Source organism: Enterovibrio baiacu, assembly GCF_004120195.1.
GTDB lineage: Bacteria > Pseudomonadota > Gammaproteobacteria > Enterobacterales > Vibrionaceae > Enterovibrio > Enterovibrio baiacui.
On record NZ_SCHN01000023.1, the window covers coordinates 1 to 57,671 of the forward strand.

General features: G+C 49.4%; 40 protein-coding genes and 1 other annotated feature. Of the genes, 21 read left to right on the plus strand and 19 right to left on the minus strand.

The genetic code is table 11. From position 1 onward, the window contains the following. Positions 1 to 224 precede the first annotated feature (224 nt). From recJ to xerD, 3 genes are all read right to left on the minus strand, one after another. Positions 225 to 1,952, minus strand: coding sequence for a single-stranded-DNA-specific exonuclease RecJ (gene recJ / locus EQP46_RS20870; protein ID WP_129495476.1), 1,728 nt, complete (start codon positions 1,950 to 1,952; stop codon positions 225 to 227). A gap of 236 nt (positions 1,953 to 2,188) precedes the next feature. Further along, complete coding sequence (locus EQP46_RS20875) at positions 2,189 to 2,932, minus strand: thioredoxin fold domain-containing protein (RefSeq protein WP_129495477.1); 744 nt, start codon at positions 2,930 to 2,932, stop codon at positions 2,189 to 2,191. Between the two features lie 122 nt (positions 2,933 to 3,054). After that, positions 3,055 to 3,951, minus strand: coding sequence for a site-specific tyrosine recombinase XerD (gene xerD / locus EQP46_RS20880; RefSeq protein ID WP_129495478.1), 897 nt, complete (start codon positions 3,949 to 3,951; stop codon positions 3,055 to 3,057). 186 nt (positions 3,952 to 4,137) lie between these two features. Between xerD and fldB the strand changes: the two genes are divergently transcribed. After that, the gene (gene fldB / locus EQP46_RS20885; RefSeq protein ID WP_129495479.1) at positions 4,138 to 4,656 is read left to right on the plus strand and encodes a flavodoxin FldB; all 519 of its coding nucleotides are present in this window, start codon (positions 4,138 to 4,140) and stop codon (positions 4,654 to 4,656) included. Positions 4,657 to 4,796: 140 nt separating this feature from the next. Here the strand turns inward: fldB and brnQ are convergent, their stop codons facing one another. Next, on the minus strand, positions 4,797 to 6,104 hold the full coding sequence (brnQ, locus tag EQP46_RS20890; RefSeq protein ID WP_129495480.1) for a branched-chain amino acid transport system II carrier protein: 1,308 nt from the start codon (positions 6,102 to 6,104) through the stop codon (positions 4,797 to 4,799). 298 nt (positions 6,105 to 6,402) lie between these two features. Between brnQ and EQP46_RS20895 the strand changes: the two genes are divergently transcribed. The 3 genes from EQP46_RS20895 (at position 6,403) to EQP46_RS20905 (ending at position 10,229) form a co-directional block, all read left to right on the plus strand. Beyond that, positions 6,403 to 7,128, plus strand: coding sequence for a tRNA1(Val) (adenine(37)-N6)-methyltransferase (locus EQP46_RS20895; RefSeq protein WP_129495481.1), 726 nt, complete (start codon positions 6,403 to 6,405; stop codon positions 7,126 to 7,128). Between the two features lie 60 nt (positions 7,129 to 7,188). Continuing rightward, entirely contained in the window at positions 7,189 to 8,430 is a 1,242-nt protein-coding gene (gene srmB, locus EQP46_RS20900; protein WP_129495482.1) for an ATP-dependent RNA helicase SrmB, read from the plus strand. A 248-nt stretch (positions 8,431 to 8,678) separates the two neighbouring features. Then, positions 8,679 to 10,229 carry an alanine/glycine:cation symporter family protein gene (locus tag EQP46_RS20905; RefSeq protein WP_129495483.1) on the plus strand — a complete coding sequence of 517 codons (1,551 nt, stop codon included), beginning with the start codon at positions 8,679 to 8,681 and terminating at the stop codon, positions 10,227 to 10,229. Positions 10,230 to 10,366: 137 nt separating this feature from the next. On the opposite strand, the gene yaaA is transcribed toward EQP46_RS20905, so the two are convergent. Together yaaA and EQP46_RS20915 are read right to left on the minus strand one after the other, a co-directional pair. After that, on the minus strand, positions 10,367 to 11,140 hold the full coding sequence (gene yaaA, locus EQP46_RS20910; RefSeq protein WP_129495484.1) for a peroxide stress protein YaaA: 774 nt from the start codon (positions 11,138 to 11,140) through the stop codon (positions 10,367 to 10,369). 122 nt (positions 11,141 to 11,262) lie between these two features. After that, entirely contained in the window at positions 11,263 to 12,714 is a 1,452-nt protein-coding gene (locus EQP46_RS20915; RefSeq protein WP_129495485.1) for an alanine/glycine:cation symporter family protein, read from the minus strand. 619 nt (positions 12,715 to 13,333) lie between these two features. On the opposite strand from EQP46_RS20915, the gene EQP46_RS20920 reads away from it, so the two are divergent. Further along, entirely contained in the window at positions 13,334 to 13,516 is a 183-nt protein-coding gene (locus EQP46_RS20920; RefSeq protein WP_129495486.1) for a DUF3545 family protein, read from the plus strand. Between the two features lie 128 nt (positions 13,517 to 13,644). Here the strand turns inward: EQP46_RS20920 and EQP46_RS20925 are convergent, their stop codons facing one another. From EQP46_RS20925 to nfo, 3 genes are all read right to left on the minus strand, one after another. Continuing rightward, a complete protein-coding gene (locus tag EQP46_RS20925; RefSeq protein ID WP_129495487.1) occupies positions 13,645 to 14,172 on the minus strand; it encodes a hemerythrin domain-containing protein in 528 nt (175 codons plus the stop codon). Between the two features lie 205 nt (positions 14,173 to 14,377). Beyond that, the gene (gene ung, locus EQP46_RS20930; protein WP_129495488.1) at positions 14,378 to 15,055 is read right to left on the minus strand and encodes a uracil-DNA glycosylase; all 678 of its coding nucleotides are present in this window, start codon (positions 15,053 to 15,055) and stop codon (positions 14,378 to 14,380) included. Positions 15,056 to 15,117: 62 nt separating this feature from the next. Next, positions 15,118 to 15,969, minus strand: coding sequence for a deoxyribonuclease IV (gene nfo / locus EQP46_RS20935; protein WP_129495489.1), 852 nt, complete (start codon positions 15,967 to 15,969; stop codon positions 15,118 to 15,120). A 355-nt stretch (positions 15,970 to 16,324) separates the two neighbouring features. Here nfo and grcA point away from each other — a divergent pair, with 355 nt between their 5' ends. Continuing rightward, complete coding sequence (grcA, locus tag EQP46_RS20940; protein WP_129495490.1) at positions 16,325 to 16,702, plus strand: autonomous glycyl radical cofactor GrcA; 378 nt, start codon at positions 16,325 to 16,327, stop codon at positions 16,700 to 16,702. An 89-nt stretch (positions 16,703 to 16,791) separates the two neighbouring features. Here grcA and thrC read toward each other — a convergent pair whose 3' ends face one another. Genes thrC through thrA form a run of 3 tightly spaced genes read right to left on the minus strand, consistent with a single transcriptional unit; the run spans position 16,792 to position 21,493 of the window. After that, positions 16,792 to 18,075 (minus strand): threonine synthase, encoded by a 1,284-nt coding sequence (gene thrC / locus EQP46_RS20945; RefSeq protein WP_129495491.1) that lies wholly within the window; start codon positions 18,073 to 18,075, stop codon positions 16,792 to 16,794. After that, positions 18,072 to 19,031, minus strand: coding sequence for a homoserine kinase (gene thrB, locus EQP46_RS20950; protein ID WP_129495492.1), 960 nt, complete (start codon positions 19,029 to 19,031; stop codon positions 18,072 to 18,074). The genes thrC and thrB overlap by 4 nt, the downstream gene beginning before the upstream one ends. Before the next feature lie 2 nt (positions 19,032 to 19,033). Next, complete coding sequence (thrA, locus tag EQP46_RS20955) at positions 19,034 to 21,493, minus strand: bifunctional aspartate kinase/homoserine dehydrogenase I (protein ID WP_129495493.1); 2,460 nt, start codon at positions 21,491 to 21,493, stop codon at positions 19,034 to 19,036. Positions 21,494 to 21,541: 48 nt separating this feature from the next. Then, positions 21,542 to 21,663 (minus strand) — a sequence feature (Thr leader region). Between the two features lie 238 nt (positions 21,664 to 21,901). Between thrA and aceK the strand changes: the two genes are divergently transcribed. Next, entirely contained in the window at positions 21,902 to 23,629 is a 1,728-nt protein-coding gene (aceK, locus tag EQP46_RS20960; protein ID WP_129495494.1) for a bifunctional isocitrate dehydrogenase kinase/phosphatase, read from the plus strand. A 194-nt stretch (positions 23,630 to 23,823) separates the two neighbouring features. After that, entirely contained in the window at positions 23,824 to 24,300 is a 477-nt protein-coding gene (locus EQP46_RS20965; RefSeq protein WP_129495495.1) for a hypothetical protein, read from the plus strand. A gap of 27 nt (positions 24,301 to 24,327) precedes the next feature. On the opposite strand, the gene EQP46_RS20970 is transcribed toward EQP46_RS20965, so the two are convergent. After that, positions 24,328 to 24,807: a putative 4-hydroxy-4-methyl-2-oxoglutarate aldolase gene (locus tag EQP46_RS20970; protein ID WP_129495496.1), complete on the minus strand. Its 480-nt coding sequence runs from the start codon at positions 24,805 to 24,807 to the stop codon at positions 24,328 to 24,330. Between the two features lie 811 nt (positions 24,808 to 25,618). Between EQP46_RS20970 and arcA the strand changes: the two genes are divergently transcribed. After that, positions 25,619 to 26,338 carry a two-component system response regulator ArcA gene (gene arcA / locus EQP46_RS20975; RefSeq protein WP_017011650.1) on the plus strand — a complete coding sequence of 240 codons (720 nt, stop codon included), beginning with the start codon at positions 25,619 to 25,621 and terminating at the stop codon, positions 26,336 to 26,338. 233 nt (positions 26,339 to 26,571) lie between these two features. Here arcA and arcB read toward each other — a convergent pair whose 3' ends face one another. From arcB to mnmL, 3 genes are all read right to left on the minus strand, one after another. Continuing rightward, positions 26,572 to 28,917, minus strand: a complete 2,346-nt coding sequence (gene arcB, locus EQP46_RS20980; RefSeq protein ID WP_129495497.1) for an aerobic respiration two-component sensor histidine kinase ArcB — start codon at positions 28,915 to 28,917, stop codon at positions 26,572 to 26,574. A 184-nt stretch (positions 28,918 to 29,101) separates the two neighbouring features. Next, positions 29,102 to 30,847 (minus strand): sensor domain-containing diguanylate cyclase, encoded by a 1,746-nt coding sequence (locus EQP46_RS20985; protein WP_129495498.1) that lies wholly within the window; start codon positions 30,845 to 30,847, stop codon positions 29,102 to 29,104. Positions 30,848 to 31,049: 202 nt separating this feature from the next. Next, the gene (mnmL, locus tag EQP46_RS20990; RefSeq protein ID WP_129495499.1) at positions 31,050 to 31,976 is read right to left on the minus strand and encodes a tRNA modification radical SAM protein MnmL/YtqA; all 927 of its coding nucleotides are present in this window, start codon (positions 31,974 to 31,976) and stop codon (positions 31,050 to 31,052) included. A gap of 589 nt (positions 31,977 to 32,565) precedes the next feature. Between mnmL and gltB (EQP46_RS20995) the strand changes: the two genes are divergently transcribed. The 11 genes from gltB (EQP46_RS20995) (at position 32,566) to EQP46_RS21045 (ending at position 50,367) form a co-directional block, all read left to right on the plus strand. Then, positions 32,566 to 37,113: a glutamate synthase large subunit gene (gene gltB, locus EQP46_RS20995; protein WP_129495500.1), complete on the plus strand. Its 4,548-nt coding sequence runs from the start codon at positions 32,566 to 32,568 to the stop codon at positions 37,111 to 37,113. Next, the gene (locus EQP46_RS21000) at positions 37,106 to 38,575 is read left to right on the plus strand and encodes a glutamate synthase subunit beta (protein WP_129495501.1); all 1,470 of its coding nucleotides are present in this window, start codon (positions 37,106 to 37,108) and stop codon (positions 38,573 to 38,575) included. Before gltB (EQP46_RS20995) ends, EQP46_RS21000 begins: the two co-directional genes overlap by 8 nt. A gap of 375 nt (positions 38,576 to 38,950) precedes the next feature. After that, positions 38,951 to 43,417 (plus strand): glutamate synthase large subunit, encoded by a 4,467-nt coding sequence (gltB, locus tag EQP46_RS21005; protein ID WP_129495502.1) that lies wholly within the window; start codon positions 38,951 to 38,953, stop codon positions 43,415 to 43,417. An 11-nt stretch (positions 43,418 to 43,428) separates the two neighbouring features. Then, complete coding sequence (locus EQP46_RS21010) at positions 43,429 to 44,844, plus strand: FAD-dependent oxidoreductase (RefSeq protein ID WP_129495503.1); 1,416 nt, start codon at positions 43,429 to 43,431, stop codon at positions 44,842 to 44,844. 118 nt (positions 44,845 to 44,962) lie between these two features. Further along, positions 44,963 to 45,664, plus strand: coding sequence for a 5'-methylthioadenosine/S-adenosylhomocysteine nucleosidase (mtnN, locus tag EQP46_RS21015; protein ID WP_129495504.1), 702 nt, complete (start codon positions 44,963 to 44,965; stop codon positions 45,662 to 45,664). Next, positions 45,664 to 46,629: a cobalamin biosynthesis family protein gene (locus tag EQP46_RS21020; RefSeq protein WP_129495505.1), complete on the plus strand. Its 966-nt coding sequence runs from the start codon at positions 45,664 to 45,666 to the stop codon at positions 46,627 to 46,629. The genes mtnN and EQP46_RS21020 overlap by 1 nt, the downstream gene beginning before the upstream one ends. After that, positions 46,629 to 47,450 (plus strand): vitamin B12 ABC transporter substrate-binding protein BtuF, encoded by an 822-nt coding sequence (gene btuF / locus EQP46_RS21025; RefSeq protein WP_129495506.1) that lies wholly within the window; start codon positions 46,629 to 46,631, stop codon positions 47,448 to 47,450. Before EQP46_RS21020 ends, btuF begins: the two co-directional genes overlap by 1 nt. A gap of 95 nt (positions 47,451 to 47,545) precedes the next feature. Further along, entirely contained in the window at positions 47,546 to 48,154 is a 609-nt protein-coding gene (locus EQP46_RS21030; RefSeq protein WP_129495507.1) for a TRIC cation channel family protein, read from the plus strand. Between the two features lie 195 nt (positions 48,155 to 48,349). Then, the gene (locus EQP46_RS21035) at positions 48,350 to 48,766 is read left to right on the plus strand and encodes a VOC family protein (protein ID WP_129495508.1); all 417 of its coding nucleotides are present in this window, start codon (positions 48,350 to 48,352) and stop codon (positions 48,764 to 48,766) included. Positions 48,767 to 48,838: 72 nt separating this feature from the next. Beyond that, positions 48,839 to 49,819, plus strand: a complete 981-nt coding sequence (locus EQP46_RS21040) for a questin oxidase family protein (protein WP_129495509.1) — start codon at positions 48,839 to 48,841, stop codon at positions 49,817 to 49,819. Beyond that, the gene (locus EQP46_RS21045; protein ID WP_129495510.1) at positions 49,816 to 50,367 is read left to right on the plus strand and encodes a flavodoxin family protein; all 552 of its coding nucleotides are present in this window, start codon (positions 49,816 to 49,818) and stop codon (positions 50,365 to 50,367) included. Before EQP46_RS21040 ends, EQP46_RS21045 begins: the two co-directional genes overlap by 4 nt. A 138-nt stretch (positions 50,368 to 50,505) precedes the next feature. Here EQP46_RS21045 and tyrS read toward each other — a convergent pair whose 3' ends face one another. Further along, positions 50,506 to 51,693 carry a tyrosine--tRNA ligase gene (tyrS, locus tag EQP46_RS21050; RefSeq protein ID WP_074926660.1) on the minus strand — a complete coding sequence of 396 codons (1,188 nt, stop codon included), beginning with the start codon at positions 51,691 to 51,693 and terminating at the stop codon, positions 50,506 to 50,508. Between the two features lie 213 nt (positions 51,694 to 51,906). On the opposite strand from tyrS, the gene EQP46_RS21055 reads away from it, so the two are divergent. Next, entirely contained in the window at positions 51,907 to 53,226 is a 1,320-nt protein-coding gene (locus EQP46_RS21055; protein ID WP_129495511.1) for a peptidoglycan DD-metalloendopeptidase family protein, read from the plus strand. Between the two features lie 80 nt (positions 53,227 to 53,306). Here EQP46_RS21055 and EQP46_RS21060 read toward each other — a convergent pair whose 3' ends face one another. After that, a complete protein-coding gene (locus EQP46_RS21060) occupies positions 53,307 to 56,522 on the minus strand; it encodes an efflux RND transporter permease subunit (RefSeq protein WP_129495512.1) in 3,216 nt (1,071 codons plus the stop codon). A gap of 12 nt (positions 56,523 to 56,534) precedes the next feature. Next, on the minus strand, positions 56,535 to 57,626 hold the full coding sequence (locus EQP46_RS21065) for an efflux RND transporter periplasmic adaptor subunit (RefSeq protein ID WP_129495513.1): 1,092 nt from the start codon (positions 57,624 to 57,626) through the stop codon (positions 56,535 to 56,537). Positions 57,627 to 57,671 lie beyond the last annotated feature (45 nt).

Sequence of the window (57,671 nt, forward strand, 5' to 3'; positions counted from 1 at the left end):
GTCCTGGGTCCTGGGTCCTGGGTCCTGGGTCCTGGGTCCTGGGTCCTGGGTCCTGGGTCCTGGGTCCTGGGTCCTGGGTCCTGGGTCCTGGGTCCTGGGTCCTGGGTCCTGCAACGATTCTTTGAAGGTCCGAAGTAGCGTCAAGCTTTTCGCTTTAGCTCTTCGCTCCTCCAAGGATCTAGGACCTGCTCTTCCTAGGACCTGTTCTTACAAGCTCTACAATCCTACACCGCCGCCATATGCTCAATCATCAGCTGCACGGTACGATTGCCGCGAAACTCATTCACATCAAGGCGATACGCTAAATCGACAAGCTGAACCGACGGGTCAGGCCAACGGCGTACATCAATATTGAAGGCGATACCATCGACCATTTGCCCACCCATCACAGGCTCTAGCATCATTTTAAGATGCTTTCCGCCCACCAGCTTCTGGTGAAGAATTTTGAACTTGCCATCGAAAAGTGGCTCCGGGAAGCCTTGTCCCCACGGACCGCCGCTGCGAAGTACTTCAGCCACATCCAGCGATATCTCTGTGGGTAGCAACTCGCCATCAGACATCAGCACGCCTTTCAGTTCTTCTTCGCTGATCACGGATTTAACGGCCTCATCGAATAAGCGCGAAAAGCGTTCAAAATCCGCTTCGGCGATGGTTAACCCCGCCGCCATGGCGTGACCGCCAAATTTCTTAATCAAACCGGGGTTTTGCGTATCAATTAAATCTAACGTATCGCGCATATGAAGGCCCACGATGGAGCGCGCCGAGCCTTTGATTGTGCCTTCCCCGCCATCTGCAAAGGCAATAACAGGGCGATGGAATTTGTCTTTAATACGCGAAGCCACAATGCCGATGACACCTTGGTGCCATTCGCGTTGAAACAAGGCCAGTCCACACGGCAACTTGGTTTGCTCACCAAACTGCAAACGCTCGCAAATCGCCATGGCTTCTTCTTTCATGCCTTGTTCGATGTCTTTACGCGTTTGGTTCAATGCATCCAATTCACTCGCCATTTGGCGGGCAGCAGGCAAGCTTTCACTCAGCAGCAATTCAACACCAAATGACATGTCATCCAAGCGCCCTGCTGCATTGATGCGAGGGCCAAGAGCAAAACCAAAGTCGCTCGCCACCAAGGTGGTCATATTGCGGTTCGCCACTTCGATCAGCGCTTGAATACCAGGGCGGCATTTTCCTGCTCGAATACGCATCAAACCTTGGTGCACCAAAATACGGTTATTGGTATCGAGCGCTACCACGTCTGCCACGGTGCCTAACGCCACCAAATCCAGCACTTCGGCCAAATTAGGTTCTGGGATGTTCTTTTGCGTAAACCAGCCGATGTCACGCAGATGGGCGCGCAGCGCAAGCATCAAATAAAATGCTACACCGACACCCGCCAGAGACTTTGATGGAAAACCGCATTCGTTTAAGTTCGGATTAACCATGGCATCCGCATCAGGAAGAACATCGCCAGGTAAGTGGTGATCTGTCACCACCACTTGAATGCCTTTGGCTTTTGCCGTTGCGACACCTTCGATCGATGACACACCGTTATCAACCGTCATGATCAGTTCGGCGCCTTTCGCCGCCGCTTGTTCAACCACATCAGGGCTTAGGCCATATCCGTCTTCAAAACGGTTTGGCACCAAGTAATCCACATTGAAGCACCCCAGCATGCGTAGCGCCGTCACAGACAATGCCGAACTGGTTGCCCCATCCGCATCGAAATCGCCCACGATGATGATTCGCTTACCGTCAGCAATGGCCGCAGCCAAGATCGCCACTGCCTTGTCCATACCATGGAATTCATTAAAGCCATGAAGGCCTTTGGCGCTGCGTTCGAGTTCGCCTTCGCTGGTGACACCACGGTTAGCATAAATACGCTGGAGAAGAGGCGGAATAGACGCGGGGAATACGGCATCAGCCGCCGCATGACGACGTTTAATTTCAATCATTGAACAGAACCTGTATCAGACGGCAAGAGCGCGGGCAAAGGCATGCGCAAGCAAAACTCTTTGTCATTCTACCGCTCGAGAAGCAAAGCGAAACCCCTATCAAGGAATTGAAGGTAGAAACGGTGGACAGTCGCGCGTTTAGGTATGCCTAAAAATAAAAAAACGCAGGCGAAGTACCTGCGTTTTCATTTGTATTTCGTCACCAAACACACACCTAAGCGTGCACCTTGTTTGGATTAAGATTGCTTTGCTTTTTGCTCAAGCACTTGCAGCAGTTGTGGCGCAGGAAGGTAACCTGATAGCAGTGAGCCATCTTGAAGCAAAATCGCTGGCGTACCCGTTACACCCACTGTGCTACCGAGCGCCATGTGGCTGCGGATCACGTCAGTGCATTGATTTGATTCTTCATCAAAATTACGCGCTTTCGCCAAATCCATCGCTTTCACTTTGTCATCCGCACACCAAATCGCACTCATTTGAGGGATGTTTGGCGAGCGTTCACCAGAGCGTGGGAATGCCAAGTAGCGCACGGTGATACCGGCATCGTTGTATTGCTTCATTTCGCTGTGAAGCTTCATGCAATAGCCGCACGTCGTGTCGGTGAACACGTTCACCACATACTTTTCGTCTTTCGCCGGGTAAACAATCAGCTCTTTCTCAACCTTTGCCGCGTCAAACACTGCTTTGTTGCGTTTCGCGGTGGTGATGTCGGTCAGGTTAATCGATTCGTTTTCCGTGTTGTGGAACAACTGGCCATAGAAAAAGTAAGACGCGTCTTTATTCGCGTAAAAGATGCCACCGCTTGTTACCACTTCATAAATGCCATCAACCGGTGATGCTTCAATGCTTTCAACGTTAAGGCGGTACTTCGCCATCACACCGTTAATTGCCTCTTGGTTTGCCCCTTCTGCAGCTTGCGCACCCATAGACAACAGTGCTGAAGTAAACATAACGCCAGCTAGCAGTCGTTTGAATTTCATAGTGTTTTATCCTAACTGTTGCAAATAGCCTGCCTCTTGCAGACCAACTAACACTTTTTCAGACCGGAGAAAGGGGAAAAAGTCTCGGCTCGACATAAAAAAAGTCGCGAAATTACGCAACATTATGCCCGAGGATGGTGTTCTTGGTGTAGCTGTTTTAAGCGCTCTGTTGCGACATGGGTATAGATTTGCGTCGTCGACAGGTCGCTGTGTCCCAATAGCATTTGTACGACGCGCAAATCCGCACCGTGATTCAGCAAGTGGGTAGCAAATGCATGGCGCAATACGTGTGGCGATAACAGCTCACTGTCGATATTCGCCAGCGCCGCGTAAAACTTAATACGATGCCAAAACGTTTGTCGCGTCATTTGGCGCGCACGTCGGCTCGGGAAAAACACATCTGATGATTTTTCCCCCAGCAATTGTGGTCGGCTGTAGGTCATGAATTGATCAAGCCAATCGATAGCTGTTTCCCCCATAGGCACCAAGCGCTCTTTACCCCCTTTACCGATCACGCGTACCACGCCTTGGCGAAGGCTAACGTTTTCCGTCGTCAGGCTAATCAGCTCAGTGACACGCAGCCCCGTCGCGTAGAGCAGTTCCATCATGGCTTTGTCGCGCAGCTCCAACATGTCTTCCACATCAGGCGCATCCAACAAGGCCTCGATTTGTTCTTCGCTGAGATCTTTCGGCAATCGCTTTGGTAACTTAGGGCTAATTAGCGTCGCACTTGGGTCGTCTTCGCGTTGCTTTTCTCGATACAGATACTGGAACAATCGACGCATCGCAGACAACATACGAGCGCGGCTGGTTTGTTTATAGTCTTGGTCAAACAACCAATGCTGATAGTCTTGAAGGGTGGAGGTTTGTACTTGGGTTAACAATACCCCTTTCTCTTCCAACCAATGGCAAAGCTTCAACAGATCGTTGCGGTAAGAGGCCAAGGTATTTTCAGATAACCCTCGCTCCATCCACATCGCGTCTAAAAACTGTTCGACCAAACTGGCGTTTTGTTCCACTATTCACTCACTTAACAATACATCTCGCTAAGTATCACGTTACCTCACATTGGTAATATTGCAATGTTTCCGCGTGCTTCAGCTTTCTTTCATGTCACGATGTCTCATTAAATCAGACGAAACAAGGGTAGAGAAGCCACGACGAGGCAGGTAAAATCTCGCCACGCGCAAAAGTAGGAAGACAGAATGAAGATAGGTTTGTTTTACGGTTCAACCACCTGCTACACAGAAATGGCAGCGGAAAAAATCCGCGACATTTTAGGTGATGAACTGGTCGATATTCATAACATCAAAGACGTGCCTGTCAGCGAGATGAATCAATACGATCTTTTGTTACTGGGGATCTCTACGTGGGATTTCGGTGAATTGCAGGAAGATTGGGAAGCGGTGTGGACGCAGCTTGACGGCTTGAACCTCAATGGGAAAGTCGCCGCCCTGTTTGGGCTAGGCGATCAAGAAGGCTATGCCGAATGGTACTTGGATGCCATGGGCATGCTTCACGATCAACTGCTTCCAACTGGATTACGTTTTATTGGTTACTGGCCTGCCGATGGTTATACCTTCGAAGCCTCAAAAGCACTCACAGAAGACAAAACCCAATTTGTCGGCCTCGCATTAGATGAAGACAGCCAATACGATTTAAGCGATGAGCGCATTGCGACCTGGTGTGAACAGGTGCTGACCGAATATGCTGCCATGCTGTAAATGCATCGCCATAAAAAAACCACCGCATGCGGTGGTTTTTTTGTCTCTCATTTTCACGTTTCAGCAATGCCAGTTCCTACGCCAACTTCACCGAGAACACCTGAACACGAAAGCACTTAAATCACGGGTATCGTCATCTGTTACGCGTGTGAAGATTCGCTTTTTGCTGCGCCAACAAAGCGCATTGCAACCAGCGCGATCACAGTTGGCATTAGCCACGCCATGCCATAGGTGAACAATGGCAGAACATTAAACAATGACACATCAATACCGAGAATTTTCGCAGCATCAATCAGGGCAAAAATCAGCGATACGCTCAGTACAACACGGTATGCCATTGCTGGGTTAGGCATGAAGCGGCGAACAAACGTGAGGGCAATCAGTGCAATCGCAACAGGGTAAAGTGCGAACAGAACAGGCACAGAAATCGCAATCAACTGCGTCAGACCAACGTTTGCCACAACAGCACAGACAATCGACAGCACAACAACCCACTGGCGGTAGCTCAGTTTGTCTGTCAACGTGCTGAAGTAATCAGAACATGCTGACACCAGACCGATTACCGTGGTCAAACAGGCAAGAATAATGATGGTCGACAAGATGATTTGGCCGGCAGGGCCAAACAACGCCAGAACATATGCCGCAAGGATTTCACCACCGTTGCTTGCGCCACCCGCCACAGACGATGCGGTTGCACCCAAGTAGAACAGAGAAACGTAAACAAACGCCAAGCCGCCAGCCGCAATGATGCCTGCGTAAATCAAGTATTTGCAGGTTTGCGATTCAGAAGTAATGCCTTTTTTGCGGATAACATCGACGATCAGCATACCGAACATCAGCGCCGCAAAGGTATCCATGGTGTTGTAACCTTCAAGGAAGCCCGTTGTGAACGCTTGGTCAACGTACGCACCTTGTGCCGCAACAATATCACTTTGTGGGTTAACCACTACCGCGATAGCAAGCACAGCCAGTGCCGCAAAAAGCGCAGGCGTCAGTAGCTTACCAATGGTGTCAATAAGCTTACCTTGTGATAGCGAGAAGAACATTGCGATAGCAAAGAACACCACGGAGAACAAAGAAAGCTCAAGTTGTCCCGCGTCGGTCAAAAATGGCTTAAAGCCCATTTCGTAAGCCACAAGGCCTGCACGTGGTGCCGCAAACGCAGGGCCGATAATGATGAAAATCAGAACCGCCATCAGCGTTGCCACAGACGTTGGCAAATCACGCGTTAGCCCTTTCCAGCCACCACCAGCAACGGCAACAGCAATGATACCAATCAATGGGAGGCCTACCGCGGTGATAAGAAAACCGAGCATGGCAGAAAATGTGTGCTCACCAGCAAGGAAACCTGCTTGCGGTGGAAAGATGATATTGCCTGCACCGAGGAAAAACGCGAAGGTCATAAACCCTAGCGCGAGTATGTCACTAACCTTTAAACTCTCTCTCACTTCATACTACCCTTGTGTGTTTGCCTAAGTTATCTGTAATCAACTGGTTAGTGTTTTAGTTGTTTTTACTAATCCATGCCGATTCAGCAGAATAATGACGAAGTTTCACCAGCCAGACAATAGTGGATCGAAAATAGGATTAATAAACCAGTTTCATTAAATTAATCAGCATATAAAACCAAATATAATATCAAGACTGGTTTATGAAATAGGTTTTAAAAGGTTAAATTGTCAACATTTCAGCAACATATTTGTCTGTTATTTAATCGCGAGCAATATTGCCGCCTGTGGAGTAAGCGTGAGTAAAGGCTTCCAATTCAAACAATTTTCGATCGAAGACAACGGCTGCGGCATGCCAGTGAGTACTGACGGGGTGCTGCTCGGCGCATGGGCAAATGTCGCTGAAGACGATGCCGTGTTGGACATTGGAACAGGCACAGGCCTTTTATCGCTGATGCTGGCGCAGCGTGCTTTGGGCGCGAGAATCATGGCGGTCGATATTGATCAACACGCAGCAGAAACCGCGGCGTTAAACGCTGCCGCGTCACCTTGGGCAGACAGAATCACGGTCGCACAACAAGATGTCACTGAGTGGGATACCTGCGCGCGGTTTAACACCATCATTTGCAACCCGCCTTACTTCAATTCAGGCGAGCAAGCCAATGATGCACGACGTGCAACCGCCCGTCACACAGACACACTTTCGCACGCGATGTTATTAAAAGTGATAAATGCGCGACTTTTACCCACCGGGCAGGCGCATTTGATCTTACCCTCTGTAGAAGCTGACAAACTTATTGCATCGGCAGAAGCGCATCATCTGGTTTGCCTGCGGATCACAGAAGTAAAAGCGACACCCAGTAAGCCCGTAACCCGAAAATTGATCACTTTGGCATCAAAATCGGCATTACCGCCATCAATGCCGAGCGAAAAGATCGCAATGCAACACCTTGTAATTCAAGACAAAGGTGCATATACACAAGACTTTATTTCCTTAACGAAGGATTTTTACCTCAAGATGTGATGATCACGCTTGAAATTATCTCTATAATTCGCCCCTAACTTTGAGTGGAGAATATAACGCGTGCGAACTTTTGCTGAATTAGAACTGGATCCTCAACTGCTATTAGCGCTGGATGAAATGGGCTTTGAGCGACCAACAGCAATCCAAGCTGACGTGATCCCTCATGGTATGGATGGCCGTGACATTATGGCGTCTGCCCCTACGGGCACAGGGAAAACAGCTGCGTTTTTGCTTCCAGTGCTGCAACACCTGCTTGACTTCCCTCGTCAAAAACCAGGTCCAGCCCGCGTGCTGATCCTGACACCGACACGTGAACTTGCTATTCAGGTTGCTGACCAAGCACGTGAGCTGTCGAAGCACACTGACCTGAAAGTGTTTACCATCACCGGTGGTATCTCTTACCAAGAGCACGCTGAGATCTTAGGGAAAACCCAAGATATTGTGGTAGCGACGCCTGGCCGCTTGATGGAATACATCGATGCAGAGCGCTTTGATTGCCGCGCCATTGAAAGCCTGATCCTTGACGAAGCTGACCGTATGCTAGACATGGGCTTCGGCAAAACGGTTGACCGTTTGTCAGATGAATGTCGCTGGCGCAAGCAAAGTATGCTGTTCTCAGCAACGCTTGAAGGCAAAGGCATTGAAGGCTTCAAGACAGCAATCTTGACCGATCCTGTTGAAGTGACCGTTGAGCCACCGCGTCGTGAGCGCAAGAAAATCACGCAGTGGTACTACCGCTGTGACAACCTGAATCACAAGCATGACATCTTGAAAGCCATTTTGGCGCACCAAGCAGAGCGCGCGATTATCTTCGTGAAAACCCGTGAGCGTCTTGCCGCACTACGTACCATGCTGGAATCAGAGCAAATCAAATGTGGTTGGCTGCAAGGCGAGATGGCACAAGCAAAACGTAGCGCTGCGATCGAACGCTTCACAAAAGGTGAAATCAATATCCTGCTGGCGACGGACGTTGCTGCTCGCGGTATTGACGTGCCTGACATCAGCCACGTGATCAACTACGACCTTCCACGTACCGCAGACGTGTACTTACACCGTATTGGCCGCACCGCGCGCGCAGGCAAGAAAGGCAACGCCATTTCTCTTGTCGAAGCGCACGATCAGCCAATGATGGATCGTATTTGCCGTTACATGGAAGAAGACGTCAAAGAACGTTACGTCGAAGGCCTAAAGCCGTCGCACAAAAAACCGCTTTTCAAGAAGAAAAAGAAAAAGCTACCAACCAAAGTGGTGAAAGCTAAAGCGAAGAAGAAAGCGAAAAAAGCAGCCAAAAAAGCCAGCTAATCACTTCGCAATATGAATATAAGTGCTTACTAACCCCGAAAAAGGAGACGATTCGTCTCCTTTTTTATTCCCATCCCCAAAACCTCAGCGAATTATTCTCACTGCGAAATCGACCTCGACGACAGATCAGGCTCACAACGCATCACAATAACAGCACAAAGCGTTAACAATAACGATCATTTTGAGACTATCCTGCTATCTGATTACAAAAATACCAATCCAACGTTTTGTCTTAGAGGGATCTTTTAATGCAATCTTTTGTAGATTTTTTGAACAGTATAATTTGGAGCCCAGTCCTTATTTACTTGTGTTTAGGTGCAGGCCTATTTTATTCCATTGCCACGCGTTTTGTTCAGGTTCGCCAGTTTAACGAAATGTGCCGTCTGCTCTTGTCAGGGAAAAGCTCAGACAAAGGTATCTCATCGTTCCAAGCATTGGCCGTTTCGCTATCAGGCCGTGTAGGTACCGGTAATATTGCAGGTGTCGCCGCGGCTATCGGCTTTGGTGGCCCTGGTGCCGTCTTCTGGATGTGGGTCGTCGCCTTCCTCGGCGCAGCCACCGCGTACACAGAATCAACGCTGGCACAGATTTATAAAGAAGATGATAACGGCCAATTCCGTGGTGGTCCTGCTTATTACATCGAGAAAGCCATGGGCCAAAAGTGGTACGCATGGATTTTCGCCATCGCAACCATTTTCGCGTGTGGTGTACTGCTACCGGGTGTGCAATCCAACAGCATTGGTAATGCCATTGAAGCGGCGTTTGGGTCAGGCGAAATGATCGACACTGCCATTGGTACCATCAGCTTGGCGAAGATCATCACCGGATCGATCATCTCAATACTGCTTGGCTTTATCATCTTTGGTGGCGTAAAACGTATCGCCAGTTTCACGCAAGTCGTGGTGCCTTTTATGGCATTGGCTTACATCATCATCGCGTTCGTTATCATTCTATTGAACATCACTGAAATCCCGGGGATTGTTTCAATGATCATCGGTGATGCCTTCACGCCAATGGCAGGCTTTGGTGCGGCTATCGGTTGGGGCGTTAAACGTGGTGTTTACTCCAACGAGGCAGGTCAAGGTACAGGACCACATGCTGCAGCGGCTGCAAACGTTCAGCACCCAGCTCAACAGGGCTTGGTGCAATCGTTCTCTATTTACATTGATACCTTGCTTGTCTGTTCTGCCACGGCCTTCATGATCCTCATCACTGGTGCGTACAATGTACATGGTATGGGTGATGCGTATATCGTGCAGAACGTCGCGGCAGAAATTGCGGCTAACGGCCCTGTTTTCACACAGCTTGCCATCGAAAGTACCATGCCTGGCTGGGGCAAGCCTTTCATTGCCATCGCACTGTTCTTCTTCGCCTTCACCACCATTTTGGCGTACTACTACATCGCAGAAACCAACATTGCGTATATCCGCCGCAGCGTGAAGTTGCCGGGAATGATGTTCGTGCTAAAGCTTGTGCTGATGACCGCGGTATTCTACGGAACCGTCAAAGCAGCAAACCTTGCTTGGGCGATGGGTGATGTGGGTGTTGGCTTAATGGCATGGCTAAACATTGTCGGTATTCTCACCATCTTCTTCTTGGGCAGACCGGCATTGAAAGCGCTGAAAGACTACGAGCGCCAACAGAAAGAAGGCGTAGAGAAATACACCTTCGATCCGGTGAAACTCGGCATCAAAAATGCGGATTACTGGGAGCATCGTTTCGCACGCGAGCAAGAGGAAAACACCGCGCAAAACAACAAGGATGAAGCCCCTAGCAAACCAGTTAATCCAACGGCGTAATATCGATGAGTGTTACCAGTGGCACGAGCGTTAACTGCGCCTTGCCACTGCTTAACGAAAACCATCCCGAAACAAAAAAAGGTTAGCCTCGGCTAACCTTTTTTATTTGCTATCGCGTGTTTTCTAGCAACCGCGGCTCACTGCTCTTCGCGCTTGAACACCAACTCTTTATCGTTAGATTCTTCTTCGCTGAACCAGTAGCCTGCACGATCAAAGGCTTTCAACCCTTCAACACTGTCGATACGCTCATCAATGATGTATCTCGCCATCATGCCACGCGCTTTCTTGGCGTAGAAACTAATGACCTTGTACTGGCCGTTTTTGCAGTCTTTGAACACGGGCGTGATGATCTTTCCGTCCAGCTTCGCAGGTTTAACCGCTTTGAAGTATTCGTTGGAAGCAAGGTTCACGAGCAGCGTGTCATTCTGTGCTGCCAGCGCTGCATTCAATTCGTTAGTGATGATCTCACCCCAGAATTGATAGAGGTTTGTGCCGCGCTCATTCGCCAGCTTTGTGCCCATCTCCAAACGGTATGGCTGCATCAAATCCAGAGGACGAAGTAAGCCATACAAACCAGACAACATACGCAGGTGGTCTTGTGCCCACGTGAAATCATCATCACTCATGCTTTCAGCTTCAAGGCCTGTGTATACATCGCCTTTGAATGCCAATACCGCAGGGCGAGCATTGTCTGTTGTAAATGTCGGCGACCATTCTGCAAAACGTGCTACGTTTAACCCCGCGATCTTATCGCTCACTTTCATTAAGCCAGAAATGTCCGCCGGAGTAAGCTTACGACACACTTCAATCAGCTTTTCAGAATGCGCGGTCAGCGTTGGCTGAGTATGGCGCTCAGTGGCCAATGGCGATTCGTAATCCAAGGTTTTCGCAGGTGAAACCACGATAAGCATAATGTTCTTCCCTCAATGTTTACTTGCTAAAAGGTTAACATTTAAAGGCAAAAAAGCCACGCGGTGAGGCATGGCTTTTTCCTATGGCTCTGATGGGTTTTCCCTATAACGCCGCCATTCTCTTACCGTGTGGTTTGGTCTTGCGCATTTTCAGGCGCTTTGCCCCATACACCCGGTTCAATTTGATTCAGCATGTCTGGGTATTGGCGGCTATCGAATGTAGGCACTTTGCCATGTTTGAGCTGTTGGTTGTAATCCTTAGCAAGCTTGATCACCGTGCCAGACAACAACAAGATGGCGATCATGTTAACAATGGCCATCAAGCCCATTGAGGTGTCAGCCATTACCCACACAATCGGTAACTCAGCCAAGGCGCCAAACATCACCATGCCCAGCACGATACAGCGGAAAACATTGAGCCCTACCTTGTGGTTATGCTCAAGGAAGATCAGGTTCGTTTCGGCGTACGAGTAGTTAGCAATGATCGACGTGAACGCGAAGAAGAAAATTGCCACGGCTATGAATATTCCGCCCCACTCACCCACTTGGCTAGAGAGCGCCCGTTGGGTCAGCTCAATGCCCGTAATATCGCTACCGGGCATGTATTCCCCCGACATCAAAATGATCGCCACGGTCGCCGAACAAATCACAATGGTATCAACGAACACACCCAGCATCTGCACATACCCTTGTGACGCAGGGTGAGGCGGGTATGGCGTTGCCGTTGCCGCTGCATTGGGCGCAGAACCCATACCGGCTTCGTTGGAAAACAAACCACGTTTGATCCCTTGAACCATGCCCTGCGCCACGGTGTAACCCAATGCACCCGACGCCGCTTCTTCTAAGCCAAACGCACTGCGGAAAACCAGTGATAGTACGTCAGGTACTTTCTCAAGATTGGTGAGCATCACGTAGACCGCAAGCACCAAGTACAAGAGCGCCATCAAGGGAACGATGATCTCTGCAGTGCGGGCGATTTTACGAATGCCGCCAAAAATGACAAAGGAAGATAAAATAACCAGCGCGATACCAACATAAAGGGGATCGGCACCAAACGCGACGTAAGCGGCTTGGGTGATAGAGTTTGCTTGCACTGAGTTAAACACGAGACCAAACGCGATAATGAGCAAGACAGAAAACACCACGCCCATCCAACGCATGCCTAGCCCTCTCTCCATGTAGTAAGCAGGGCCACCACGGAAATTTCCGTCTTCATCACGGATTTTGTAGAGCTGTGCGAGCGTGCTTTCGGCAAATGCTGTCGCCATGCCTAAAATGGCGATAAGCCACATCCAGAATATTGCGCCAGGGCCGCCAAGCGTCAACGCGACAGCGATGCCTGCCATGTTTCCTGTTCCAACACGCGCCGCCAAACTGGTGCACAACGCTTGGAAAGACGAAATGCCGTCTTTATCTGATTTGCGGCTGTTCTTCATCACTTTAAACATGTGACCAAAATGACGCACTTGGATAAACCCAAGACGCAGAGTGAAGAAAATACCACCGCCAATCAGGAGATAGATCAACACTGATCCCCAGATCAGGTCATTCAAAAAATTAACCAGACTTACCACGCCTACCTCTCTGTACGCATAAACATTCTTGCCAGCGAAAACGTCTCCAACGAGGGAGCGTGTGACTTGAAGTGATAAGCAAAAGAAACATGCTTATCAAAAGATGCGGATGCTTCGAACCCTGATCGGCTCGACATCCCTTTGAATGTATTCTTTTAGTATTGGTATTGCAGGTGTTACCAGCAATTTTCCGCGAGATGATGAAGGTAGCGCCCACAAAAATCAATATGCATAATTGTTCATATTTATACTCATTTGTTTTTATCTTTCGCCTTCTTATCGCGACACATGGCTCTTTTTAGTTACAAACAAGAAACATCCGTTTTTGGCTCAGTATTCTTCGTTTTGAGGGGCTAAACCTTTAGAGCACGTAACATTCCCCATCCTAGCGCGTTGCTGCCACTGCGCTTTTCCCGACATTCACTTAAAAACACCATTTGGCTTCTTTGCGACAACTTTCGCCTATGCCACTGTACGCATTTCGTCCAATTATTTACCTTAGGTGATTTGTATCTCATAAAAACTTCACTCAAGTGCAACAAATGAGAAACACTTCAATTTTATTTTGGAGAAGGTTTGATACTTAATTAGCGACCGCTAAGGAAAAATGAGGTGAATTATGGATAGCTTTGCCTTCAACGAACTTTTTGACCAAGATCGCCCACAACGCGGTGGACGAACCAAACAAGCTAAACGTAAATGGAGAGAGATCGAAGCATTGCAAGACAGGCAACGCTTGCGTAAAGAACTACAAGATATCGATATGCTTGGTGACTTGAACGACGGTGATTTTGATCTTTAACCTTCTCGTTCAGTGTTCGTAGAAACCTCCCACGCACGACATACTGTGCGCAGCGCCGGATTCGTAAAAGGCACCTTTGAAAGGTGCCTTTTTATTTTACCGCCCGACAAGCAACCTCCACAGATTCGTTAGATTGCCGCCGCCAGCTCCTTAAATTTCGCCGACACATTCTCACCAAACAGCGGATCATGCTCATCCTCATCCCAACGTGCTTGCAGCATATCCCAATCTCCTGCAGTCATCGTCCGCTCAATCACAGGCAAGATGGATTTCTCTTCAAGTTCTAAATGCGCGCGTTGTGTCATGACAAAGCCATTGAGCTTGTCTGCAAACACATCCAGTGGGATCACCGCGTCCATCAGAACCATATCAATGGTCAATGCAAAATCAGCCGTGAGCTCTGCTAACGCTTGATGGTCAGCATCCAGCGCGGCAACACGTTCAGCATCGACATAATGCTCAATGTAATAGTGGTAAATCAGGTCTTCTTTGGGGTGATGGTATTTTTCGGCGTGTTCTTGCAGGTAAACAACCACATCTTTAATCAGGCTGTAATTCACGTCTTTTTCTGCGCGGATTGCGGACAGCTTTTCCGTAAGCAACTGCAGTAAGCGGTTTATATTGTTGTGATCTTTATGAATGCTGGCTAATAACATAGCACCTCCCTGTCTTCATTCACACGAGCTTACCCAGTCTATCGAAGCCATGAGATGACAAATTGCGCATGGTCATTTTTTGCGCAGTTATTTCAATGGGAGGGGGGAAATAAGAAAACCCGCGATCAGCGTCACTGATAGCGGGTCATTAACGCACAAACGTCTTGAAACGTTGCAGCGTAAGGAAGTTACCCTAAGGGCAATATCAATCTAAGACGGGCTGCCAATCGATCGGCGCTTTCCCTTGTTCACTCAAAAACTGATTTGTTTGAGAGAAATGCCCACAGCCTAAGAACCCGCGGTGCGCAGACAATGGTGAAGGATGCGGCGCTTCCAATACATGGTGACGTGTTCGGTCAATCACACGTCCTTTTTTGCGAGCATGTGCGCCCCAAAGCAGGAAGACAACGCCATCAGTGTGCGCGTTTACCGCTTCAATCACACGATCAGTAAAGGTTTCCCAGCCAAGGTGAGCATGCGAGTGTGCATTGCCTTGTTCAACCGTCAACACGGTATTGAGGAGCAACACGCCCTGATCAGCCCAGCTTTTCAAGTAACCGTGATTCGGGATCGAAAAGCCCTCAATATCCTGTGCGAGCTCTTTGTACATGTTGACCAGTGAAGGTGGGGTTTTAATCCCCGGTAAGACGGAGAAGCAAAGCCCGTGCGCTTGATTCGGGCCGTGATAAGGGTCTTGCCCTAAAATCACCACTTTCACGTCACTGAGTTCTGTAAAGCGAAAGGCATTGAACACATCCTCAGCGGGAGGAAATACCACGGTGCCACTTTCACGCGCCTCAGCCACATAGGCCATGGTCTGTTTAAAGTAATCTTGCTCTTTTTCCCGACCGATCACTTCATGCCAGGTCACTGCCTCTGTCATTGCTACTTCGTCCTTACTTGGTTCAAAAACGTTATTCTACACCCAAAACAACCTGTCACGGCTTACGCCGTGGCGACTTGAAATTGACGCAATAAGCGAATCTCTTCCGCCCAACGTTCAGGTTTGATGGTTTCTAAAATAAGTGGGATGCCATCAAATCGCGCATCTTGCATCAGCACTTCAAAACACGCCAACCCAATTTCGCCTTCACCCAATGCTTGGTGACGGTCGACACGGCTTCCGAGAGGTGTTTTGGCATCGTTAAGATGCATGCCGCGAAGGAACTCAAACCCCACGATGTCGCCAAATGCATTGAACGTGTTTTCCGCTGCACTGTGTGTACGTAAATCATACCCTGCCGCAAACGCATGACAGGTATCAATACAGACACCAACGCGCCGTTTATCTTCAACTTGCTCGATGATGCTCGCAAGCTGCTCAAATGACCACCCTAAATTCGTGCCCTGCCCTGCGGTATTCTCGATCACCGCCACCACATTCGGTACGGCTTGATGCGCAAGGTTGATGGATTCCGCAATCAAGGACAAACACGATGCTTCACTGATTTTCTTGAGATGGCTACCAGGGTGGAAATTGAGCAATGGCAGACCCAATTGTTCACAGCGTTGCATTTCGTCGATGAATGCATCGCGCGACTTAATCAATTTTTCTTCTTCAGGCGCCCCCAAGTTAATCAGATAAGAGTCATGCGGCAAAATGGCCTCAGGGACAAAACCCAGACGCTGACAATTCGCTTTAAATGCCGAAACCGTGCTGGATTCCAACGGCTTGGCTACCCATTGGCGTTGGTTTTTAGTGAACAATGCAAACGCATTTGCGCCTAACTCGGCCGCGTTGGCAGGCGCTTTGTCTACGCCACCCGCAGCAGAAACGTGTGCTCCAATAAATTTCATTTTCTCTCCGCCCACTTCTTGCGGGGTATGTATTCGCTTTAGTAACCGACAACATTTTAGGTTACATCAAGGGTGCTAAGAAGGCTTTTTCAATGGGAACACAACCACAAAATATGTAGTAATTATATTACAAATGAAAGTCATTCATACATACCACCCATGTTATCGAATTGTTTAAAACCAAATACTTGTCATTTTATTGATGTGAGACAAGAAACACGGCGTGGAATTCCCGCATATTTTAGTTGTAATTTGACCAAAATCAAAATAACCTTACAGACAGTAAGGTATACAGTACCCAGCTCATCAAAAGATGGAAAAATAAAACCACTAAGGCCTATCAAGGGGAAAGTTTATGATCACTGGTATTCAAATCACTAAAGCAGCAAACGACAACCTGTTGAACTCAATCTGGTTGCTGGACAGCGAAACCAACGAAGCGCGTTGCATTTGTGCACAATCTGGCTTCGAAGCTGACCAAGTTATCCCTGCCGCTGATCTGGGTGAGTACGAGAGCCGCGACATCGCGATCGAAGTACCTGCAAAAATCGAAGGTGGCCAACACCTGAACGTAAACGTACTTAAGCGTGAAACACTGGAAGATGCAGCTGCACACCCAGAAAAATACCCACAGCTAACCATCCGTGTATCTGGCTACGCAGTACGTTTCAACTCACTGACTGTTGAACAACAGCGTGACGTTATCGCACGTACCTTCACTAACTCTCTGTAATAGATTCTTCTACACAGATAGCTAGAATGAAAAAACCGACCCTAGGGTCGGTTTTTTGTTTTTGCATTCCGCCTTTCAGTGGCGCTATGTTAGCCAGCCACTTCCATGAGGTAAGCGCGGATCTGAGCAAAATCAGCATCGCGTTCAGCCGACAGCAATTCCATCACTGCATGCTTCGCCAGTGGACCTGGCAATGGGATGTCTTGTCCAAGAATCTCATCGACTGATTCTTTGAACTTCGCAGGGTGCGCCGTACAAAGGAACAAGCCGTATTCACCGTCCTGCAATTGCTCTTCCAACAAGCGGTACGCAATCGCACCGTGTGGTTCACACAGATAACCTGCATCAAACATGGCTTTCAGTGTTTCTGCCGTTTCTTCGTCAGTCACTGCGCCAGACGCCAACTCGTTCAAGCCCCAACCTTTACGTTGGCATAGCTCTTCGATACGCGGCCAGTTGTTTGGTTGGCTCACGTCCATCGCATTCGACAATGTTGGAATGGTTGGGGTTGGCGTCCACTCCCCTGTTTTCAGGTAGCGAGGCACGGTGTCATTCACGTTGGTGGCGGCAATGAAGCGCTTGATAGGTAAGCCAATCGCTTTTGCTAGCAAACCTGCCGTCAAGTTACCAAAGTTGCCACTCGGCACAGAAATCACCAAGTTTTCGCGCTGTGCGGGTGTCAGTTGAGACGCGGCCTCGAAGTAGTAACAAATCTGCGCCATCAAACGGCTGATGTTGATCGAGTTCGCTGAGTTAAGGCCAATCGCTTGGCGAAGCTCTGCATCATCAAACGATTGTTTCACCATCGCTTGGCAATCATCAAAAGTGCCGTTCACTGCGACGGTGTGAATGTTGCCACCCAAGGTACAGAACAGTTTTTCCTGCAGTGGGCTGATTTTACCTTTCGGGTACAAGATAACGACGTTGATGTTTTCCATGCCGTAAAACGCATGTGCTACCGCAGCACCCGTATCACCCGATGTTGCTGTCAAAATGGTGACTTTTCCGCCGTCAGAAACGGCAGCCAGTGATTGCGCCATAAAGCGACCACCAAAGTCTTTAAACGCCAGCGTCGGGCCGTGGAACAACTCCAATGCGCTAACACTGTCAGTCACTTTCTCGACTTTTGCAGGGAATTGAAATGCATTTTCAACCATTGAACGCACGGTTTCTTGTGGCAGTTCGTCGCCGATAAATGCAGACAAGATGTCGGTGCTGCGAGAAACGAAATCTTTCTCTAGCAGTGCATCAACATCATCAAATGCGGGTAATTCACTTGGGAAGAACAAGCCTTGATTACGACCAAGACCTTGTTTTACTGCTTGTCCAAACGAGACCTGCTCGTCGTTTTCCTTGATATTGTAAAGCTTCATAGTTCACTTCCTGTCACGGTCGATCCGGTCACATCCAATCGACAGACGTGGACAAATCCTTCTTCATTTTGAACGTAGTTATCCTGTAGCCACTTCGCCACGCGCTCGGCAATCTCTTTATCATCGGTAATGCTAAAGAGTGTTGGGCCTGAGCCTGAGATGCCAGTCGCAAGCGCGCCGGCTTCCGCTGCATAGCGTCGAGCTTGTGCAAACCCTGGCAGCAATTTCTCACGATACGGTTCTGCAACCACATCTTTGATCATACTCGCTGCCAATTGCGGCTGACCAGAGTAACAGCCATGGATGAAGCCTGCCAGATGACGGCCATGATTAATCACATCTTGGCGACGATATTGCGCAGGCAAAATGGCACGTGCTTCAGCGGTCGGCACTTTAATACCCGGGTACGCCATGACCCAGTACCATTCATCGAAACAGGGCACTTGCTGGCTGATGATGCCGTTTTGCTCAACCATCAACTGCAAACCGCCGAGGTAACAAGGGGCAACATTGTCGTAGTGCAAGCTACCAGAAATAGCCGCTTCCATTTCCCCCATTAGCGCCAACAAGGTGGTCTCATCAAGGGCGTTATCATGGAAACGGTTAAGCGCATCCAATGCTGCCACAATGGAACATGCACTGGACCCCAGCCCAGAGCCAATCGGCATGTTCTTTTCCAGTGTCATGGACACGGGGCGAACTGTCGCGCCATGTTTTTCCATTTCACGACAAAAGACCAAGTAGCTTTGATAAACGATGTTTTCTTTCGGGTCGGTCGGCAGCTTATCAACAAAGCCGCCAACACAGTTGAGAGAAAATGGCACATCGCCACCGTCGGTCACTAAGACGCGGTCGCCCAATAAGGTGCCATCAACAGGCGACACTGCCGCCCCCAACACGTCAAAACCCACACTGACGTTACCGATAGACGCTGGTGCGTAAACCACAACACTCATGGTTAAACCCCCAGTTTCCAGCCAAGTGTACGCATCAAGTCTGCGAACACACCCGCCGCGGTGACTTCAGTACCCGCACCGTAACCTCGCAGTACCAATGGAATCGGTTGGTAGTAACGGCTGTAGAACGCGAGCGCATTCTCGCCTTCTTTGATCTTGAACATAGGGTCATCTGCATCAACCGCTTGGATCTTCACAGAGCATTGACCGTTGTCGATGCTACCAACATAGCGCAACACTTTGCCTTCGCTGCGCGCTTCGCCCGCGATTTTGTCAAAGTAAGCATCGGCCTCTGGCAGTTTCGCCATGAATGCATCTACATCACCTGACGCATCAAAGCCTGGTGGAAGCGCCGGCTCAACATCAACATCTTCAAGCTCTAAGTTCATGCCCGCTTCACGCGCAAGGATCAATAGCTTACGTGCCACATCCATTCCCGATAGGTCATCACGAGGATCGGGCTCGGTGAAGCCACTTTCACGCGCAACGGTTGTTGCCTCGCTAAAGCTTTGGCCTTCATCCAACTTACCGAAGATGTGCGACATTGAGCCCGACAAGATACCGGTGAATTTTTCAAGTTCGTCACCCGCTGCAATCAGATTCTGCAAGTTTTCGATAACAGGCAAGCCCGCACCTACCGTGGTGTCATACATGAACTTACGGCGACGCGCGCGCGCTGAATTACGCAGCTGCTGGTAGTACGCCATGCTAGCGGTGTTGGCTTTCTTGTTCGGGGTGATCACGTGGAAGCCTGAGGACAAGAAGTCAGCATATTGGTCAGCTATCGATTGATCGGAGGTACAGTCAATGAACACTGGGTTGATCACGTGGTTTTGTTGCACTAAACGCACCATGCTTGGCAGGCTAAAGCCTTCTTCGGCAGTGGCTAGCGCTTCACGCCAGTTGTTTAGATCAATGCCTTTGCTGTCCAGTTTCATTTGGCGACTGTTCGCAAGACCACAAACACGGATCACGATGCCTTGCTCTGCGAGTTTCACTTGCTGGCGTTTCACCTGCTCAACCAACTCTCCACCAACACCACCGACACCAACAATAAACACGTCGAGGTAGTGATTACTGTTAAACAAGTTTTCGTGACACGCTTTCACCGCTTCCGACACTTTATTGTTCGGGATAACCGCTGAAATAGAACGCTCAGAAGAGCCCTGTGCAATCGCGACAATGTTGACGTTAACTTCCGCCAGAGACGTAAAGAACTGAGAAGCCACGCCTTTCGCGGTGCGCATTGCATCACCCACCAAAGACACGATCGCTACGTCATCTGTAAAATCAACAGGCTCTAATAGGCCGTCTTTGAGTTCCAGTTCAAAGCTGTCATGCAACGCGCGCTCTGCCAATGCTTTGTCGTCAGACTCGATACAGAAGCTGATGCTGTACTCTGATGAAGACTGTGTAATCAACACGACAGACACACCCGCCGCCGACATTGCGCCAAACACACGCGCCGCCATGCCTACCATGCCTTTCATGCCAGGGCCTGATACGTTCACCATGCTGAGATCGCTAAGGGTAGTGATCCCTTTCACTGCAAGGTTGTCTTCGCCGTTATCGATGCCAATCAATGTACCCGCACCTTGAGGGTTCGCGGTGTTTTTGATCAGACAAGGGATGTGGAAACGGGCAATAGGCAGGATGGTTTTAGGGTGAAGGACTTTCGCACCAAAATACGACAGCTCCATTGCCTCTTGGTAGCTCAGTGATTTAAGCAGCTTCGCATCTGGCACCAAACGTGGGTCACAGCTGTAAACGCCATCCACGTCCGTCCAAATCTCGCAGCACTCAGCACGTGCACAGGCTGCCAAAACGGCCGCAGAGTAATCAGAGCCGTTACGGCCTAAAGTAACAAGCTCACCTTTTTCATTCGCCGCAGTGAAGCCCGGCATCAAACCGATGTGCTTAGCAGGAATAGGCTCACGCTTGAAGTTATCTGAAGACACTTCAATGTCGACCATGGCTTCAAGGTAATCACCTTTCGCTTGCAGATAGTGCACAGGGTCAATCACGAACGTCTTATGACCACGCGCTTGCAGCAATGCTGACATAGTCGCGATAGACAGGCGCTCACCTTTACTGATGATGCGTGCGTAGATGTTGTCAGGACACAAGCCTAGAAGCGCAATACCGTGGATGTATTGTTTCAGCTGATTCAGTGTTTTATCCAGTTCGAGGTAAAGCGGCGCTTTATCGAAGGTTTCTTCCATTTCATCCAGACCATCAAAGAGGGCGCTGAATATGGCGTGGATTTCGGCAACTTGGCGCTCTGCCTCACCGTGCTTAACCGTGTTATCAATCACTGCGACAAGCGCATTGGTGATTTTTGCTGGTGCAGAAAGTACAGCGGATACGTCGCTTTGACAGGTATTGCTGGTAATGATTTCTGCGGCTCTACTAAATCGTTCCGCATTCGCGAGGGATGTTCCCCCAAACTTTAAAACTCGCATCCTTTCCTCCAGCTCCATCCTGAGCTTTCTAATTCATAAGTAAACTAATGAAAAAAAGCCCGCACCTTGTGGGGTACGGGCTTTTTTAAAAAATTCTGTGCAAATCAGCCCGCACCTGCACACGTAGTGCCGGTAATAATGGTAATAGTGAAACGGGTTGTGGCTGATTGAAGCATGTTTTAGAACTTCCTTGCTGCGTTTTTATAACCTTTACCCAAAGCGGGTTACTAGGTCAACAAAAATTTAAGTTATCTCTCAAAAAAACGCAGCATTTCGCAACTCTTAGTTAACCATTTTAAAAGATGAGAAAGCGCAGCATTCCTGAGGTTACTTCTTGCGCAATAGTCATCATCAAGACATAGTGGATTGAAAAGTGATGAAAAAAGCATCTATTACAAGGAGGGAACCGTGGCAGAAGCAATGGAGCAACTCGTCGCAGCGACAATTTTACAAGGCTCAGACGCCATGTATGGTCGCTTTCTTGATGTAACCGCTGGCGCCCAAGAGCGTTTCGAGCAGCAAGACTGGAAAAACGTACAATCGGCATTGAAAAAACGTATTAACTTTTACGATCTTCATGTCGGCTTGGTCGCCCAGCAACTCAAAACCATGCTCGATAAACAACACGCAACGCGCTCATTCCTCATGGGCGTCAAAGATGCGTATAGCCAACTCCTTGATGATTACCCTCGTTATGACATTGCAGAGAGCTTCTTTAACTCTGTGTATTGCCGCATCTTCGATCATCGCAATATTCGCCGCGACAAGTTATTCGTTAACAGCTCGCAAGGCGGACGCATTCCTAAATATCCAACGCCATTGCTCAAGCGATACGCCAGCAACAAAAACCTGATTCATACCATTGAGCGTTTGCTGGACGACACCCCTTTTTCTTTGGCGTGGGAGAACAAAGCACGCGATGTTCAACGCATTGTTGAAGCACTGCAACTTCGCTTGGGACCCCAACTGACCAGCGAAATCATCGTGGACATGGTGCGTGAGCCTTTCTACCGAAACAAAGCGGCCTATTTGATTGGCCGTATTGAAATGGCGAACCAAACGCGCCCATTAGTGATCCCGATTTTGATCAATGAAGAGGGCGAGTTGGTGGTGGATGCCTGCATCTCTGATTCAGACGATGTCAGCGTCATTTTCGGCTTCGCGCGTTCTTACTTTATGGTTTATGCCCCTGCACCAGCGGCCTTGGTCGATTTCCTTAGCCAGTTGATGCCTCATAAAACACCGGCACAGCTCTACACAGCCATCGGTTGTCAGAAACACGGTAAAACGGAACTGTATCGAGAATTCCTCCACCACATGGATAACTCGGACGACCAATTCGTCATCGCCCCCGGCATCAAAGGGATGGTGATGTCTGTGTTCACCCTGCCTTCCTATGGCTTCGTGTTTAAGATCATTAAAGACAAGTTCGCTCCACAAAAAGACATCACGCATGCCGTTGTCAAAGAGAAGTACCAATTGGTAAAAGAGCATGATCGTGTCGGTCGAATGGCGGACACCTTGGATTACCGCAATTTTATTTTTCCAAGAGAGCGCTTCAGTGAGGAATTGATTGAAGAGCTCATGGAGGTTGCACCCTCTCTGATCAAGCTGACCAGCAAAGAAGTCCATATCAGCCATTTGTATATGGAACGGCGCATGATCCCGCTCAATATCTATCTTGAGCAGGCCAATGAAGACGAACTCAGAGAAGCCGTACAAGAATATGGCGACGCCATTAAGCAACTTGCGGCCGCAAACATCTTTGCGGGAGACATGCTGTTTAAGAACTTTGGTGTCTCCAGACATAGCCGCGTTATCTTCTACGATTACGATGAAATCATGTACCTGACGGAAGTGAACTTTAGGCGTATTCCACCGCCTCGCTTCCCTGAAGATGAGATGGCAGCTGAACCTTGGTACAGCGTGGGCGAGTATGATGTCTTCCCCGAGGAGTTCCGTACCTTCTTACTGATCAACCCGAAAATACGTTCGCTCTTCAACGAACTGCATTCGGACTTGTTCGAGGCTGACTATTGGAAGCAATTACAAAACAATATTCAGCAAGGCCAGTTCAACGATGTATTCCCTTACAGCGATGAATGTCGTTTCAATATTCTCAGGACTAAAATGTGATTTAGACCTTGACCGGCGTGCCATTTAGGCACGCCGTTTGCTTTTATTTTGGAGGGTAAGAAAGGGCGGCAACTTACTGACACTGCGACAATTCCCAATTGTTGAAAAAAACTGGCACGCCTCTTATCAAAACTGAAACGAGTGGACTAGACTAGACACTTAATCATAAAAATAACGAAAAAGGAGTGGCGTAAATGAACAAACTTTTGCTCGCAGCCACTCTTCAATGCGTGGCATTTTTCAGTGCTGCACAAGATTCCCTCCCGCTCTATGAATATATAGAGGAAGACACACGCAAGCCGTGGTTTTCAAATTCAATCACCAGCGGGTATAACGGGTTCGACAGTTGGACGATCAATAGCGGGTATCACTACCCCGTGCTCAAGAACATTAATCTTTACCTTGCCACTGAAATGCGCACCACCACCAGCGAGTCAACAAGCGCCAAAGGTTTGTTGAGCGGTATTCAATACAGCTTTAACGAAAAGCTCAGTTTTGAAAGCAATGTTCAAGCCGAGCGCAAGAATGATGAGACGGTAGGCATTGTTGGGATGGGCAGTAAATTGCAGCTCACCGAGCACCTCAATGTTGAAGCGCGTTTTGATTATTCACTAAACCAAGAGCCTTCGGCATCCGCCCAATACCAACTTGGTGTCGGATACCGCTTTTAACCGACACCCTCTATTGGCAGTCTCGTTTCAGTAAACAGAGACCTTACTGACCATCACGCCGTTAAGATCAGCATACAGATAGTCCCCAGACGCAATGGACACGCCACCAAGTTCTAGCGTCACGCCAACCTCTCCCGCGCCCAGTTTTTCTGTTTTGATCGGACACACCCCCAACGCTTTCACCCCAAGCGGCATGGTACTGAGTGCGCCGGCATCTCTCACCGCACCGAAAATGACAATGCCTTTCCAGTTATTTTCTACGGCTCGCTCTGCCAATAAATCGCCCAGCAACGCTTTGTTGAGGCTGCCCTGCCCATCAACAACCAAGACCCGACCATTTCCGGGTTGGTTGACCAACTCCCTCACTTTGGAGTTATCTTCCACGCAATGCAGGGTTTCAACCTGACCTGAGAAGATGGATTCACCACCGAAATCACGCCATTGGATAGGTAACCATTGAACATTGTCACCGTGCTCATCACTCAAATCAGGAAGTAAGTCGTTCATAGTGCCTCCATGCCTTTTCATGCTTTTCTTAAATGCTCAAGCAACGAATCACCTTCATTGCGCGTTTTCAGCCCTAACTGTAGCCAAACTTTCACGACTCGCTGTTTTTAGCAAATGACGGGGGCGTTCAAGAACCAGATATCTCAAACACTCAAAATGGCATCAATCTCAATTGCTCCGTGCTACTCAGATGTAAACACTGCCAAAGCAACTGAAGATAATTTAATCATCCGCATCAATACCTTATTGCTATATTTAATTTCCCTCTGCGGATTGCTGCACAATTTGGAAAAACGTGAAGTGACAGACGCATGGCTCTCAAGGCGAAGTGGTTGACCGTTATGCGACAACATGGTGAGATACCCGCGCTGGCGCGAAATCTCTTTACACAATTTTCACACCTGTTGTAATAGTACGAAAATGTTTAAACGTACTCTTAAAGAATCGGCCAAGTATCGAGGTGATATTCCCCTTTTTGGGACGACTTTCGCCGAGATTGACGTATATCAATAAAGATTAAAAAAAATCGCGTTGATTTATTACTAATTATTGTTAGCACGCTGTTAAATGAATACAATCAGCGCTATCCAATGGATTTGCTGACCAAAATGATTTGATCAGTAGCATGCAGCGTAAAATTACGCTTCAGCAAAAACCTTCTCTAAGGATGGCGTTCGGATCAGGGAAGTATGCTTTTGAAGTCGAAGAGTGGCTTTCTAGGTACTTTTCCTGTTTGTAAATTTTTTTCATAGAATCAACATATTCTGTGATTGTTAAATACCAGATTCCTTAAAGAAATTAGGTAACGCCAATGCAAACCCCTCATATTCTGATTGTAGAAGACGAACACGTAACGCGTAACACGCTGAAAAGCATCTTTGAAGCGGAAGGTTACACAGTACTGGAAGCCAACGATGGCGAGGAAATGCACCAAGTGCTTTCCAACAATCAGGTACACCTGGTGATCATGGACATCAACCTGCCAGGTAAAAATGGCCTGCTGCTAGCACGCGAACTTCGCGAGCAAGGCGACATGGCTCTGATGTTCCTAACTGGTCGTGATAACGAAGTAGACAAGATCCTAGGCTTGGAAATTGGCGCTGACGATTACATCACCAAACCATTTAACCCACGTGAACTGACCATCCGTGCGCGTAACCTTTTGACCCGTGCAATGAGCCAAGGTGCAGTACCAGAAGACAAACGTTCTGTAGAGCGTTACGTATTCAACAACTGGGTACTGGATATCAACAGCCGTTCACTGATCAGCCCAGACAACGAGCAATTCAAACTGCCACGTTCTGAGTTCCGTGCTCTGCTGCACTTCTGTGAAAACCCAGGCAAAATCCAAACACGCGCAGACCTTCTTAAGAAGATGACTGGCCGTGAATTGAAACCACATGACCGTACGGTTGACGTCACCATTCGTCGTATCCGTAAGCACTTCGAGTCATTTGGTGACACACCAGAAATCATCGCTACTATCCACGGCGAAGGTTACCGTTTCTGCGGCGAGCTAGAAGACATTTAATCTTCGCTCACGCAAAACGACACAGATTAAAAAGGCCTGCATTGCAGGCCTTTTTGTTTTCTCTTTTTAGGTATGGCGTCAGTGTCTCTACTGGCCGCAACTCACCCTATCAATCCAGCCTTAGCCGAAGCACTTATCCCGTCATTTCATCAGTACGACGCGTAGAAAAGCCCAGAAAGATCAGCGAAAAAGAAAAGGGACAAAAGCCTTCACTTTCATCCCTTCTTTCATCACTACTTGCTGTATTCATCCAGCCATTGTTTCAGCACCGTTAAATCGTGCTTATAGCCTTCTTTGATTTCATCCACCCAATCCGCGATGTTCTCCCACCAAGCAGGTAGCTCTGGCGATTGTGCTTTCTGAGCGACTTTCTGAATATGCTTCAAACCAATCGATCCAGCCGCGCCTTTGATTTTGTGCGCTTCGCTGGCAATGCCATCCTGATCTTTGGCAGTCATATTGCTGTCTAAGATATGAATGTAATCTGGCATCACTTCTTCGAACATCTTGATGCTTTGGTAAACAGGCTCTGGGCCCACAATATCCACGTATGAGCGCAGCATTTCGAGATCGAGCAGTGTTTCGTAGAGCTCGTTTCCAGGTTTCTTCGGTTCAACCACAGGTGTATGTCCTTTACTCAATGGGCATTGAAGCGCTAATCGCTCAATCACATCCGTTACCGCAGCCACGCTGATCGGTTTGCTAATAGCGTCATCCATGCCACGTTGAATGTATTCGGATTTGTCTTTTATGACATTCGCAGTCAACGCCACCAAAGGCGGTAAAGGTGCGTCGCCACTCCGCAATTGCGCTGCGATATCAAACCCTGTCATATCTGGTAACTGGATATCCAGCAATAAAAGATCAAAGTGTGCGGTTGGGAATGTCTCTAGTGCTTCTTTGCCACATCGCGCAACTGTCACCGTATGACCAAAGCTCTCCAGCAAGTTCACAGCAACGGTGATGTTCAGTTCAATGTCTTCCACCAGCAGAATTTGCAGTGGGCTTTGCTCTGTTATCACACGCTCTTGGCTTTCAACGGCATCACAAAGCGGTACGCTGAGCGTCACGGTAAACGTGCTCCCTTCTCCTTCCTCACTGTCTACCGTTATGTCACCGCCCATCAAGCGCGCCAGTTTTCTCGATACTGCCAATCCAATGCCTGTTCCCACGGCATGCAGATTGTCTTCACCTTGCTTCACTTGGTAGTACATGGCGAAGATTTTCTTTTGTTCTTCAAACGGAATGCCGATACCACTGTCTTCAATATCAAATTGAAGGTGCGCCATTTGGTCTTCAACGTCGCAACTGACCGCGACATTCACCGCCCCCTGCTTCGTGAACTTCACGGCGTTGCCCACCAAGTTCCAAAGGATTTGGCGTAAGCGGGTGCCATCCACGCTCACTGCCGCAGGGAATGACGTCATGCGATCGAGTGAAAAACGCAGGCCCTTTTGTTCCGCCATCAAACCACTGATGTTTTCAATCTCGGTAACGAAATCGGGTAAATCTATCGGCTGTGGAAGAAGCTCCAAGCGGCTACGATCCGATTTATCGAGGTCGATAATGTCGTTAAAGATATTCCCTAAGGTAATCGCACTGACGTGAATCGTGCGTAAATACCCCAGTTGCTCATTCGATAATCGGGTATCCAGCAACATACGGCTCAAACCGACGATGCCGTTAAGTGGGGTTCGGAGTTCGTGGCTTATGGTAGAAATAAAGGCCGTTTTGTCACGGCTCGCTTTCTCCAATGCATCTTGGTAGCGCTTACGCTCAGTGATCTCTCGACCAAAACCAACCAGACCTAAGCGGCGTCCATCACGGGAATAAAACGGCAATTTGCGCAGTTCAAAGTATGCTTTCTGGCCATCGTCGTACTCCAGCCATTGCTCATAGGTCAAAGACACATTGTTATCAAAGACTTGCTGATCGGTTTCAACAACCTTGCTCGCCACATCTTCGCTGTAAACATCCCAAGGCGTTAGGCCGACCAACTCTTTTTCTTTCTTACCGGTAAGCTCCTCCATCGCTTTGTTACAGCCTGAGAATTGACCACGTTCATTTCGGTAATAAATGAGATCAGGCGACGCATCGATAAAAGAACGCAGTAATGCGGTCTGCTCTGCCAGTTCTAACTGGGCTTTTTCACGTTGATAAACTTCGTTTTCAAGATCGAGCATGGCCTCTTCGCGCGCTTCTTCTGCACGCTTACGCTCTTCAATTTCTAAATTGAGCTGGGCAATATTATCGGTGAGTTGGCGGTTAAGCTCCATGTCGCGAGAACGCATCTCTTCAAGCTTGGCGACAAGTTTCGTCAACCGTTGACGAGACTCTTCAAGTTGATCGACAACCACAGAAAGGAAATACACGGCCCAAGGTGTGATAAGAAGGCCAAAAAAGACGGAGCGAACGATGTCGCTGTCATGAACGCTACCATTGAGCACAAGTGTAATGGCCACTTGCACCACAACAGCCAGCGCAACAAGCGCGAGGGCCAGCAACATGCTGAATCGGACAATACCTAACTTCACCAATAAATCGACGTAGTATTGTGCCAAGAGTTTTATTTGCTTCATTGAACTTCCTGATCAACGGTTCTGAAGCAACATAATAGCGAGCACCCAGAACAAGCTAAAGAAAAAGGCGTCGAAACGCCCCTTATATGTCGAAATAACGTCAAGAGACAGGATCCACAGCCTCTCAATACGTTCAATGAGAGGCTGTGTGGGAATACGCAGTGTTTGTCGTCGCTTGTGTGATTTAGACGCGATCAGCCACGAGGTTTGTCGACGCTATGCGGTTTCGTCCGGCGTGTTTTGCGCGATAAAGGGCTTTATCAGCAGCCAAGACCAAATCACCATAATCTTGCCCTTGAACGGGTAAAATGGTCGCCACACCCTGACTCAGGCTCAAGCGCGTTGAGGCAGAAGAGAATCCATGTTCAATATTGGCGCGCGCCAGCGCATCTGCAATTTTTTCAGCCACATACACCGCACCCTCTTCCGACGTGTTTGGCAGCAAGATGGCAAATTCTTCTCCCCCATACCGCGCAACTGCATCGAGTGGCCGTCTGATCACATCGAGGAACACTTCCGCCACAATGCGCAGGGCTTTATCGCCTTGCTGATGGCCATAGTTGTCGTTGTAAGGCTTGAAGTAGTCAATGTCGCAAAGAATAAGAGAGAGCGGTTCTTGCTCACGAATGTGGGAGTGCCACATTTTCACGAGCTGCTCGTCAAAGCTACGCCGATTCGCCACTTTTGTTAGACCATCAACGAAGCTCAATTCCTCAAGCTCCATGATAGCGTCCGCGAGTTCTTGTTGCGTTGCTTTTCGAGCCGTGACATCACGGGCGATAACTAAGACGCCGATAGTGTCATCCGTCGGATCGCGGAATTGGGTTTTGGTTAATTCATACCAGACGTGCGAGCCATCGCGCTTCATCACCAAGTCTTCATACTTGATGGTCTTGCCTTCTTTCAGCACAGGCACATCGACGCGCTTATGATCCGCCAATACATCCGGATCCATCAAATCCGCCGCCTGCTGCCCTTCGAGGTTGTCATGCGGTGCGCCCATGGCTTCGGCAAACGCCGCATTTCCGCCAAGAAAAACGTAGGAAGAGTTGTAGATGCCAATGGGATCAACACTGGCTTCGAAGATAGAGGCCAACACATTACTGTGTTGCTTCAAGCGTTGTTCGACTTCTTGTCTCGCGGCGATCTCTTGTTCTAAAACTTCTTGCATCATGTGCCAGTTGGTCACGTCGTGGCTAATGCTCAGCGTGCCATAGATGCGATTGTCGTTATTTCGAAGCACCGTTTGACTGGTTTCGAGCAAGCAACTGTCACCGGCGGGTGTGGTCGTCCAACTTTGTTGGGTTCGGCGGCTCTCGAAGTTATCTTCCGCATTGAAGAATAAGCCCTCGTCTTCTCGCCCTTTCCAAAAACGATCAAACGCGTTGTTGGTGCCAACAATGCGTCCGTCTCTGTCCTGAAAGCACACCAGTTCAGCCAGAGAGTTGATAACACTGCGAAAGATATGATTGTCGTTGTTGGCGAAAGGCTCGCTATAAACGCTTTCAGATTCAGGCTCGAGGGAGATAATCCACGCTCGCTGGCCACTACACCAGACGGGAAGGCCAGAAAAACGCGCATACCTTGGCGCATTGCGGTTTGAAACCGTCCTAAAGTCGGCAGTGACATCGATAAAGGGCAAAGGCCAGCGACGGTATTTCAGTAACGATTCAAACGTGGCTTTGTCGCTTGTCCCTTTTAGTTCAAGTTGTCCATTGACGGTTTCGACATTAAAAAGACGCACAAATCCCCTGTTAGCAAACAGGATCTTACCATCCTCCACACCGATCATGGCTTTGGGAGAATAGAGGTTTGATAGGTACGCTTGCCATGTTTTCTTCGATACAACACGACGGCGAGACGCCCAAAACGTACCGATAAGAAAACCGACCAAGAGCGTTACGGCTGCCATTGGCATCCAATCAGTCATTCACCCATCCCAAACTTGTGTTTCCTTTGCGTCTTTATTACTGGCATATTCAATTTTTGAACAAACCTCACGCTTTATCTTGCCATATGGTTGAGAAAGAAAACGAATAAGCCTACACCGTTTTGCGACGGAGATTCTCTAGGAGACCCCGATTTTCCTCAGCTCAACCGAGATATGCCCAGTAAACACTGATTTGGTCATTCTAGGAGGGAAAGACAAAGGCATCATTAAGCAATGTCCCTTGTGCGCCCTTTTCCGTCAATGCACGCGCAACGCCCGTCATCGCAAGCCAACGGTTCTCGCACCACGTTGGCGCAAGCAAGGTTGGACGACGCGCACTCGCAGAGACGCGATGATAAACAACATTTGATGGCGTTCGAAGGATCATCTCTGATGCACTCTCGACATAATCCTCTATTGTGATTTCACCCAAACGCCCTGCACGCCAAGATTTGGCCATGACGCTGCCTTCAACAATGTGAAGAGGATGCAGCTTAATCCCGTCCGTTCCTGTTTCAACGACACGTTCAATGGTGTCGATATGATCGGCGCGTGTGTCACCCGGCAAACCAACAATAAGGTGGGTACAAACGTTCAACCCAAGGGCTCTCGCCTTCTTGGTAACACGATCATAGCAAGCGAAATCATGCCCGCGATTTATACGGTGCAGGGTTTTGTCATTGGCGGTCTGAAGACCAAGCTCTAGCCAGATCTCAAAGCCTTGAGCACGATAGCTTGCTAACAACTCAAGCACGGCATCAGGCACACAGTCAGGACGCGTGCCGACACACAAGCCAACAATGTCAGCGGTTTTAAGTGCTTCTTCATACATGGCTTTCAGTTTTTCGACTTCCGCATACGTGCTTGTGTATGCCTGAAAATACGCCAAATACCGCTTCGCTCGGCCAATTTCACCCGCGCGCTGTACCAACTGCGTTGTGACAGAGAGCTGTTGTGCCGTTTCATCAGCAAAGGACGCAACGTTGCAAAATGTACAACCGCCGCGGCCTAACGTGCCATCTCGATTGGGGCAACTAAACCCACCATGCAACGTAAGCTTGTGTACTTTTTCGCCATACCTGCGTTGTAAATCCTGACCAAAGGTATTCACCAAATGATGAAGTTCCATCGTCGACCGCCTCAGTGTTGAACGTAATAAAATTATGATGCTGAAAAAAAGCCGTCGATTTTATCACCAGCACAAAGCCGAAAAGCTCGATTGAATCAATCAAAATAGTAATTTTGTGCGACGAATTGAAAAAAAATTACAAAATAAAAACATTCACCTAGCGCCCCCCTCCGGGAGGAAAACTCGATATTCAACAAAATGACCCCATACCGAATAATTAGTCATTATTATCGAGATTAAACGCAGTTAATGTAAAATGATGCGCAATTGATTGTTAAGTTTTTATGGTAATTAAATTCCGGAATATGTAGGATATCTACAGCTGCGACTAAATTGTGAGCAATATAATTCGCGAAATTGCGCCTGTTCATAGCGACATATTTGGCATTTAGAAAAAAGCGCAGCAGATCTACATAGTTTTGTAGAAAAAAGGATTACTTTTCTTGGTAGAAGTAATCTGGCTTGGACACCAGGAAACAACACTTTTGTTGATCCTATATTCGTGTCCGCTATGCCCATGCCCGCAACAGGTATGGCAAGGGAAGACAAATGCATCCACTGCATTTGTGTCAACTGGAAGGACGTAAAGATGACAGATTCAGTGCTACGCACCGAGGGGCTCTATGTGCCCGAGATGGAACACGATGCCTGTGGTATCGGCTTCGTTGCCCACCTAAAAAACAGAAAGTCCCATGCGATAGTGACCCAAGCACTCGACATGCTGGCTCGTATGGAACACCGTGGCGGTCAAGGCTGCGATCCATGCAGCGGTGACGGTGCGGGTATTCTTCTTCAAAAACCTCACGAGTTTCTTCTTGAAGAAACACGCGCACTTGGCATTCAACTTCCGTCGGCAGATAAGTACGGCGTCGGTGTAATGCTCTTCCCAAGAGACGAAAACAAACGTTATCAGTGCCGTGAGATTTTTGAGCGTAATGCAAAGCGTCTTGATCTGGAGGTGATTGGCTACCGTGAACTGCCAACCGATAACTCCATGATCGGTGCCGACCCATTAAGCACAGAACCCCATTTTGAACACGCATTTGTTACTGGTGGCGAACACCTTTCAATCGATGAACTCGAGCGCAAACTGTTTGTTCTTCGTAACTACACCGTTCGCGTGTGTCTTGAAAGCGTGTCGAACATTGGTGATGACTTCTACATCAACTCGTTCTCAGCGAAAACACTGGTCTACAAAGGTCAATTGACCACAGAGCAGGTGCCACAATATTTCTTAGACCTTCAAAATTCTTCGATGGTCACAGCGTTGGCACTGGTTCACTCGCGCTTCTCAACCAATACATTCCCACGTTGGCGCTTGGCTCAGCCTTTCCGTAACATCGCGCACAACGGCGAAATCAATACCGTTCGCGGTAACCTGAACTGGATGAAAGCACGTGAAGCACTGCTGGAATCGAAACTGTTCAGCGATCAAGAACTCAAGATGCTACTGCCTATCTGTCAAGAAGGCGCATCTGACTCTGCTAACTTCGACATGGCGCTAGAGCTCCTTACTCTGTCTGGACGCAGCATGCCGCACGTCTTGATGATGATGGTGCCAGAAGCTTGGCAAGAGAAGAAAGACATGGACCCTAAACTCCGTGCTTTCTACCAATTCCACGCAAACATCATGGAACCATGGGATGGCCCTGCCTCTTTGTGTTTCACTGATGGCGTAAAAGTCGGCGCGACACTAGACCGTAACGGTCTTCGCCCAAGCCGCTATACCGTGACAAAAGACGACTACCTCATCATGGCATCCGAGTCAGGTGTGGTAGAGATCGCGCCAGAAAACGTTCACTTCCGTGGTCGTTTACAACCTGGCCGTATCTTCGTTGCCGACCTCGAACAGGGTCGCATCATTTCTGATGAAGAAGTGAAAAACGAAATCGCATCAGCGCAACCTTACCAAGAGTGGGTTGAGAAGAATTTGCTGAAACTGGATAAACTGCCAGAAGCAGACTCCAAGCACCATCAACCGTCGCCAGATCGCCTTCTTCATCACCAACAAGCGTTTGGTGTGACATCAGAAGAAGTGAATGAAATTCTGGTACCGATGGCGAAAGACGCAAAAGAACCGCTTGGCGCAATGGGCGCTGACTGGCCTTTGGCTGTGCTTTCTCACCAATCTCAGCACCTTTCTAACTACTTCAAGCAGTTGTTCGCACAGGTCACCAACCCACCTATCGATCCGATTCGTGAGCGTATGGTTATGTCTTTAAAAACCTACCTAGGTAAAGACCAAAACCTACTGATCGAAACGCCGGAGCATTGCCGCAAAGTGGAATTGGAAACCCCAGTTCTGAGCAATGCAGAGCTAGAAAAGCTGCGTGCCATTGATAACGACCACCTTCAAGCGAAAACGCTGGATATCGTGTTCCGAGCAAGCGGTGAAAACGGCAAGCTAGAGCGCGCGCTAAAACGTATTTGTCAGTATGCAGAAGATGCGGTTAACGATGGTTACTCCATCATTCTTCTGACTGACCGTGCAGTGAACTCAAACCATGCAGCTATCCCTGCGATGCTTGCTGTGGGTGCGGTTCACCACCACCTGATCCGCAAAGGCCTTCGTGCGAAAGCGGACATTGTTATCGAAACGGGCGATGCTCGTGAAACCCATCACTTCGCCACACTCGTTGGCTACGGTGCGAATGCTGTTAACCCGTACCTAGTCTACGAAACTTTGGTGGATTTACAGCGCACGAAGAAGCTTGATCCAGAAGCGGACGTGGATGTGTTGTTCGAGAACTACCGCAAGTCAATCAACGCAGGCTTGCTGAAAATCTTCTCGAAAATGGGTATTTCAACCCTTCAGTCTTACCATGGTGCACAAATCTTTGAAGCATTGGGTATCAGCAAAGCGGTTGTCGACAAATACTTCACCGGCACTGTGTCGCGTATTCAAGGCCTGACCATTGATGACATCGCGAAAGAAGTGCTCGTCCGTCACCGTCTGGGTTACCCAACGCGTGAAATCCCAGTTCAAATGCTGGATGTCGGTGGTGTTTATCAGTGGAAACAACGTGGTGAGAAGCACCTGTTTAACCCTGAAACTATCCACTTGCTGCAAAACTCAACGCGCAACAAAGACGTTAAGCAGTTCAAAGAGTATTGCCACGCTGTAGACAGCCAAGGCGATAATGCTGCAACGCTGCGTAGCCAGTTTGATTTTGTGAAGAATCCAGCAGGTAGTATCCCTCTTGAAGAGGTTGAGCCAATCGAAAGCATCCTGAAGCGTTTCGCGACCGGTGCAATGAGCTTTGGTTCTATCTCGCATGAAGCGCACTCAACCCTTGCTGTTGCAATGAACCGCATCGGTGCCAAGTCGAACTCAGGTGAAGGCGGCGAAGATCCAGCCCGTTTTGAGAAGAAAGAAAACGGTGATTGGGAACGCTCTGCGATTAAACAAGTTGCATCAGGCCGTTTCGGTGTGACGTCTTACTACCTCACCAATGCCGCTGAGATCCAAATCAAAATGGCGCAAGGCGCGAAGCCAGGTGAAGGTGGTCAGCTTCCAGGTCACAAAGTCGATGACTGGATTGGTCGCACACGTCACTCCACCCCAGGGGTCGGCCTCATTTCACCACCGCCACACCACGATATCTACTCTATCGAGGATTTGGCGCAGCTGATTTATGACCTGAAAAACGCGAACCGCGAAGCGCGTGTTAACGTCAAGCTGGTATCAGAAGCGGGTGTAGGCACCATCGCGTCAGGCGTAGCAAAAGCCAAAGCTGACGTGGTTCTGATTGCAGGTTTTGATGGCGGCACAGGTGCATCACCACTGTCGTCAATCAAACACGCGGGTCTGCCATGGGAGCTGGGTTTGGCGGAAACACACCAAACACTGCTGAAAAACGGCCTACGTAACCGTATCGTCGTTCAATCAGATGGTCAGATGAAAACCCCTCGCGACTTAGCCGTGGCAACACTACTGGGCGCAGAAGAATGGGGCGTGGCAACCGCAGCACTGGTTGTTGAAGGTTGCATCATGATGCGTAAGTGTCACCTCAACACCTGCCCGGTAGGTATCGCAACACAAGATAAAACCCTGCGTGAGCGCTTTGACGGCCGCGTAGAAGACATCGTGACCTTCTTCACTTACATGGCCGAAGGCTTACGTGAAGTGATGGCAGAGCTTGGCTACCGCACCATTAACGACATGGTCGGTCAATCTCAGCACCTGAAAGTACGTAGCGATGTGGGTCACTGGAAATACCAGAACCTTGACCTCAATGTTGTTCTTCACAAAGAAGAGCCACGCGAAGGCGACGGCATGTACTGCCAGCGCGAGCAGAACCACGGTCTTGAAACCATTCTGGATCGCCGCTTGATTGAAGCCGCATCAAGTGCGCTTTATGAAGGCCGCAAAGTGGATGCCGAGTTCGCTATCGTCAACACAGACCGCAGCGCGGGTACCATGTTGTCGAATGAGATTTCGAAAATTTACAAAGACCAAGGCCTACCTGAGCAGATGAATGTGAAATTCAAAGGCTCTGCCGGTCAAAGCTTCGGTGCATTCCTTGCGAAAGGCGTGAAGTTCGAAGTCGAAGGCGATGCGAACGACTACTGGGGTAAAGGTTTATCTGGCGGTACCTTGGTACTTTACCCAGACGCGAAGAGCGACATCATCGCCGAAGACAACATTGTTGTTGGTAACGTCTGTTTCTACGGCGCAACCTCGGGTGAGTCATTCATTCGCGGTGTCGCTGGCGAACGTTTCTGTGTGCGTAACTCTGGCGCGAAAGTGGTTGTTGAAGGCATTGGCGACCACGGCTGTGAGTACATGACTGGCGGTGTTGCTATCGTGCTTGGCCAAACAGGCCGTAACTTTGCAGCGGGTATGAGTGGCGGTGTTGCTTATATCTGGGACCAGTTCGAAAACTTTGAATCTAAGCTAAACCCTGAGTTGGTTGACTTGGATCCATTGGATGCAGAAGACATCGAACTGCTGAAAGAGATGATTGGTAAACACCAAGCACTTACTGGCAGTGCCGTTGCGGAGACCTTCTTGTCGAATGTTGATGAGAACCTCAAGCGCATCGTGAAAGTGATGCCGCGCGATTACAAAGCTGTGCTGGAACAACGCAAAGCGGAAGCCGAAAACAAGGAAGAAGTGGAGGCTGTAAATGGGTAAGCCAACTGGATTTTTAGAATTTGGCCGAGAACTCCCGGGCAAAAAAGACCCTGCTGTTCGTATTCAAGACAACAAGGAATTTGTCCTGAACGAAGAGTTTGGTGAAAAGATTAACGAGCAATCATCACGTTGTATGGATTGTGGTGTCCCGTTTTGTCATAACGGTTGCCCAATCGGTAACATCATTCCTGAATTCAATGACGCGGTATATCGCGACAGCTGGGAAGAGGCGTGGAACATTTTAAGTTCTACCAATAACTTCCCTGAGTTCACGGGACGTGTGTGCCCTGCACCGTGTGAAAGCTCATGTGTCTTGGGCATTAACCAAGACCCAATCACCATCTGTAACATCGAAAAAACCATCGTAGAGACGGCGTATCGTGAAGGCTACGCTAAGCCAAAAACGCCAACGTCTCGCACTGGTAAAAAAGTCGCCATCATCGGTTCAGGTCCTGCGGGCTTGTCTGCTGCAGAGCAACTTAACAGTGCAGGCCATTCCGTCACTGTTTTTGAACGTGATGAAAAAGTCGGTGGTTTGCTGCGTTTCGGTATTCCAGATTTCAAACTCGGTATGGACATTATCGATCGTAAGATCAATCTAATGGCCGAAGCTGGCGTGCAATTTGAAGTGAACGCACACGTAGGTGTGACGGTTAACGCGCATCAAATTCGTCAAGATTTTGATGTGGTATTGCTCACCGGTGGTTCAACCGTGCCGCGCGATTTGCCTATCCCAGGCCGCGAGCTTAAAGGCGTACACTTTGCCATGGAATTCCTTGGTCAAAACAACCGCCGTGCTAACGACATGGATCTGAAAACCGAAGAAATTCACGCGAAAGATAAACACGTTGTGGTTATTGGTGGTGGTGATACAGGTTCTGACTGTGTGGGTACTTCAAACCGTCATGGTGCGAAGAGCATTACACAGGTTGAGATCATGCCGATTCCACCAGAGCAGCGCCCTGCAAACATGCCTTGGCCGCAATACCCGATGATCATGCGTACCTCGACGTCACATGAAGAAGGTTGTGATCGTCACTGGAACATTCTGACCAAAGAATTCATCGGTGATGATGCAGGCAATGTCAAAGCGCTACGTATTGCTGACATCGTTTGGAAAGACGCAGCACCGGGCGAACGCCCTGGCTTTGAAGAAGTCGCGGGTACTGAGCGTGTTATTCCATGTGATCAAGCCTTCTTGGCGATGGGCTTCCTACACCCAGAACCACACGGTGTATTAGCACAACTCGATGTTGCCTTGGATGACCGCGGAAACGTGGCAACGCAAGGCTATCAAACCAGTCAAAAAGGCGTTTTCGCCGCAGGTGATATGCGTACAGGTCAATCATTGGTTGTTCGTTGTATCAACGAAGGCCGTGAATGTGCGCGCGCGATTGATGCCTTCCTTATGGGTGATACGCATCTCGAGGCAAAAGCTGACTCGTTGATGCTCTCCGCATAATAATAAGTAAGTGTTATCTTCCAGTTTTGCCAGCCCTCTGTGGCTGGCTTTTTTCTTTTTCACCACAAGCAATTCATCAAAACGCTAAAAATCCCACACAACACACCCCACACCCCGTCGTTTTCATCCAGTAATCTCTGCGACTGAGTTAAAAAAAACCACCATAAAATGCTAACCCTAGCGTGCCTTTTCGATATATATCGCTGTTAATTCGTAAAGTTAATGTAACGTGACGAAATTTGACCTGTTCATCAATAATAGATAACGTGCAGGGTCGGTAGAAAAAACACTGATCACAGTTAATCAACAAACGATGTCAGGAAGACATTAAGAAACTGCAGTCACTGCTTGGAGCAGTCGCAAGGGAGAATTGCAATGTCGCTGTATGATCCGATGCTGGAGAAAGACAACTGTGGCTTTGGCTTGATCGCCCACACAGAGGGTGAAGCTAGCCACAAACTTGTCAGAACAGCCATTTCCGCACTAGACCGAATGACCCACCGCGGCGCGATTAACGCCGATGGGAAAACCGGTGATGGTTGCGGCTTATTACTTCAAAAGCCCGATAACTTTTTCCGTATTATTGCCGAAGAGAACAACTGGACACTCAGTAAACTCTACGGCGTCGGTATGATTTTCCTCAGCCAAGATCCCGAGAAAGCCAAAAAAGCCAAAGCGATCTTTGAACGAGAAATTGAAGCCGAAACTCTGTCTATTGTCGGTTGGCGTGAAGTGCCAACCAATTCAGATGTACTGGGTGAAATCGCCCTCAGTTCGGTCCCAACGATTGAGCAAGTCTTTATCAATGGCCCTGCTGGTTGGCGGGCCCGCGATCTCGAGCGCCGTCTGTATATCGCACGTCGCCGCGCAGAAAAAGCCCTGCAAGAAGACGCTGATTTCTACATCACCAGCCTATCGACGCGCACCATTGTCTATAAAGGCTTGTGTATGCCGGCTGATCTACCAAGGTTCTATCTCGATCTGGCCGATCTTCGTCTTGAGTCTTCGATCTGTTTGTTCCACCAGCGTTTTTCAACCAACACCACGCCTCGCTGGCCACTGGCTCAGCCGTTTCGCTATTTGGCGCACAATGGTGAAATCAACACCATTGAAGGTAACCGCCAATGGGCTCGCGCGCGTGCTTACAAATTTAAATCGCCGCTGCTGCCTGATCTAGAGCAAGCCGCGCCGTTTGTGAATGAAACAGGCTCAGACAGTTCAAGTCTTGATAACATGCTGGAAGTCTTCTTGGCTGGCGGCATGGATTTATTCCGAGCAATGCGCATGCTTGTGCCACCCGCGTGGCAAAATCACCCAGACATGGATGACGATCTACGCGCGTTTTACGACTTTAACTCCATGCACATGGAACCGTGGGACGGTCCTGCGGGCATTGTGATGTCAGACGGTCGATACGCCGCGTGTAACCTCGACCGAAATGGTCTTCGCCCCGCGCGATATGTTGTCACCAAAGACAAACTGATCACCCTCGCCTCCGAAGTCGGCATCTGGGATTACGCGCCGGACGAAGTGGCCGAAAAAGGCCGCGTTGGTCCGGGTGAGTTGTTGGTAATTGATACCTTTGACGGTGAAGTCTGGCACTCCGCCGACATCGATAACGATCTGAAAGGTCGTCACCCGTACAAAGCATGGCTTGATAAAAACGTTCGACGCCTCACGCCATTCGAAGACATGGACCCAAGCGATCGCGCGAGCCAGCGCAGCATGGACGATGATGAGCTTCAGGTTTACCAAAAACTCTACGGCGTCTCGGGCGAAGAGCTCGATCAAGTGCTGCGCGTTCTCGGTGACATCGGTCAGGAAGCGACAGGCTCGATGGGCGATGACACGCCAATGGCGGTACTTTCTTCCAAAGCACGAAACGTCGCGGATTACTTCCGTCAAAAATTCGCACAGGTGACCAACCCACCGATCGATCCGTTACGTGAAAACCACGTCATGTCGCTCGCCACATCGATTGGTCGAGAGAAAAATGTCTTCTCAGAAACCGATGGTCACGCACACCGCGTCTCGTTCAAAAGCCCTGTTCTGTTGTATTCAGACATGGTTCAGTTACTTGAATTGGACGATGAGTATTATCAAAACAGCATCATCGACATCAACTTCAATCCTGCAGAGAAAGATCTCGAGCAAGCCATTATTGATGTATGCGACCAGGCTGAGCGCGTCGTTCGTGACGGCACGGTTTTGGTTGTTCTCTCTGATCGCGGCATCGCAAAAGACAAACTACCAATCCCTGCAGCCATGGCCGTCGGTGCCGTTCAACAACGTTTGGTAAACGCAAACCTGCGTTGTGATGCCAACATTGTTATCGAAACCGCGTCTGCGCGCGATCCACACCAATTTGCCGTTTTACTTGGCTTTGGTGCAACAGCGGTTTACCCATACCTCGCGTATGAATCCATCGGCAAAATGGTCGACAACAAAGTGATTGCCAAAACCATGTCGGAAGCGGCACTTAACTTCCGAAATGGTATCCATAAAGGCCTGTTTAAGATCATGTCTAAGATGGGCATTTCGACCATTGCCTCTTACCGCTGTTCTCAGTTGTTTGAAGCTGTCGGCCTTAATGACAACGTGGTTAACCTTTGCTTTAAAGGTGTGGCAAGCCGTATTCAAGGCGCAGATTTTGATGATTTCCAGCAAGATCTCGTCAACCTATCGCGTCGCGCTTGGCTCAAGCGTAAGCCTATCGATCATGGTGGCTTACTCAAATATGTTCACGGCGGTGAATACCACGCGTACAACCCAGATGTCGTTAACTCGCTGCAATCTGCAGTGAAATCCGGCGAAAGTGTTGACTATAAGAGCTATGCACAAACCGTCAACAGCCGCCCTGTTTCGTCAATTCGCGATTTAATGCGCCTCAAGCCCGTTGAAAAACCGGCGGTTCTTGAGCACGTTGAACCCGCCAGCGAACTGTTTAAGCGTTTCGACTCCGCCGCCATGTCTATTGGCGCCTTGAGCCCTGAAGCACATGAAGCCCTCGCGATTGCGATGAACCGCCTTGGCGGTAATTCCAACTCGGGTGAAGGTGGCGAAGACCCGCGCCGCTTTAACTCTGAGCGCAACTCTCGTATCAAGCAGATTGCTTCCGGCCGCTTTGGCGTGACACCCCATTACCTGACTAACGCCGACGTGCTGCAAATCAAAGTGGCGCAAGGTGCAAAACCGGGTGAAGGTGGACAACTACCAGGCCATAAAGTCACGGCAGAAATTGCGCGTCTTCGTCACTCAGTACAAGGCGTGACGCTCATCTCTCCACCGCCGCACCATGACATTTATTCGATTGAAGATTTGGCGCAGCTGATTTTCGATCTCAAACAAGTGAATCCTGGCGCGCTGGTGTCGGTGAAGTTGGTATCTGAACCGGGCGTAGGCACCATCGCGGTCGGTGTGGCGAAAGCCTATGCCGATCTCATCACTATTTCCGGCTACGACGGTGGCACAGGCGCAAGCCCACTGACTTCTGTGAAATACGCAGGTAGCCCGTGGGAGCTTGGCCTTGCTGAAACCCAACAAGCGCTTGTGGCAAACGGCCTTCGCCATAAAATTCGCCTTCAAGTGGATGGCGGGTTAAAAACCGGTTTAGACATCATCAAGGCCACCATATTGGGTGCAGAAAGCTTCGGTTTTGGTACGGCACCTATGGTCGCTCTTGGTTGTAAGTACCTGCGTATCTGTCACTTAAATAACTGCGCGACCGGTGTTGCAACGCAAGATGACACCCTGCGTCGCGATTACTTCAAAGGCTTGCCAGAGCAAGTGATGAACTTCTTTAAAGGCCTTGCTGAAGAAGTGCGCGAGCTGATGGCAGAACTTGGCGTCGAAAAACTTACCGATTTAATTGGTCGCACAGACTTGCTAGAAGCGGTTGACGGGTTCACGGCCAAGCAGCTCAAACTCGATTTGAGCAGCATCCTTGAATCACCAACACCGGTAGCGGGTAAATCCGTGTATTGGACAGAGCCAAATCCTCCGTTTGATAAAGCCTTGCTGAACCAAACACTCTTAGGCACGTTTGCCGATTCCATCGAAAAACGTCAACCCGCGAGTACGTACCTCAACGTCAAAAACACCGACCGCTCCATCGGCGCGACCTTGTCGGGAGAAATCGCGAAACGTTACGGCAACCAAGGAATGGCGGGCACACCACTCAATATCCAGTTGCAAGGTACTGCCGGGCAATCTCTGGGGGTTTGGAATGCAGGCGGCGTGCACATCACGCTCACGGGCGATGCCAATGACTATGTCGGTAAAGGCATGGCAGGCGGCAGGATCATCATCAAGCCGCCTGTGGGCTCAGCATTCCGTTCGCATGAATCGACCATCATCGGTAACACCTGTTTGTACGGCGCAACGGGCGGTAAGTTGTTTGCAGCAGGTACGGCGGGTGAGCGCTTTGCCGTGCGTAACTCAGGCTCTTTAGCCGTGGTGGAAGGCGCTGGCGACAATGCCTGCGAATACATGACGGGCGGTATTGTGGCCATCCTCGGGCATTGTGGCGTCAACTTCGGCGCAGGCATGACGGGTGGTTTTGCTTACGTGCTGGATGAAACGGGCGATTTTGCAGGCCGTGTAAACCCTGAACTGGTTGAAGCGCTCTCACTTGAGAACTTAACCATTCATCAAGAGCACCTCCGTGGTCTCATTGATCAACATCTGGAACTCACCGGTTCCGCTCGTGCGCAGGAAATCCTCGCCGACTTTGAACAATGGATCAGTAAATTCTATCTGGTGAAACCTAAAGCAGCAGACGTACGCTCTCTGCTCGGTCACCAAAGCCGAAGCGCAGCAGAGCTGCGTGTTCAGGCGCAGTAACGGAGGACCTTATGAGCCAGAACGTATACCAATTTATCGACGTACAACGTATCGACCCACGTAAGAAGCCGATCAAAACACGTAAGACAGAGTTCGTTGAAATCTACGAACCCTTCACGAGCACGCAAGCATCCGCGCAATCTGATCGCTGTTTGGACTGTGGTAACCCTTACTGTGAATGGAAATGTCCCGTTCACAACTACATTCCTCAGTGGCTTAAACTGGCGAATGAAGGCCGCATCATTGAAGCGGTAGAGCTATCTCACCAGACCAACAGCTTGCCTGAAGTCTGTGGTCGTGTGTGTCCTCAAGACCGCTTGTGCGAAGGCTCCTGTACGCTAAATGACGATTTCGGTGCCGTGACCATTGGTAATGTCGAAAAATACATCACCGACAAAGCCTTTGAAATGGGCTGGAAGCCAGACATGTCTGGCGTGGAGTGGACCGATAAGAAAGTTGCCATCATTGGTGCGGGCCCTGCGGGTCTTGCCTGTGCAGACGTCCTTGTTCGTAACGGCGTAAAACCCGTAGTGTTCGACCGCTACCCAGAGATTGGCGGCTTGCTGACCTTTGGCATTCCCTCGTTCAAATTGGAAAAAGACATCATGCGCAATCGTCAGCGCGTCTTTACCGAAATGGGCGTGGAATTCCAATTGAATACTGAAGTCGGTTCAGACATTACCTTGGATGCGCTTATCAAGGAGTATGACGCCGTCTTCCTTGGCGTCGGTACATACAAGTCCATGCGAGCAGGTCTTGAAAACGAAGACGCACCGGGTGTTTACGATGCCCTGCCATTTTTGATTGCCAACACTTACCGCGTCATGGAACTGGAAGGCGATGCCCCTGAGTTCATCGACATGGCTGGCAAGCAGGTTGTTGTCCTTGGCGGTGGTGATACCGCCATGGACTGTGTTCGCACCTCGATTCGCCATGGTGCGAAAAACGTTGTGTGTGCTTACCGCCGCGACGAAGCCAACATGCCAGGCTCTCGCCGTGAGGTGAAAAATGCCAAAGAGGAAGGCGTGAACTTCATGTTCAACCTTCAGCCTCTTGGCCTTGAAGTGGACAGCAACGGCAACGTGACAGGCGTCACCGTGGTGAAAACCCAGTTGGGTGAACCTGACGAAGCAGGCCGTCGCCGTCCTGAACCCGTCAAAGGCAGCGAACATGTACTGCCCGCCGACGCGGTTATCATGGCTTTCGGCTTCCAACCGCATCAAATGTCTTGGCTTGAACCGTTCAACGTTGATTTAGACCAATGGGGACGCATCCAAGCGCCAGAGCAAGGCGCATTCGCGTATCAAACCACCAACGAGAAAATCTTCGCAGGCGGTGATGCAGTGCGAGGTTCAGATTTGGTGGTTACCGCCATCGATGAAGGCAGAAAAGCAGCGGAAGGCATTTTGGATTACCTTGAGGTGTAAACCGCGTTGCTAGCGTCAAACATCACGAAATTAAGTGCCCGCAAGGGCACTTTTTTTTCGCCCGAATTTACCGCCATGTTACACTCAGTGCATTCCCAAAAACCGAACGAGTATAAACATGAAAATTGGTATTATCGGTGCCATGGAGCAGGAAGTTACCCTGCTAAAAAGCAAAATTAACAACTGCCAACTGCAAGAGATTGCCGGGAGCAAATTCTACACAGGCGACATGAACGGCGTTGATGTTGTTCTTCTGCAATCAGGTATCGGTAAAGTGGCAGCTGCGCTGAGCACATCGATTCTGCTTGATCGCTTTAAAGTCACCGAAGTGATCAACACAGGCTCTGCAGGTGGTTTCGATCCTTCGCTAAACCTTGGCGATGTGGTTGTTTCAACTGACGTGGCTTACCACGATGCTGACGTAACGGCATTTGGTTACACCATGGGTCAAATGGCAGGCCAACCAGCCACCTTTACATCAAACGAAAAACTGATGGACGTTGCAGAGCAAGCACTCGCGGCAATGAGCCCAGCGCCGCATGCGGTTCGCGGTTTGATCTGTACGGGTGATGCCTTCGTTTGCACAGCAGAACGCCAAAACTACATTCGTGAACATTTCCCTAACGTGATTGCGGTAGAAATGGAAGCAGCTGCCATTGCTCAAGCCTGTCATCAGTTCAACGTACCTTTCGTTGTCGTGCGTGCCATCTCTGATGTTGCAGACAAAGAGTCACCAATGACGTTTGATGAGTTCCTGCCTCTCGCAGCGAAAAGCTCAAGCGCTATGGTTGAGAAAATGGTCGAGTTGCTTAGCGCATAATGACCGAGCTCCCTACACCGTTTGAAACCTTGCTTGGCTATTCAACCTTGCTCGCAATGTGGGGAGCTTTGCTATTGCACTGGTTTTTTCCAGTGCCACCGTCGTCCAACCCTCTCAGTCTTTGGCGACGTGTAGCAGAAGCTATCGCAGACAAAGTAAACCATCTTGATGATGAACCGCAGCAACGTAAGCTTTCGGGCGCATTAGCGTTTGGCATCATGTGGCTCACGCTTGCCGTCGCGCTCATCGCCTTAAAACAACTGGTTTGGATCCCTTGGCTGTTCGATTTACTCCTTCTTTGGCTTGTCCTTGGTTGGCGTCCCATCGTCAATCAAACCCAACAGCTTGAACAAGCACTTGCCCGAGAAGACAAACCTGCAGCACGCACACTGCTTGCTGAAACCCTGAACAGAGACACACAAAGCCTGTCCAGTGTTGGCATCGCCAAAGCCAGCTGTGAAACCTTATTGCTGGGTTATGCGCGTCAGGTCATTGGGGTATTGTTTTGGTATGCCCTGCTCGGAGGCATTGGCGCATTTCTTTATACGCTCGTGGTGTTATTGGCACGCACTTGGCCGACACGCCGTGAGGAATATGCCGAGTTTGGAGTGTTCTCTGCGGCTTTTCTCTCCGCGCTCGATTGGGTGCCAACACGATTGTTTGCACTGCTCATTGCCACCGGCTACCGCTTTGAACCCGCCATGCTCGCAATCCGAGATAACGGGCAACGCTGGGCGACGAGCGGCAGTGATTGGGTACTTTCTGCCACAGGCGCAAAGTTTCAGTTATCTCTCGGCGGCCCAGCCATTTACGATAACCAAAAGATCACCCGCCCCAAATTAGGCGGCGATATTGCTCCCTCATCGGTTCATTTAGCCCTGCTGAATCAGCAGCTTCGCCAAAAGGCATGGCTATGGATTGTACTTCAAAGTTTCACCATGTGGTTCGCACACGGATTCCTCTAATGTCTCGCATTCTGTTTGTTTTGCTTTTATTGCCAAGCCTTGTATTGGCCGCGCCGCTGCGCGTGATCAGCTTATCGCCTCACACTACCGAACTGGCTTATGAAGCCGGTTTAGGGAAAAACCTTATCGCTGTCAGTGCCCACAGTGATTACCCACCAGAAGCCTTAGAGTTAGAACAAGTCGCTTCATACCGTGGCATTAAAATCGAACGCGTCGTGGCGCTCGAACCTGATCTGGTGCTTGCGTGGCAAGGCGGCAACCCTGAACGAGAACTGGCAAAACTTGAGCGTCTTGGCATCAAGGTGTTTTATTCCAACCCGCATTCTTTATATGACGCTGCAGACAATATCGAAAAACTGGGGGCGTACTCTGATGACCCGAATGCTGCAAAAGCACGGGCCGACGACGTGAGAAAAGCGCTGAAAACGATAGAAGACAACCAGAAAGGTAAAGCGAAGGTGCCGTACTTTTATCAGCTCAGTGACACACCATTAATGACGAACAACGGCGAACATTGGCCGCAACCTCTATTCTCTTTGTGTGGCGGCGAGAACATTTTTGCCAACAGTGCAGCGCCTTACCCGCAGATCAGCATGGAGCAAATTGTGGTGAGAAAACCACAAGCGATTTTCTACCCATCCAGCCGAATTGCACCGATGGACGTGTGGACGTCATGGGAAACATTTATTCCCGCCGTACAAAACAAACACATCTTCGAGGTGACGGGAGATTGGCTCAGCCGCCCAACACCACGCGCATTGAAAGCTGTTGCACAAATCTGCAAAGCCTTTGATCGGGTAAGAAGCGATCTGAATCACTAATTCGAATAAACATGACCGACAAGCCAGCGCAATGGATTGCCCAGTTACGGAAATAACGTAAAATCGCGCGCGCTTTTTATAGGGATAGCGCAATCATGCTTTTGTATTTTTTAGACATGTTTGGGACGGCAGTTTTCGCCATTTCAGGCGTTTTATTGGCGGGTAAACTCCGCATGGATCCATTCGGGGTTGTCGTACTTGCCATGGTCACCGCCATCGGTGGCGGCACCATTCGCGACATGGCGCTGGGTGCAACACCCGTGTTTTGGATTAATTCACCCGAATACTTGTGGATGATTCTGGCGACCTGCGCACTGTCTCTGCTCCTGATTCGACGCCCTCGTCGTCTGCCGTGGTACTTTCTCCCTGTCGCAGATGCCATCGGCTTGGCTGTATTTGTCGCCATTGGTGTTGATAAGGCGCTGAGCTATGGCGCATCACCGATGGTAGCTGTCATCATGGGCATCATCACAGGTTGCGGCGGTGGTATCATCCGTGACGTGTTAGCCCGAGAAATCCCCATGATATTGAGAACCGAAGTGTACGCAACAGCATGTCTCGCGGGCGGTATGATCCACACACTTGCGCTGGCTGCGAACGTGGATTCCGTCGCGGCTTCTATTGCAGGTATGGTCACCACACTTTCCATTCGACTCGCCGCCATTAGATGGCATCTCTCACTGCCCACTTTCGCCATCAAATAACCCTTCGACCTTTCGCCCCGCTTAATGCAGCAACGCATGACGTGGTGTTAAGGCTCAGAAACTCTGCAAAAACGCGCCCATTGTCGGCGCGTTTTTTTATGTCTGCCTCAATTAAATAAACTAAAAACTTTACTTAACTGTAATCTGACCTACTATATAAACATATAGCTTTACTTAATCACTAAGGAGCACGTCATGACCAGTTATGTAGAACATGCCAATATCACAGTAAGCAGCCTTCACCGTGCCATTGCTTTCTTACAAGCGGCAATGCCGGATTTTTCTGTTCGTGGTGAAGGAAGTAACGAAGAAAGAGCCTGGTGTCACATCGGAACCGACGCAACGTATATCGCGCTTCAAGAAGTGGTGATAGACAAACCAGTTGAACGCCTTCCCTACTATCAACTCGGCGTTAATCACATCGGGCTTGTCGTTGAAGATGTCACACGCGTGGCAGAAAACCTCAAAGCCGCGGGCTATGAGGAAACGATTTTTGATGAGAGTCATCCAAGCCGAAAACGCGTTTATTTCCGTGATGGCGATAGTCTGGAATGGGAGTTCATTGAATACCTTACCGAAGATATGAACAGCAGAAACGACTATGCGTTGTAACGATGACACAATGCAAAAACCACGTGTTGTAACAGCCCAACCTTCATAACGAAAGCGCAAAGGAATGCCATCATGTACCAAGCACTCACTACCACAGGCCTTGAGCTAATAAGGAAAAGTCATCGCTTCGGGCCAACCTTCGGACCACGCTTTTCAAACCACCTGCCAATGGCGATCACCGCCATGCAAAGGCTTGGCGCTTCAACGGCGCAGCTGGAAAAAGAGTACCAGCGCGCCGCCGATCATTTAGCGCCATTGGGTGAAGTGCTTGGTGTCGACACGCCAACCTTGGGCGAGAAAGCGCACAACGCCGATTTCGTGGCGTATTACTGCATCATGCTAGGTAAACTTGGTACAGAAGAAACACTGCGACGCATACTGCCGTCTCTGCTACCTGGGATCTCCGCGGGTGCGTTTCATGGCGTTATCCGTCTCGCCTATGCGGTAGAGTTAGAGGATATAGACGAGATCAGTCATGCCCTAGCCTATTGGTCATCGGGGTACACGCCGCTCGGCGCGCTCTCCTTTCAGCAAGATCTGAGTCCGCAAGACGATTTAAACCAGGCGCTTTCGCTGTTTCATGATCACACCTATCGAAAAGGGATCATCATCGATCATGTGGAGGAGCTCGTCACACTGGAGAAGTACCAAGCCATCGCAAGCCAGCCGGATTCATTGTCTTTGGAAGTGGTTGCTCGCATTGTGCTCACGCAATATTCCACAAGCGACGATTTCACCTTGCTACACGGGGTCACCGGTTTTCAGGCACTCCTCTCCCTTCTCCCATTCATCGAAGAGCAAGACGCAGCGCTTCATTACTTTTGGCAAGCCTATGTTGCCGCGGCGTGTACTGCCGAATATCGCGAACCTCACTCAAACGAAGGGCTGCACTCAGATGTTGTCGCGGACTGGTCACATTGGTTCGAACGGTCTTTGGAAACAGAAAACGATCACACCATCAAGCTGATATACAGCTGCGCGCGACTTTACGATTCACTTCGTCTCCCCGAAGCCTTACACGCCGTTAAGTGTCGCTTGGAGAACGCATCATGAAGCGCATTGCCATCGTCTACTTTTCACAAACAGGAAGCACTGCGAGCATGGCGCAAGCCGTTGCAGAAGGTGCAAAACAGCGAGATACAGACGTCCTGCTTTACCCAATTGTGGGCACGGACATCATTGAAGGTCGGTTTAAGAATGAAGCCTTGTTTGATGAACTCGCCAATATGGATGCCATTATCTTTGGATCGCCAACCTACATGGGCGGCCCTGCGGCACAATTTAAAGCTTTTGCTGATGCCAGCAGCGAGTCATGGTCAAATCAGTTATGGCACAACAAGCTCTCTGCCGGATTTACCACTGGCGGTAGCCCGTGCGGAGAAGTGCAAAGCACGATTGAGAGTTTTTATATTCTCGCCACGCAGCACAGCATGCTTTGGGTGGGGGTTGATGCCCCAGAAGGCACAGCATCAAAAACGTTCAACCGCCTCAATTCGTCGCTCGGTGCCATCGGCATGGTGGATGAAAAAGGCCAGTTGGATGACATTGATATCAAAACGGCAAAGCGCCTTGGTGAGCGGGTGGCATCACTTATTCACTAGGGTCTGTTGACCTGATTTAGGACGGGACACTTATTTAAGACGGGGCTCTTATTTAGGACGGGGCAAAGGCACAAAAAAAGGCGCTTTTCAGCGCCTTTTCATTTTGCATTCGCTCAGTAGCAAGCGCTCTGCGGTAAATTACGCTAACGTGATACGCGCAAATTTACGTTTACCCACTTGGTACACTGCCGTACCAGCCGCAGGAACCAGTTTGGTATCGTCGACTTTTTCGCCGTCAATCTTCACTGCGCCTTGGCGGATCATACGCATTGCATCTGAGGTAGAGCCAACCAAGTCAGCATCTTTCAGAAGGTTAGCAATGGCGACGCCTTGCTCGAAAGAAAACTCTGCCATTTCATCTGGCATCGCACCTTTTTGGAAACGATTGATGAATTCAGCTTCTGCCGCTTCCGCATCTGCTTCAGAGTGGAAACGAGCAATGATTTCTTTTGCCAGCAAGATTTTCACATCACGTGGGTTCTTGCCGCCTTCGATGTCCGCTTTAAATTGTGCAATCTCTTCCAAAGGACGGAATGACAACAATTCGTAGTAGCTCCACATCAGATCATCAGAGATCGACATGATTTTACCGAACATCTCGTTAGGTACGTCGCTGATACCAATGTAGTTATGCGCAGACTTCGACATTTTCTTAACGCCGTCCAAGCCCACCAGCAGTGGCATCGTAATAACCACTTGCTGAGATTGACCGTTTTGCTTTTGCAGTTCACGGCCCATTAGCAAGTTAAACTTCTGGTCGGTACCACCCAGTTCAACGTCTGCCTCAAGCGCCACTGAATCATAACCTTGCAGAAGCGGGTAAATGAATTCGTGGATCGCGATTGGCTGATTGTTGCTGTAACGCTTTTTAAAGTCGTCACGCTCAAGCATACGTGCAACGGTAGAGCTTGCTGCCAAACGGATCATGCCGTCAGTGCCTAGCTCGCTCAACCAGCTTGAGTTGAATTCGATGCGTGTCTTAGCAGGATCCAAAATTTTGAAGATCTGCTCTTTGTAGGTTTCAGCATTGCTCAAAACCTGCTCACGCGTCAGCGGCGGACGTGTTGCGTTCTTGCCACTTGGGTCACCGACCATCGCGGTATAGTCACCGATAAGGAAGATTACTTCATGGCCCAGCTCCTGGAACGCACGCAGTTTATTCATGATCACAGTGTGACCAAGGTGAATATCCGGCGCCGTTGGATCCGCACCCAACTTGATACGAAGAGGACGGTTTTCTTTTAGTTTCGCAATCAGTTCCGCTTCAGGAATCAATTCCTCAACACCACGCTTAATTTCGGCTAGCGCGGCTTCAATGCTCGCCATAGTTTATCGCTCCCACAGAATCGGCAATTTTTCGTAAAGCGACATACTACTTGAATAGCGATGGTTTTTGAAACCAGTTAGACTTATATAAATAAGCAAGATATGACGCTTGCATATAAATCAAAGGGAACCACTCGCCACTCTGATTTTCCGAGGGATTTGGCAAGCATCAGTGTGTTCCGGGTAATTTCATTTTCCTAAACGATATTTTTAATGCCTGTAAACAGAATTGCTGCGCTACCTCGCCTTCATCAGGTGTCTATTATGGCCATCAGTGCGCTTGTCGTGCTGTTGATTTTGCTCCCCTCAGAATCCCCGACCCAGCACCCTGAGTCGAAATTTGAGATCGGGAAACAATACCCCATAAAACTCGAAGCTAATTCCCTGCTTCCCCCAGAAGACGAAGCCCAACCCGTCAGCAATTTTGCGTCACTGACTTGGCATAAGTTCAAAGTCCAAGCCGGTGATAGTCTTGCCGTGATTTTTAACCGTGTCGGAATAAGCCCCACAACCCTTTACCGACTCATTAACAGCGACGAAGGCACCAAGAAATTGGCATCGCTGAAAGTAGGAGACGAGATCCACCTCGGCTTCGACGACCAAGGGTTGTTTAGCCAATTGGTGCAGCCTCGCGGTGTAAATGAAACCCTCGTGGTCACGCGCATTGGCGATCAATTCGTATCAAAGGTCGAATCAAAAGAAATCGACACACAAGTTAACTTTGCGTCAGCCACCATTGAATCAAGCTTTTGGAATGCAGGGATAAGCGCAGGACTGAATGCCAACCAAATCATGGAACTTGCAGGCCTGTTTGGTTGGGATGTCGACTTCGCGTTAGACATTCGACAAGGCGATGCTTTCTCTGTGCTATTCGAAGAGCAGCTCGTTGAGGGTGAAATCATTGGCCGTGGGAATATTCTTGCGGCAACGTTTACCAACCGCGGCGAAACCTTCACGGCTATCCGTTCGAAAACAGGCAAGTATTTCGACGAGAAAGGTCGCGCCATGAAGAAAGCGTTTTTACGCTCGCCTGTTAACTTCCGTTATGTCAGTTCCAACTTTAACCCTCGCCGTTTACACCCCGTAACAGGCAAAGTGAAATCGCACCGAGGCACGGATTACGTCGCACCTGTTGGCACCCCCATTTGGGCGGCGGGTGACGGCATCGTCATGAAATCTGCCTACAACAAATTCAACGGTAACTATGTCTTCATCAGGCACAGTTCAACCTACATCACCAAGTATTTGCACCTCTCTAAACGTAAAGTCAAAACAGGGCAGCGTGTGAAGCAGGGACAAACCATTGGTACGCTGGGCGGCACAGGACGTGTGACAGGCCCACACTTGCACTACGAGTTCCTCGTTCACGGCGTGCACAAGAACCCGCGCACAGTGAAGCTGCCGCAAGCGAAATCCCTCTCAGGCAAAGAGAAAACCGCGTTTATTGCACTGGCAAAAGACCGATTGGCGCAATTGAACAAATTGAGTGAGCTTCTTGCCTCTATTGGCACCTTAGAGCGCAACCACTCCTAACGGAGGCTTTATCACTCAAACGAAAAAGCAGCGCGATGCGCTGCTTTTTTAATACCACCTCTAAACGCTCCCCAACGTCGCTAGGACTGAGATGCCGGCACGGTGTTTTGCTTAAACGACCCAGAAGTATCACCTTGCTCTTCTTCGGTATCAGAAGAGGTAAACGTCAATCCTTTTTGCTTACTTGGCGTTTTAGAAGGCGTGTCAGGCATTGCCTTCTTAGGCTCTCTCGCCAGCATCAATAGGCAAGGCGTAAGCACAAGCGTCAGCACGGTCGAAAATGCCAACCCACCCGCGACCGCCGTCGCAAGTTGAGACCACCACTGCGTACTCGGTGCGCCAAATTCAACGCCTTGATTGACCAAATCAACGTTCATCTCTAACACCATCGGCATCAGGCCGAGAATCGTTGTGACGGTTGTGAGTAGCACAGGCCGTAAACGCTGCGCCCCGGTTCGTAATATAGCATCGGCTTTCGCGAGCCCTTGGCGACGTAGCACATTGTAGGTATCAATCAGAACAATGTTGTTATTGACCACGATCCCCGCCAAGGTGATCACCCCAACCCCTGACATGATCACCCCAAAAGGACGCTGGAAGATAAGTAACCCCAGGAAGACACCAACCGTGGAGAACAAAACTGCACTCAAGATCAAGAAAGCTTGATAGAAGCTGTTGAACTGGGTGATCAAGATGATCGCCATCGCACCCAATGCCGCCATAAATGCCGTTATCAAGAATGCCTGACTGTTGTTCTGCTCTTCGTTTTGGCCCCGCACGATGGTTTCCACACCACTTGGCAGCCCCAACGCCTCTATCTGCGCAGTGAGTGTCGGCAGTTCAAGGCTCAAGTTATACCCTTCTGCCATGTCAGCCATCACTTTCACCACACGCTTACCGTCTACGCGATCAATGTTCCCTTGCTTTTGCTCTGCGGTGATCTTCGCGAAGTTGGTAATAGGCACTAACCCGTGCTCAGTTTTAATTCTGAGCTCATCGAATCGGCCGATGTCCCTTTTGTCTTCAGGGTACCGCACTAAAATATCAACTTCTTCGTCGGCATCATCTGGCAAATAATCACCAATTTTCAGACCGTTCGTCACAAACTGAACCGTGTTTCCCACCAGCGTAGCATCCGCGCCAAACCTCGCGGCATCAGCACGATCAATATCAATTGACCAATCAATTCCGGGCTTGGTGAGGGTGTCGCTCAGGTTGGTGAAAGCGACATTCTGCTCCAACAGCGCACGAAGTTGTCTTGCCGCAGGTTCAATGTCGCTGTTAACGTCTGACGTCACTTCAATGGACAGATCCTGCTCACTTGGCGGCCCTGCATCTGGCTTTTTGAATTCCAACTCAAGCCCCGCAAGATCCGACGTTTTTTCGCGAAGTTCAGCAATGATTTCCTTCACTTTACGGCGCTCTTGCCAATCAACGGGTTTCATCTGAATAACGCCGATTTCATCTTGCCCGCCAGTTCGGGTGTAGACACTTTCGATTTCATCCATGCCCAACACACGCGCTTCAACTTCTTTCATCAATACGTCTTTTTCGTAGATAGAAAGGTCACCATGAGAACGGACTTTGATATTAAAAAACGCAGGATCCACATCAGGGAAGAATTCAGTCCCCAACCCAGATTTGTTGTAAGCAAAACCCACCGTAAACGCGACCAATAGCGCTGAAAGTAGAATTTTAAGCGGATGATGAATGGCGACCTTTAGCGTGTTGATGTAAGCACGCGTAATGCCCCGCGCCTCATTGAAATCACCGTTTTCGATCGCCTGCATGCGCGCTTGCTGCTTATCCGACAAGGCCAACGGCTTACCAAACCAACTCCCAAGCACGGGAACAAAAAGCAATGCCATCACCAAAGAGGCAAACAAGGTCGCAATCAAGGTGAGCGGCATGTACTTCATGAACTCGCCCGTGATGTCAGGCCAGAACAACAAGGGGGCAAAGGCGACGAGTGTTGTTGCTGTCGAGGCGATTATCGGCCATGACATGCGATGGGCGGCTTCTCGATAAGCTTGTTTACGATCGATGCCTTCGCGCATACGCCTGTCGGCGTACTCGGTCACCACAATCGCGCCGTCCACCAGCAGCCCTACCGCCATGATCAAAGAGAACAGCACAACGATGTTCACGGTGAGGCCAAACAGTGACAATACGACCAAACCCGTCAGGAAAGAGCCCGGGATCGACACGCCCACCAAAAACGCGGTTCGCGCCCCTAAAATGGCGATGATCACCACCACCACAAGTAGCACGGCAGATAAGATGTTGTTTTGCAGGTCAGAAAGCATGGATCTGACATCGTCAGACCCATCCCAGGTGTATTTCACTTGCAGTGCAGCTGGCCACTCTGGTTGCTTTTGCGCTTCAACCAACACGGCTTTCACCAACTCCACCGTTTCGATGATGTTTTCACCCGCGCGCTTTTTCACATCCAAAACGATGGCGGGTTTACCGTCTAATCGCGCAAAGCTTTCTGGATCTTTGAAGCCACGACGCACCGTTGCCACATCTTCAACGGTCACCACCTGAACGCCATCGACCTTGATGGGCAGTTCAAGAACATCCCGTGCAGACTCAAAAACAGACGGGACTTTCACCGAAAAACGCCCGTATCCCGTATCAACATAACCAGCAGCAACCACGCGGTTGTTACGGGCAACAAGGTTAAATATCGCTTCTTGGTCAAGGCCGTAACTTTCAAGCAGCAACGGCTCCACGATGATTTCAACCACGTCATCACGATCGCCCGCCACATCCACTTCGAGCACTTGCTTAAAGCTTTCCAGCTTCTCTTGAAGTTTGCGTGCGATCTTCACAATGGCGCGCTCAGACACATCACCATACAGGGCAACCGACAGAACAGGCTGTTCGCTGGCAAAGGTCACTTCGTTGACGGTGGGCTCATCACTGTCTTCAGGTAATCGAGGTTTCACCAGATCCACGGCTTCGCGTACATCCGCCATGGCCTGCTCCAAATCGACACCCACGTTAAATTCGAGTGTGACTGACGCATGGCCTTCTGAGGCAATGGCCGTCATTTCCTTGATGCCTTCAATCGAGCGCAACTCTTGTTCAACAGGACGAACAAGCAAGCGCTCTGAATCTTCTGGCGAAATCCCTTCATGGCCTACCGACACATAAATGACAGGAATGGTGATATCAGGATCGGATTCTTTAGGAATGGTTTGGTAGGTGTAAACGCCTGCGACAAACAAGAAAAGCAGCAGAGTTACCATAGTTCGCGTGCGTGCCAGCGACGCATCAATCAAGCTTCTCACAACAAGGCCTCCTTATTGTGCGTCGGATTGACGAACAGCAATGACCGCATCACCATCTCGGACAAACCCTTGTCCTTTTGTGATGACATCAACTTGATCGCCAAGCCCTGCCAGCCACACGCCGTCTTGTTCGGCTTTGACCAGCTTGGTCGAAACAAAAGCGACTTTGTCACCCAATAAGGTTTTCACCCCTAAATTGCCAGATTCATCCAGCGCTAACATTGAAGGCAACAACTTCACCGCGCGTTGTTCTTCAAGAGGCAAATCCACTTCGGCACTGATCCCCGCGGGGATAGCTTGCTCAGGGTTAGGAATTTCGAGTTCAATGGTAAAAGTATTGGTGGTTTGAGAAGCGGTGCTTGATTGATAGCGAAGACGACCTTCAAGCTCATCACCACTGACAAAAATAATGGTGGCAGGCATGTTGGCATCAATATGACTGATGTGCTTTTCGCTAACATCCGCCGTGACAATCAAAGGATCCAGATCGATGATGCTCGCAATCGGATCGCCGACAGCAAGATAATCCCCCACTTCCACCATCACATCATCAACAATGCCATCAAACGGCGCACGGACTTGAGTGTGGGAAAGTGCGATCGACAAGTTCTCAACATTGGCGCGGGCTTCAATCAAATTCGCTTCGGCTAGCGAGAACGCAACTTCGCCTTGTAACCCTTTTTTCTTCAACGATTTGGCAGCGTTATATTCTTTCGTTCTTACCAAACGTAGCGCCTTCGCGCGCTCTAGCTGCGCATTCCGGTCGCCTTTGTCGATATTCAACAGAAGGTCCCCTTTCTTCACTGTCGCGCCTTTTTTCACACTGACACTGACAATACGACCATCTGCTTCAGAGGAAATCGTCGCTTCGCGATCAGGTGCTGTGCGGCCATATAAAGAAATAGAACGCGTAACAGGTTCGGCAAAGAAGGTATCTACCGACACGCGCGTTAGCGGGGCTTGTGTTTCTGTTTTTGACTGCTCAGGTTGCGTGTCATCGGTGTGACCGCTGCCAACCCAAAAAACGAGAAGAACAAGGAGAACCAAGGAAATGATCCAAGGTCGTTGAGAGAAATAAGACGTGATTGCGCCTGCATTAGCCATAGTGATTATCCTGACTTGGTTGCTGCAGAAAATAAAACGGGCTCT

Coding starts and splice junctions, on each gene's coding strand:
- recJ (WP_129495476.1), bottom strand. CDS start 1,952: ATGATTGAAATTAAACGTCGTCATGCGGCGGCTGATGCCGTATTCCCC.
- EQP46_RS20875 (WP_129495477.1), bottom strand. CDS start 2,932: ATGAAATTCAAACGACTGCTAGCTGGCGTTATGTTTACTTCAGCACTG.
- fldB (WP_129495479.1), top strand. CDS start 4,138: ATGAAGATAGGTTTGTTTTACGGTTCAACCACCTGCTACACAGAAATG.
- EQP46_RS20905 (WP_129495483.1), top strand. CDS start 8,679: ATGCAATCTTTTGTAGATTTTTTGAACAGTATAATTTGGAGCCCAGTC.
- yaaA (WP_129495484.1), bottom strand. CDS start 11,140: ATGCTTATCGTGGTTTCACCTGCGAAAACCTTGGATTACGAATCGCCA.
- EQP46_RS20920 (WP_129495486.1), top strand. CDS start 13,334: ATGGATAGCTTTGCCTTCAACGAACTTTTTGACCAAGATCGCCCACAA.
- EQP46_RS20925 (WP_129495487.1), bottom strand. CDS start 14,172: ATGTTATTAGCCAGCATTCATAAAGATCACAACAATATAAACCGCTTA.
- ung (WP_129495488.1), bottom strand. CDS start 15,055: ATGACAGAGGCAGTGACCTGGCATGAAGTGATCGGTCGGGAAAAAGAG.
- nfo (WP_129495489.1), bottom strand. CDS start 15,969: ATGAAATTTATTGGAGCACACGTTTCTGCTGCGGGTGGCGTAGACAAA.
- grcA (WP_129495490.1), top strand. CDS start 16,325: ATGATCACTGGTATTCAAATCACTAAAGCAGCAAACGACAACCTGTTG.
- thrC (WP_129495491.1), bottom strand. CDS start 18,075: ATGAAGCTTTACAATATCAAGGAAAACGACGAGCAGGTCTCGTTTGGA.
- thrB (WP_129495492.1), bottom strand. CDS start 19,031: ATGAGTGTTGTGGTTTACGCACCAGCGTCTATCGGTAACGTCAGTGTG.
- thrA (WP_129495493.1), bottom strand. CDS start 21,493: ATGCGAGTTTTAAAGTTTGGGGGAACATCCCTCGCGAATGCGGAACGA.
- EQP46_RS20965 (WP_129495495.1), top strand. CDS start 23,824: ATGAACAAACTTTTGCTCGCAGCCACTCTTCAATGCGTGGCATTTTTC.
- EQP46_RS20970 (WP_129495496.1), bottom strand. CDS start 24,807: ATGAACGACTTACTTCCTGATTTGAGTGATGAGCACGGTGACAATGTT.
- arcA (WP_017011650.1), top strand. CDS start 25,619: ATGCAAACCCCTCATATTCTGATTGTAGAAGACGAACACGTAACGCGT.
- arcB (WP_129495497.1), bottom strand. CDS start 28,917: ATGAAGCAAATAAAACTCTTGGCACAATACTACGTCGATTTATTGGTG.
- EQP46_RS20985 (WP_129495498.1), bottom strand. CDS start 30,847: ATGACTGATTGGATGCCAATGGCAGCCGTAACGCTCTTGGTCGGTTTT.
- mnmL (WP_129495499.1), bottom strand. CDS start 31,976: ATGGAACTTCATCATTTGGTGAATACCTTTGGTCAGGATTTACAACGC.
- gltB (WP_129495500.1), top strand. CDS start 32,566: ATGACAGATTCAGTGCTACGCACCGAGGGGCTCTATGTGCCCGAGATG.
- EQP46_RS21000 (WP_129495501.1), top strand. CDS start 37,106: ATGGGTAAGCCAACTGGATTTTTAGAATTTGGCCGAGAACTCCCGGGC.
- gltB (WP_129495502.1), top strand. CDS start 38,951: ATGTCGCTGTATGATCCGATGCTGGAGAAAGACAACTGTGGCTTTGGC.
- EQP46_RS21010 (WP_129495503.1), top strand. CDS start 43,429: ATGAGCCAGAACGTATACCAATTTATCGACGTACAACGTATCGACCCA.
- mtnN (WP_129495504.1), top strand. CDS start 44,963: ATGAAAATTGGTATTATCGGTGCCATGGAGCAGGAAGTTACCCTGCTA.
- EQP46_RS21020 (WP_129495505.1), top strand. CDS start 45,664: ATGACCGAGCTCCCTACACCGTTTGAAACCTTGCTTGGCTATTCAACC.
- btuF (WP_129495506.1), top strand. CDS start 46,629: ATGTCTCGCATTCTGTTTGTTTTGCTTTTATTGCCAAGCCTTGTATTG.
- EQP46_RS21030 (WP_129495507.1), top strand. CDS start 47,546: ATGCTTTTGTATTTTTTAGACATGTTTGGGACGGCAGTTTTCGCCATT.
- EQP46_RS21035 (WP_129495508.1), top strand. CDS start 48,350: ATGACCAGTTATGTAGAACATGCCAATATCACAGTAAGCAGCCTTCAC.
- EQP46_RS21040 (WP_129495509.1), top strand. CDS start 48,839: ATGTACCAAGCACTCACTACCACAGGCCTTGAGCTAATAAGGAAAAGT.
- EQP46_RS21045 (WP_129495510.1), top strand. CDS start 49,816: ATGAAGCGCATTGCCATCGTCTACTTTTCACAAACAGGAAGCACTGCG.
- tyrS (WP_074926660.1), bottom strand. CDS start 51,693: ATGGCGAGCATTGAAGCCGCGCTAGCCGAAATTAAGCGTGGTGTTGAG.
- EQP46_RS21055 (WP_129495511.1), top strand. CDS start 51,907: ATGCCTGTAAACAGAATTGCTGCGCTACCTCGCCTTCATCAGGTGTCT.
- EQP46_RS21065 (WP_129495513.1), bottom strand. CDS start 57,626: ATGGCTAATGCAGGCGCAATCACGTCTTATTTCTCTCAACGACCTTGG.